This is a genomic window from Caloramator sp. ALD01, assembly GCF_000472625.1.
Lineage (GTDB): Bacteria > Bacillota > Clostridia > Clostridiales > Caloramatoraceae > Thermobrachium > Thermobrachium proteoclasticum.
Genome location: NZ_AXAA01000003.1, coordinates 57,672 through 114,828, shown reverse-complemented (window position 1 = coordinate 114,828; position 57,157 = coordinate 57,672). Strand labels below are relative to the sequence as shown.

Here is a 57,157-nt window from a genome sequence, read left to right as displayed (position 1 = left end):
TTTATTCTTGCCAACCAATATGCTCCATTATTATTGCAGCAGTATCCTCTATTGCTTTTTTAGTTACATCTATTACTTTACATCTTAGTCTTTTCATAACCTTCTCTGCATATTCATATTCCAGCAATATTCTCTCTACTGTTGCATATTCTATTTGACTTAAACTTCCACCTAATCTATGTATTCTGTTCTTTCTTATTTCAATTAGCTCCATAGGGTCTATTGTAAGTCCAATTATTTTATTCCTATCTATCTCAAATAGTTCATTTGGTAACTGTACTTCTGGTACTAAGGGAACGTTTGCTGCCTTAATACCTTTGTTTGCAAGATATACGCAAAGAGGAGTTTTTGAAGTTCTTGAAAGTCCAAGCAGTACAACATCTGCATTCTTAATTCCTCTATCGTCTTTACTATCGTCATAAGCTATTGCAAATTCCATAGCTTCAATCTTTCTAAAATAGTCATTATCAAGCTTTCTAACAGCACCAGGCTTAAATATAGGCATTTGGTTTATTATTCTTGCTGTAGTTGCAATACAAGGTCCTAAAATATTTACAATATGTATTCCCTTTTCAACAGCTAAGCTTGTCAAAAAGTCTCTAATGTCAGCCATAACAATGGTTGATATTATCAGTACCTCCTTTGTATCCTCTATTGTTTCTATAAAGGATTTTACATCATCATAGGTTGTAAGATAGGGTACTCGCTTTATTTTTATATCATAATCAAACTGACTGGCTGTGGCTCTTGCCACTTGGTCAGCTGTTTCCCCTATTGAATCTGAAACTGCATAAATAATCATAGCCACACCCTCTTTTTGTAATATTTTATATTTATTTTACTACAATTTTAAGAAAAATAAAATAATTCCGAGAATAAATATAAAAAAATATATAAAAGAAGTAAACAAATGGCATATCTCAGCCTTTGTTTACTTCTTTATCCCTTAAAACTTCTGCTGCATCTTCTGGATACACACTATTTATTATAGCTCCTGTTGATATTTCAAATCCAGCGTGGATATTAGTTCTTGGACAAATATCTATATGAAGGTGATACTCCTTAACTTCCCTATTAATACAGTGAAAATACATATTATATGCTATATCACCTAAATTTCTATTGTATCGTTCAAATAAATCCTTTATAGTATATGCCAAACCTCTAATTTCATCTTCCGTCAAACTAAATAAAGAACTTACGTGCCTTTTAGGCAGTATTTGTGTTTGGTATTGATAAAGTGATGCATAGGGACACAATACAACAAAATACTCATTCTCAATAACTATCCTCTTATTTAAATTTACTTCCTTTTCTATTTCGTCACAATATATACAGCTTTCCTTTCCATAGTAATAATCCCTTGATACATCAAGTTCCTTTAAAATATTATTTGGAATAAAGCTAACGCCTATTATCTGCGAGTGTGGATGCTCAAGGGAAGCCCCTGCTTCTCTTTTATAGTTTTTAAATATTTGTACATACTGAATATCGGGATTTTTATAAATATCAGCTGAAACCCTTATATATAGTTTTATAAGCCTCTCTAAATCTTCTAAGTTAAAGTTATGAATACTACAATTGTGTTTATTACTCTCAACTACTACATAGTGAATTCCCTTTACATCTTGTTCATTTTGCATTGTTACTGCTGGATATTTGTTTTCAACAACCCTCATAATCCAAGGGTCACCAATCTTATATATTGTAGGAGGAGTACTCTCTTCATTCCCTACACAGAAGGGGCATTCCTTTTTGTATTCTACATAATCTGTGGTATTCTTATCTAAAAAATCCTTTGGTCTATCTGCCCTCTTTGCCGAAAATATTACTTGTTCTCCTGTCTCAAAGCTTATTCTGAAATTAGACATTCTGACCTCCTAAATTTTAATATATTATTATAATATGCTTTTGTTATTCCTTCATTCCTGTTGTTGCAATTCCCTTTATAAAGTTCTTTTGGAATATTAAGAAAATAATTATTGATGGTACTGAAAGAATCATAACTCCAGCAAGTACCTGATCCCAGAATTGAAAATATTGTCCATAGAAGGAATTAAGCCCAACAGGTAATGTATATTTACTATCGCTTGTGGCAAGTAAACTTGGCCATAGAAAACTATTCCAATTACCTGTAAACATCAAAATAAACTGCGTTGTAAGTGCTGGTCTTGCAAGGGGAAGAACTATTCTAAAGAATATACCAAATCTACTCAAGCCATCAATCATAGCAGACTCCTCAAGGGATTTTGGTATTGATAAAAAGAACTGCCTCATTAAAAATATTCCAAACAGGCTTGTTAAAAATGGTATAGTTAGTCCCTTATAAGTGTTTACCCATCCAAGCTTAGTTAAAAGAATAAATGTTGGTACCATAACAACTTGTCCAGGAACCATCATAAAGGCAAGTATCGCAAGAAAAAGAGCTTTTTTACCTGGAAAATCTATTCTTGCAAGTGCATAACCTGCCATTGAGTTAAAAAGTAGGTTCCCAAAGGTTACAACAAGAGCTACAAATATGCTGTTTAACATCCATCGTGCAAACGGAAACTTTTTCCATAAGAATACATAATTTTTAAAGCTAAGTTTACTAAAGTCAATTGCTAAATTATTAATTTCACTTGTAGGCTTTAATGAAGTTAAAATACTCCATAAAAATGGACCTATAGAAACTACTGCATAACCTATTACCAATAAATAAAATAGGACTCTTAAAATCCTCTTGCCCATCATTTCACCACCCTATTGATATTGAGTCTCTTCTCCAAATAACTTCTTTTGAACAAGCGTTAGTGCAAATATTATTGCAAATAATATAAATGCTATTGCACAGGCATATCCCATCTTAAAATCTCTAAATCCTGTTCTATATAGATATAAAACAACAGTCATTGTTGCATTTAGTGGCCCTCCATTACCTCCTGATACAACATAGGCTTGGTCAAACACTTGGAAGGTACCAATAAGTGAAACTACTAAATTAAAGAAAAAAGTAGGTCTTAAAAGCGGTAAAGTTACATACCAAAACTGTTGCCATTTATTTGCACCATCTATCCAGGCAGCCTCATATAAGGAATGTGGTATATCCTGAAGCCCTGCAAGGAATATAATCATATAAAGACCAACAGAAGACCAGATGGCCATTCCCATTATAGATGGAAGTGCCAATCTAACATCACCAAACCAGTTATATGGTGGAATTCCAAATAACTTTAAAAATTTATTTAATAGTCCATCTGTTTTAAAAATAAACATAAACATAACAGAAACAGCAACAGTAGATGTTACTGTAGGTATATAATAAGCCACTCTAAAGAAGGTTTTTCCCTTTATATCTGAATCAACAATTAAGGCTAAAATAAGTGCTATAATAAGCTGAATAGGAACAACACCTAAAGAATATAAAGTGGTATTTAAAAGAGCCTTCTTAAAAACTGGATCCTTAAGAGCATTTAAATAGTTATCAAATCCAACCCATTTTGCCTGCCATATAGTATTTTGATCAAGAAAGGAATACTCCTTAAAACTTAAAATAAATGCAACCACTAAGGGGCCTGCAAAGAAAACCAATGTACTTATAACAAATGGTAGAACAAAGAGCCAACCATCTATTTTTTCCCTCGTTTTAACTCTTGTTAAGGTGCCTCTTTTTGAGCTCATAAACTACCTCCTTTAAAAAAGGAAGCACTCAAGGTGCTTCCTTAATATTATTGTCCTACTTCCTTGGCAGCTTCATCTAATGCAGCCTTGCCATCATTTACTTTGTTAAATAATAGCTTTTCACCAGCCTTATTTAAAGCATCCATAATCTTAGTTGTATTAGCACCAAATTGGAATACTTGTGCACCCTTTGTTCCTTCAACAAGTGGTGTTCTTTCTGGATATTTTTCTGTATATAGTTGTTCCATTGACTTTCTTGATGGAATTGCAAGACCACTTTCTGCAACCATCTTTAGTGCTTCTTTTCCTGTTAAGAACTTTATAACTTCTGCAGCTTCCTTCTTGTGCTTTGAATTAACACTCATTGCATAAGCAACAGTAAAGGCAAGGTTTCCTTCCTTATCTCCCTTTGGAAGTTTAGTTATACCATACTTAACATCTGGACCTGCATCCTTCATAAATGGAATCATCCATCCACCTTCTATAACCATAGCAACCTTCTTATGTGCAAGAGCATCTCCATTCCATCCTTCACCAAGATCCTTTGGTTGCTTTGCATAGCCCTTCTTTATTAATGAGAAGTAAAAGTCTAATCCCTTTGCAGCCTCTTGAGTATTAAATGCAACTGCATCTCCTTCATTTATCTTTCCACCTGCTTGAAGCATAAATGGTATAAATCTTGCTGCATCAGCACTTAAAGACATTCCATATACTCCATCTTTAGTTAGCTTCTTTGCAGCTTCTTCAAGTTCTGCCCAAGTAGTTGGTTCCTTAACGCCCGCCTTTTCAAACATATCTTTATTGTAGAAGATTGCAAGTGAGTTAAAGTCCTTTGGAAGACCGTAAATCTTTCCATCCTTCTTGAAACCTTCAATTAGGAATTCTTCAAAATCCTTAACATCCTCCATATCAAGGTAGCTATCAAGTGGTTCTACAACTCCCTTTGATATGTAAGCTGGTGCCTGGAATACATCAAGATAGTAAACATCTGGTTCAGTTTTTGATGCAATCTTTGCTTGCAATGCTTGATTGTAATCTCCAGTTATAACCTGCTTTTCAATCTTGATGTTTGGATGTGTTTCCTCAAACTTTTTAATTTGGTCATCAAGAAGCTGAGTTTCTGCAGGTGATGAACCCCAGCAGCCAAGTGTAATTGTAACTTTTTCTTCCTTTGGCTGTTCTGTAGTTTGTCCTTCCTTTTTACCACAGCCTACGAATAATGAAGTAGTAATTAAAAGTGCAGTAGCTGTCGCTACAAAGCGTTTGAATTTCATATATTTTCCCCCTCTATGTTTTATTATTTATTTTTACTGCAAATGCAGTATTAAACTGTTTTAACTGATTCCCTCTCCACAAGTTCAGGTTCTATAACAACTCGTCCTATACGCTGTCCTTGAATTAAATTGAATAGTAAATTTGCAGCTGCTTCACCTATTTTCAGTGTGTCCTGCTTTATCGTTGTAAGTTTAGGTGAAACACATTGGGATAGATATATTCCATCAAAACCTATTAGAGAAATATCATCTGGAACTGTATAGCCTAAATCATTTATCCTATTTAGAGCACCTATTGCCATAATATCGCTTGCACAGAATATTGCTGTTAAATCCCTATGCCTGTTTATTAATTTTTCTACCGCTTCCTCTGCACCCTTATCTGTAAAATCTGCATATTCAATTAGAGTATTATCTACATTTACTGCATATCTATTATGGGCAAGGTAATATCCATCAAGTCTTTCATAGCTTACATAGGCATCCTTATGTCCATTTATAAAACCTATCTTTTTATGTCCATTTTTAAGTAAATACTCAACTGCCAAAAATGCTCCTCTTATATTATCTACACCAACACATCCTACATTAGGATTGTTTATATTTATATCATAAAGTACACAGGGACTATCTATCTTTGAAAGTTCTCTATAATATTCATCCGTCATTTTAAGTCCCATAATAAACATTCCATCTAACTGTTTATCCGAAAACAATTTTGAAAGCTTTTCATTTTTTTGTATATCGGATGTTGTGGATAAAAGCACTGTTTCATAACCTAATTTTGTGGCTGTGTTTTTAAAACTCATTAATATCTCAAAAACAAGAGGATTTAACATTCCAACTAAGTCATAGTCCTCTACCAACATACCAAGTCTAAAGTTCTTATTAGAGCTTAAACTTCTTGCAATAATATTAGGCCTATAACCTAACTCATCAGCAACCTTTAAGATAAGCTCCCTTGTTTCTGAGTTTATATCACTGTAATTATTAAAGGCCCTTGAAACAGTGCTTACAGAAACACCAGCTTTTTTTGCAACATCCTTTATAGTAACAACCTTATTTTCCATAATTACACCCCTTAATTCTTTTTATATTAATAATATTACTTCTGCAAGCACCCTTCAAGTTCTACTGTTACTACTTTATCTTGCAACCACTAATTTTTCATTTGCTGCTATACTGTAATCTTTACCATACACCTTTACATCTATATCCTTTTGTGAATAAATGCTTACATTTTTCCTATCTACAGTAACCTCAACCTTTGAACCTCTCCAATTTATTGTATATGTGAATTCATCCCAAACCTCTGGTATCCAAGGGTTAAAGTTTGGAACTTCATTTTCATCAACACTAAATCCTCCAAATCCAAAAACTGCACTTTGCCAAGAACCACCAGTTGAGGCAGCGTGAAGACCGTGTCCAGCATTTCCTTGGTTATCCTCAAGATCTGTTAATATTGTCTTTAGGAAATACTTATATGAATTTTGCGTGTCACCCACCGTAAGCCCCATTATTGAATACATAGATGGACTAAGTGATGACTTGTGCATTGTTCTTTTCTCGTAGTATTCATAGTTTATTTTCTTTGACTCTAAATCAAATTCTTCACCAAGAACAAGCATTAGCATAACTACATCTGGTTGTTTTATAAGCTGTGTATCGTGAAGCTTATGCCCTTTTAAATCTGGCCATACAGGCATTCCATTTTCATCGTGTTCTGTTATTTCAATATCTGCTAAATCAAAATACCCTTCAAATTGTTCAATGAGTTTTCCATCCTTAGCCATTGGAATATATATTTTATTGAGTTTTTCTTCCCATTCCTTAAAATCTAAATCTGAAATACCTAATTGGTTGCAGAGTGTTTCATATTTTATTCTATCCTTCTCCTTTAGCCACTCTTTTACCTCTAATGCCTTTTTCATATTCCACTTTGCAAGATAATTTGTATATACATTATTGTTCACGTGTTCATGGAACTCATCTGGGCCTATTACTCTATTTATCTCATATCTATCTTGAGCCTTATTGTATTCTAATCTACTATTCCAGAACTTCGCTGTATCAAGAAGTATTTCAGTTCCATAATTTATTAAAAACTCCTCATCCTTAGTTGCTCTAAAGTATTCCCATATACCAAAGGCTATATCTGAGTTTATATGATATTCCTCATCGCCTGTCCATATTCTAACCGGATTTCCATCGTAGTCAACTCCCCACTTTGGAGTAACCTCTGTACCATCATCTGCAGATTCCCAAGGGAACTGAGCTCCCTTAAACCCATTTAATTGTGCATTTCTTCTTGCACCATCTAATGTGTTGTATCTATACATTAATAAAGACTTTGCAACTTCAGGGTTTGTATAAACAAAGAATGGAAGCATAAAAATTTCAGTATCCCAAAATACGTGTCCTTTATATCCTTCTCCGTGTAGAGCCTTTGCTGCTATACTTACCCTTGGATCATCAGAGTAGGCAGATGATGCAAGTTGAAACAAGTTAAATCTGATTCCTACTTGGGCTGTGTCATCACCCTTTATCTTTACATCCATACCATCCCACAATCTTTGCCATACATTAGAATGTGCTTCTTTTTCGGCTTCATATCCTATGTTTATAAAATCTCTTAACTCCCTTTGTGCTACTTCAAAAAGCTCTTTTTTCGTATCCCTTGAAGTATAAGTAATACCATACTTAAAGACTGTATATTCTTTGCCTTCTTCAACGAAAAACTCATAAAGTTCCCTTACCTTTTCTCCAAGTTTTGTGTATTTTCTTGATTTGAATATATTTCCGTTTTCATCCTCCGATAAAACTGCTGTAGCCTCAACTATCTCTATTTTGTTGTCAAAGGTTCTTGTCTTTAGGGCTATACCTGGCTTAAAATCCTCTGCATCTAAAACTTCAAAATGCTTTGTAAGATTTGCTGGGTCTAATGTACTATTTACTACTGTTCCATCAATTATATTTTCAATAAACATTTTTGCCTTAAAGTTTACAGGCTTTATGATATATTTAGCAGCCCATCTATGAACATTATTTCTACTTACAAATCTTTCTGTTTTTATTTCTAATATTCTTCCACTCTTAAGTTCTACCTTATAATTTGAATATAAAATTCCATTTTTCATATCAAGACTTCTATTGAAATCCAAAAGGTTAGTACTATCTATATCAATTATCTCTCCATCTACATAAATATTAAAAATTAGAGGGTCTTGGCAATTTACTATTTCCGTAACCTGAGCAGTATTTTTATCAAAAACACCAGCAATAAAATTTCCTCTCTCGCCTATTTTAGAAAACTCTATTGCTCCTCTTAAACCTCTATAGCCATTTGCTAAAGTAAAAATTGTTTCGTACTTTCTATTCTGAGTTGAATTATACTCGTTTATTTCAACATTCCATACCCTATGCATATTTTTCCTCCTGTTTCGAAATCGTTTTTGCTAATTTTAATTATATATTATACCAAAAACGTTTTCAATACTTTTTTTGAAAAAATTTTTAGACTTTTTAAACTCCGTTTTTCTCTTTTTTTCTGCTTTATACTACATAAATAATATTAGAAATTTAATGTTATGTATTAATTTTCAAAAATAAACGCTTATTTAAGCAAAATACTAAATTATTTTTGTTTAAAATATACTTTGTTTACAAAAACGTTTTTGATATAATTGTATTAGACTTTATAAAGGAGGATAAGAATAATGATTAAGGGATGTATATTTGATTTAGATGGAGTAATTGTTGATACAGCAAAATATCACTATCTTGCCTGGAAGAGACTTGCAAACGAACTTGGATTTGAATTTACAGAAAAAGATAACGAAAGATTAAAGGGAGTTAGTAGAATGAAATCCCTTGAGATACTACTTGAAATAGGAAATAAAAAATTTGATGAAGAAACAAAGCTTAAGCTTGCTGAAAAGAAAAATGGTTGGTATGTGGAATACATATCTAAAATGGATGAGAGCGAAATATTAGATGGAGTTAAGGCTTTTTTAACAGAACTTAGAGAAAAAGGAATAAAAATTTCTTTAGGTTCAGTTAGCAAAAATGCAATGACAATACTTAAAAATATAAATCTTTTACCATATTTTGATGCTGTTATTGATGGGACAAAGGTTGCAAATGCAAAGCCAGATCCAGAAGTTTTTTTAAAGGCTGCTGAAGAACTCAAATTAAAACCAGAGGAATGCTGTGTATTTGAAGATGCAGTTGCTGGAATTGAAGCTGCAAGACGTGCAAATATGAAGGTTATTGGTGTTGGTTCACCTGAAATTTTAGGCGATGCTGATAAGGTTATTGATACTTTTAAAGGTGTTACAATAGATATACTAAATTTCTAAAAATAAAGGATAAGTCATTGCTCCCCCTTCGACTTATCCTTTATTTTCAACTCTTTTTTAAGTATATTATACTTAATACTACGATTAGAATGCCAAATATCTGTATAGGAGATAATATTTCGCCTAAGAATACAGCACCAAGTATTGCAGATGAAGGAATCTCAAGGGTGCTTATAATGGATGTACTAACTGGTCCTATATGCTTTATTGCTGAATATAAAAGTGTTAGAGGTATTATTTCACAAAATAGAGCTAAATTTAGTGCATTTTTAATTGAAACAAAATCAACATAGGATAGCTTTAGTATAAATTTATAATTAAAAATAAACAGCACTATTAGCGAAAACATTGTCGTATAGAAGGTTATAACCAGCTCATTTACATCTTCTACAATCTCCTCTGCATAAATGTTCATAGCTGAATAAAATACTGCCGATAAAAGTCCATAAATTATTCCTTTGTATATACCTCTTGTTAGTTCTATGCTGAAAAGATTTAAAACAAGTACACTACCTACAAAAGAAAATAAAATAGAAACTACTTTCTTATACCCAATCCTACTTTTTTTGAATAAAGAAGTATAAATAGCAACCATAGAAGGATAAGTATAAAGAAGAAGAGTCGCCTCTGCTGCAGTTAAATATTTGAAGGATGTATAAAAAAACACCGTCATAAGCGTATTGAATATAGCACCCTGTATAAATAATTTTTTAAACATTGTTTTAGTTAATTTAAGAGAGTCTTTATATCTAATCAAGCATATTAGAAATAAAATAACTCCAGCAATTATATATTGAAGCATTAAAAGATCAACTGGTGAAAAATTGCTGCTATAACCCTCTTTAACAAAAATACCGGCTGAACCAAAAAGTACAGCCGAAATTACTGCATATATAAAACCTCTTGTCTTCATCCTCATCAGTCCTTTTTTATTAGTCTTTCTTTTAGTATTTTGTAAACTTCTTCACATATTATATCATACTTTACTCTATTAAAGGAGGGCATATTCCTAAAATGGGTTTTAACCCCAAGAGGTCTAAAGGGTATTAAAACCAATCGGGTATAATCATTTAACTCCTTTAGAAGTTCTGCTAACTTTTTTATCTCTTCTATGCTATCGTTATATCCCTCAACCAAAACATACCTCACTTCATATAAAAGATCTGTCTTAGCAAGTATGTTTAAATTTTTTAATACCAATTCATTGGAAACTCCTGTAAGAGCTCTGTGTATATAATCATCAACTGCCTTAACATCAAGCATAAAACCATCAACACAGGATATTAACTTATTTAAATTCTCATCATTTATAAGTCCATTTGTATCTATGAAGGCTGTTAAGCTACTATTATTCTTTACCTTTTTTACTACATCAACAATAAAATCTGTTTGAAGAGTACATTCTCCTCCTGAGAAGGTTATGCCATCTAAAAAAATTTCATTTTTTAGTATAAGTTTCACAAGTTCATCTGATTCAATTTCAAAATATTTAGGAGATGAAAAGTTTAAACACACCTCTAAGCATTTATCGCAGCCTATACACCTTTTTCTATCGTATTTTATCCTGCCCTCCTCTATACTTAAAGCCCCTGTACTGCAGACCTCTAAACATTTTTTGCATAAAGTACACATCCTTTGCGTCTCAGGATTGTGGCAATAGAGACAGGCCATATTACATCCCTGCATAAATATGGCCATTCTATTACCTGGTCCATCAATAAAGCTATTTTCTATAATTCTATTTACAAATCCCTTCATTCGATTTCTCTAACCCTTCTATCTAATGTTTTGTTGTTCTTTATGCTCTCTGCACCAAGCTTTACAGTATCCTCACGAATCACTTCACCACGATTATATTTTTCAACATCACTTCTCTTTACCAAATATCCTGTTATTCTTATAAGCTCTGAATCACTTGTATTTAGTGCAAAAACCTTTATACCGCTCTTCATTGCTGCATCTATTATTTTAATAACACCATCTATATTTTGCTTTGCTGTCTTATCAAATATATATATGTCGCTAACACCTGTATTAAAATGCCTATGCAGCCTTCCTTCAGTTTTTACTTGATCATATATACTTGGTTCATTACCTATTTTTATTCTAACTCCTGCTGTAACATCTATATCAGAATCTATTCCCGATTGTGCGTGAAGTCCTATTTTTCCATTAGTACCAAAACATCCATATCCTTCAATGCTATCTATTACTCCCTTTATCTTCTCTAAGATTTCTTCTCCGTATTTTGTTGCCTCTTCATCGTGACCAAGCTTAAGGCCTGTTAAAAGCTCTATACATTCATATAGGCCAAAAACACCTGCCATAGAAGTAAAATTATTTATGTCTATGAGCCCCTCTCTTGCAAGAAAGGAGGTTTCAAAGAATTTTGCCTCTTCAACTATAAACTTTGCCCTTGCATTTATTACTTCACATAGGGAATCCACTACATTTGGAAGAACATTATCCATAAAATCCTTGTAGTCCTTTGCCTCCTGTGCTGCCTTTTTTAAATTTAATCTTACTAATGTATAGCTGCCTCCACCTATTTTAAGTGTATTGTAGCAGCTTGCAACTCCATAGTTTTCACCCAATATATTCTTTATTTCTTTATGATTTACAAAATATGGTTTACCTATTTCAAGAGCAACCTCTGCTGCAAATTTTGCAAAATCTGGGGATGTTTCATCCTTACAATATTTAAGGGAAATGTTTGGAACTGCCTTTTTAAGCTCTCTTTCCATTTCTAATATAGTTCTTCCTGCTCTTGTTTCCTTTGGGCCTATGTTCATATGAACAAAGGCATCTGGAAGCGTCTTTTCTATATTTATAAGAAGCATCTTTATTAGATTTCTTGCTTCTTTTTCTGAAACTGTATCAATAAACTTTTCAAGTATATAATCAAGCTGTCCAACATAAACAGGATATCCTGTTATAGATGGAACATACTGATATATTATCATAAGTGCATTAACTGCCTCATACATATCCTTTGGTGGTTCTATTCCTAAATATTCACTTCCCTTTTCTATATACTTCTCGTAATCTGGAAGTATATATCTTGGTCTATAGGGAGCGTGTCCTTCAAATATATCACAAAGTATTCCCTTCTTTAAATGCTTTTCGGTTTTTACACTTAAGTTTACATAGCTTAATGTGTTTTCTGCTGCCTGTGCCAAAAGGTGTTTTTTCTCTTTGTAGTCTATGTTAGTGTTTGATATAATTTCAAAAACATTCATAATATCACCTCAATTTTAGTATAACACAGATGAGGGGTTTATAAAAGAAAATAAGTAAACAAAAGGTACCAAATACCTTTTGTTTACTTCTGCCTGTTGAAATTGATTAGCCCCATAAAGGATTTCTTAGGCATTGATTCATTTCGCTAATCAATTCTAAGCTTTTCTTTGTTTGAAAAAGTCCTACCCTCGCGATGCCATCGTCCTGATGGCCGCTCGGCTCGGCACGTCCTGTGCCGAATTACGGACTTTTCCAAAGTCGAAAAGCTAAGAATTGCTAAAGCTCATGAAATATGCCTATTTGAAATCCTTTTATGGGGCTTTTCAGATTTTTGCTACAAGACAGGTTTGTCAACAATCTCAAATAAACAAAAGGGTCAAACACCTTTTGTTTACTTATTATACTCCAACGACTTTTCAATAATAGTATCTAAAAGCTGTGAAAAGCTTATTCCTGCTGCCTTTGCACTCTTTGGGAAAAGGCTGTTTTTAGTCATACCAGGAAGAGTATTAACCTCTAATATATAAGGAATACCCTCTTTTATTATCATATCTACTCTTGCATATACCCTACACTTTAATAGTTCATAGGTTTTAACTGCCATATATTCTATCTTTTCCTGAAGCTCCTTTTCAAACTCAACAACAAATTCATCAGCTCCACCATCGGCATATTTTGAAGTATAGTCAAAGAAGGCTGATTTTGGTTTTATTGCAAGTATAGGAAGCATCTTACCATCAAGTATTGGACAGGTTATTTCATCACCCTTTATATACTCCTCTATCATAACTTCCGTATCATATTTTAGAGCTTCTCTTACTGCTTCCTTAAGCTCATCTTCATTATTAACTATTGTAGTTGCAACACTTGAACCTCCTGAGTTTGGTTTAACAACAAGAGGATATCCCATCTCTTTTACCTTTTCCATATCAAAGTCAATGCTCTTTACAATAATCCAATCTGCTGTATTTAACCCTCCAAACCTTAATATTCTCTTTGTCATATCCTTATCCATACATATTGCACTTGATAGCACTCCACATCCAGAATAAGGGATATTTAATGTTTCAAGTACACCCTGTACTGTTCCATCCTCTCCAAAGTGTCCGTGAAGTGCAATAAAGGCAAAATCTATTCCCTTAACCTTTTCAATTAGTTCCTCTTTTTTATCTATTTGAATTGGTACAACCTCATACTTTGTTTTATCAAGATTGTTTGCTATTTCCATTCCTGTTTTTAGTGATATTTCTCTTTCTGAAGATATTCCACCCATTATTACTCCAATTTTCATTTTAATCCCTCCAATTTCTTTACTACATCTCCTATTATTTTAAAACCTCTCTCTATTTCTTCATTCGTAACTCTTGATATGCCCAGTCTTAATGTATTTTCCCCCTTATCATCTATATAAAACACTTCTCCTGGTGTAAATATAACCCCCTGCCTTAGGCACTCCTTCAACACATCCCTTGCTGATGCACTGTTTAACTCTAAAAACAGATGAAGCCCTCCCTCACCTAATATTCTTTTATGTGGTATATATTTTTTCACACATTCAAGTGCCCATTCGAACTTATCTCTATATATCCTTTTGACTTTATTTATATACTTTTCTAAATTTCCACCATTTAGATACTCAAATAAAATGGCCTGATCTAAAAAGGAGGTGTGTATATTAAGACTCCTCTTTAAACTTTCAATATAATCTATCAAAACCTCATCTGCTAAAATCCAACCTATCCTTAGACCAGGAAATAGCACCTTTGAAAAACTGCTTATATATATAATGCTATTACCATCATCAAGTGCTGCAAGAGGCAATATATGAGAACTATAGTATCTTAATTCCTCATTAAATCCATCCTCTAATATTGGAAGTTTATATTTTTTTGCAATTTCAAGTATTTTAAGCCTATTCTCTGGTGAAAAAACAACTCCAGTTGGATTGTGATACGATGGAGTCAAATACAAAAGCTTTGGATTGTTGTTTTTTATTCTATCCTCAAGAATTTCAAGGTTTAACCCCCATTCCTCTATATCAACCGGGATTAAATTCAGTCCTTTTAGCCTCATTGCATTAATGGCTGTATTGTGGGTTGGGTTTTCACAAAGTATTTCATCCTTATCATTACAAACAGCACCCAATACTAAATTTAGTGCCTCTGTATAACCATTTGTAATTATAACATCCTTTCCCTTAAGATTAATACCCTTTAGCTTTAAATACTTCTTTATTTCATCTATCAGAGGTTTATATCCCCTTGCATAACCATAGTTTAGTATTTTGCCCTCCTCAAGGGAAATTCTATTTAAAAAGGCTCTTTTAAGTTCATCAACATCGAATAGATTAGGATCTGGGGAAATACTTTTAAAAGAAATCATACCCTTTTCCCACTTTGGTTCACTTTTTGTTATATCTATCTTATCCGCCAAAGTCACTAATTTTGTTAATTTTTCTCTCCATTCAATATTGAAGACAGTTTTTTGTGTGTTTTGTATTTTAGATACAAAATATCCCTTTGCCTTTTTTTGATATATAAAACCCTCATCCTCTAAGTAATTATAGGCCTCAATTATTGTATTTCTTGAAACCTTTAGCATCTTTGATAGTTCCCTTGTTGATGGAAGCCTTGTATCCGCCTGTATCATTCCCTTTAGAATTATCTCTTTAAGATAGTCCTTAACCTGAAGATAATATGGTTTATCATCATTAAGTTGAAAATCATCAAACATACACATCACCTAATTATATTGTGGCACATTTAAAACAAAAAATAAAGGACCACAGGATTCATTTATATAAATTCCTGTGGTCTAATCTATTACACAGTTACTGTTTCAGTTTTTACACTATCAACCTTCTCCATAGTTATTCCTGTAAATCCATAGAATATTGATACAAGTGGATTAATTAAATTTAAGAAGGCAAATGGTAGGTATGCAAATGGATGTACTCCTAAGGTGCTGTACATGAAGCCTCCACAAGTGTTCCAAGGTATAAGTGGTGATGAAAGTGTACCTGCATCCTCTAAGCATCTTGAAAGATTCTTTGGATGAAGTCCCTTTCTATCAAAGGCATTCTTATACATTCTTCCTGGAACAACTATTGATAGATATTGGTCACCTGCTACAATGTTAGTAAATATACAGGATAATATTGTAACCAAAACAAGGGAACCTGTGCTGTCTGAGAAGGAAAGTAATCCCTCTGCAAGTCTCTCAAGGAATCCTGCCTTTTCCATTATACCTCCAAAGGTCATTGCACAAAGAATAAGCGAAACTGTATACATCATACTCTGCAAACCACCACGTGAAAGTAGTGAATCTACTATTTCAAATCCTGTTTCTGATACATATCCATCATTTAATACATTAACAATTGTACCAATTGATTGATGCTGGAATATTGCTGCAAAAATTGCACCAAGTAAAGTTCCCATAAATAGTCCTGGTATTGCTGGAACCTTCTTTACAACCATTATTATAACCACAATAGGTGGTATAAGTAGCCATATGCTTATTGAGAATTGGCTTGATAATGCATTAAGTATTTGGTTTATCTTTTCATAATCAAGGGACTTTCCTGCGTATTTTGCACCTAAAATTCCATATAGAACAAGTGATATTAGTAGGCTTGGTGCTGTTGTATATATCATATGTCTTACGTGATCAAATAGTGTTGAACCTGCCATTGCTGGTGCAAGATTTGTTGTATCTGATAGGGGTGACATCTTATCTCCAAAATATGCACCAGATATAATCGCACCCGCAACCATTGGTAGTGGAATTCCAAGTCCTTGTCCTACCCCAAGAAGTGCTATACCTACTGTACCTGCTGTTGTCCAAGAACTACCTGTTGCAAGAGAAACTATACAGCAGATTATACAAGTTGCAACAAGGAATACTCCAGGGGATAAAATCTTTAACCCATAGTATATCATAGCTGGAACGGTACCTGATAAAATCCAAGCACCTATTACTGTTCCAATTATCATAAGTATGATAATTGCCTGCATTGACATTGAAATAGTATCTATAATTCCTTTTTCTATGTCCTCCCATTTATAGCCAACCTTAACTGCCATTATTGCTGCAACAAGTGCTGCAAATATTAATGGGATGTGTGGACTTCCCTTAAATTTAATAATTGTAACCGATAAGAATACAACAAGTGCTACAACTGGTATTAATGCCTCCCAAACAGCAGGCCTTCTTGGTATTTTTGACATAATTTAACCCCCATCCTTTCATTTTTGTTTTTCTTTAATTTTAGCATTGCAATCTTTTAAATTCAAGAATATTTAAAATATTCTTAATAATTTAAAGTTCGATATAATAAGACAAATAAAACGAAAATAAACTGGCACCTCTTTAATTTAATATTTTAGCATACTAAACTGAACATTTAAGATTATACTATTAATTTTATAATTATGCAATAAAAATTATAATATTTTTCTTTTACAATTTCTAAATATTTATGTATTCAACTCTATATTTAATCAACATATTAAACCGACTTTATGGTTATTATAATATTATAGGAATTCATAGCAGATTAGGAGGATTTTTATGGATAGACACACAATTGATTTGTTATCACTTATTGCTGTAGTGATTGGAGGTGCTAACCTTGGACTTGCTGCATTTCTTGGATACGACCCACTTGCTACTATCTTAGGAGGATATGCAACTTACTATACAAAGGTTGCATTCATAATAATTGGGGTTGCCTCCCTCTGGACTTTTTATGCATACCTTTTAACTCCAGGAGAACAAGAGTGGCACCCAGGTGAAATGTGACATTTTTCATAAATTGCTTAGTATATAACTAATTACCCATACAATCAGCCAATTTATGCAAGTGTATTATGGATTTTAATTAATTTATTAATAAATACCAAAGTAATTTAACCAATAAAATATACAAGCATTGAACTTTCCTTAGTTACAAAAAACTTTCTAAGACATAAGTATTTATTTCATAGGCTTCAATTAATAACGTTGAAATACTTAATAGAGATAAAAAATGTTGGGGTGTACCCAACATTTTTATTTGCATTAATTTTTGTTTTATATCTGATTCAAATATAAATCAATTTTTTATTTTTAATTAATATTTGTTGAATATGTTGTAGATTTCTGAAAACAATTCCTATTATTGGATAATGTCACATTTCACTTGGGTGGCACTATTTCCTGCTTCCAGGTTTTATATATGGTATTACTTGTTTACATAGTGGACAATTATCTGGTTCAAAGGTTTCTAATTCTATCTTTAATGCACTATACACAGGGTATCCTACATCCCCTACTGTTCTATCAACAAGACAGGCTATTCCAACAACCTCTCCACCACATTCCTTAACAACATCTGCAACCTCAAGGGATGATTTTCCTGTTGTTACAACATCCTCTGCAATAAGTACCCTTTCTCCCTTTTTAATTTCAAATCCCCTTCTTAGCTTCATTATACCATCTTCTCTTTCTGTAAAGATGGCCCTTTTATTTAGCTGCCTTCCTATTTCGTATGCAACTATTATTCCCCCCATTGCAGGGCCTACTACAACATCTATATCTAAATGCTTTATTTTTTCAACAACCTCCTTTACAACCTTCTCTGCCTTATCTGGATACATAAGTACCTTTGCACACTGCATATATCTATTGCTGTGCCTTCCTGATGACAGTAGAAAATGTCCCTCTAATATTGCTCCTGTCTCTTTAAATATATTTATCATAATACCCCTCCTATATCATTCCTCTTATTTCATCTAAAGACTTTATATTTTGCTCTATCATAAATTTTTCAATTCCTTCTATTATTTCAATACTTGCTCTTGGGTATATAAAGTTTGCTGTACCTATTTGTATTAGGTGTGCACCTGCCATTATAAATTCAATTGCATCCTTATAGTCAACAATTCCACCAAGCCCACAAACCGGAACATCAACTGCCTTAGAAACCTCATATACCATTCGTAGTGCAATTGGCTTTATGGCAGGGCCTGAATAACCAGCAAATATATTGTTAAATACCGGCTTTCTTTTATATATATCTACCGCAATCCCCTTAAAGGTATTTACCAATGATATGGCATCAGCACCTGCCTCTACACACTTTACAGCCATATCAACAATATCCTCTGCATTAGGAGATAGCTTAACCATAAGAGGCTTTTTTGTTACCTCTCTTACCCTATTTACAACCTCTTTTGCTATACTTGATTTTATTCCAAAGTTCATACCACCTTCTTTTACATTTGGACAGGATATGTTTAATTCAATCATATCAATTTCTGTTTTATCTAATTTTTCTGCTCCCTTTACATAATCCTCTATGGAGGAGCCTCCTAAGTTTACAATTATTGGTACTTTAAACTCCTTCATCCTTTGAAGGTGTTTTTCTATAAACTCATCTATACCAGGGTTTTGTAGTCCTATGCTGTTTAACATTCCTCCCCTTACCTCGTGTATCCTTACACCTTCGTTTCCTTCCTTTTTATTTAATGTTAGCCCCTTTGTTATAAGTCCACCAAGCCTTGTTATATCAATTATTCCATCATATTCAACTCCAAATCCAAAGGTTCCCGATGCCACAAGCACAGGATTTTTAAAATCAACTCCACAGAATTTAACATTAAGCACTGAAAACCACATCCGTTCCTTTAAATACTGGTCCATCTACACACACTCTTTTTTTGCCTTCCTTTGTGTTGCAGGTACATCCAAGGCAGGCACCCACACCACAAGCCATCTTATTTTCCATAAGCACATATACAGGTGTTGCATAAATTTTACACATATCAACAACCCTCTTCATCATAGGCTCTGGGCCACAACAAATTACAACATTGTATTCAAAGGGGTTAAATATTTCTGTTATAAATCCTCTGTAGTAGGCTGTATCCCTTTCAGAAGCAATGTATATATTCTTGCAGTATTTTTTAAACTCATCTATTAGATACGGACTTTTATTAAATCCTGCATAAAGGTCAACCTCTCCATCTAAACACTTTGCAATCTGAAGCATCGGTGCAATTCCTATTCCACCAGATATAAGTGCTATTTTGCCTTTAAACTTTTCAGTATAGAGTCCATTTCCAACTGGCCCTAATACATATACTTTATCTTCTGCCTTTAAACTGCTTAATATTTTTGTACCTCTTCCCTTTACCTGATAAGCAAACTTTACTATACCATTTTCACTACTATGAACACTTATAGGCCTTGCAAGGATAGGTTCATCCTCCCAAGCCTTAAGCATATAAAATTGTCCTGCCCTTACATCATCCTCTATTTCCAAACTTAAAACATATATATCATCCTGAACCTTTACATTTGAATAGACTAAAACCTCTTTATATTCCATTTAAAATCTCCTCCCTCATCCTTAATACTTCTTTTCTTGCAGCTACATCAAAATCATCTCCATATTTCTTATAGGCAAGGAGTATTCCCCTGGAGGAATTTACAACTCCACCATTCTTCCCCTTCATAAGCCTTCTTACATCCTCAGAGGTTCCTCCCTGTACACCATAACCTGGTATTAAAAAGAAACTATCTTTATATCTTTCTCTTATGTTAGCTGCCTCCTTTGTATCTGTGCACCCAACAACAAAGCCTATACTGCTGTACCCACACTCACCTTTATATCCTTCAGCCACCTTATTAAACAAATCCCCTACCTGCTCATATACTCTTTTTCCATCCTCAAGCTTCATCATCTGTATATCACTTGAACCTTTATTGGATGTTTTAAGGAGTAAAAATATCCCCTTTTCCTTCTCCTTTACATAATTTAAATATTCTTCTACGCTGTCTAATCCCATATAGGGATTTAGTGTTATAAAATCCCCCTCAAAGTCCCCCTCAAAGTGTGCCTTTGCATACATTCTTGCTGTACTTGATATATCGCTTCTTTTTATATCACATATTGCAATTAGTCCCTTTTCCTTTATATATTTTAGTGTTTCTTTATAAACCTTAAGTCCCTCCACTCCAAGTGCCTCGTAGTATGCTATCTGCACCTTATAGCAGGCAGATATATCATAAGTTGCATCAATTATACTTCTGTTGAACTCAAATAAAGCACTATACTCATCCTTATGTTTTTTCAGAAATTCTTCTGGTATATAATTGATTGAAGTATCAAGCCCTACACACACAGGGCCTCTTTCTTCTACAAATTTATATAACTTGTCTATTATCATCCTCATCACCTCTTTTATAAACAATCCTGCCTGACTTTATTGTCATTACAACTTCTCCAAACAGTTCCATACCATCAAAGGGTGTATTTTTGCCCTTTGAAACAAATCCTTTAGAATCCACCCTATATTTTTTATTTAAATCCACCAAAATAACATCTCCATCAAATCCTGCATCTATTTGCCCCTTATTAAATCCCATAAGTTTTGCAGGATTTTTAGACATAAGCCTGCTTAATTTTTTTAAATCTATGTGTCCATTTTTTACAAGATATGTGTAGCAAACTGAAAAGGCAGTCTCAAGGCCTGAAATGCCTGGTGCTCCTTTTTCTTTATCCTCCCTTGTATGGGGTGCGTGGTCAGTTGCAATTACATCTACATAATCATTCTTTATAGCATATATTAATCTATCTACATCCTCCTTTTCTCTAATTGGAGGATTAACCTTGTAATCATTATCATATAATGCTATATGATGCGGAGTAACCTCACAGGTCACATTTACTCCCTCCTCCTTTGCCCTTATTATCTCATTTATTGATTCCTTAGTACTAACGTGGGCAATATGGAGAGGTGTCCCTGTAAACTTAGCAAGGGATATGTCTCTAATAGTCATTATGTTTTCTGATAGCCTCGTATCAATCTTTGAAATTTCCTCATCCTCTGCGTGGGAAATTACAGTTATGCCCATCTTCTTTGCCTTCATCATAGCATCCAGCATAACCTTACTTCTTAATACTCCCCTACCGTCATCTGATATAAACCTTGTTGGGAACCTTAATTCATCAAGATGTGAAATATCTTTGCCTTCCATATTTCTTGTAATCGTAACAGTTTGATGTATGTCAATTAGATTGACTTCCTTAGCCTTTGATATGACGTATTCTAAAATATTGCTATTTGAGCAGGGCGGGTTTGTGTTCCCCATTAAGTTTACCCCTGTATATCCTCCCTTTACAGCAGCTAAACTGCCTGTTAATATATTCTCTTTATAGGTAAACCCAGGATCTCTAAAGTGACAGTGCATATCCACAAAGGAGGGAAGAAGCACAAGGCCCTTCCCATCAACAACTTTACAGTCCTTATTAATATTTGTTCTAACTTCCTTAATTACTCCATTTTCTATATAAACATCTAATATTTCATCCTTATTAAAATCTACAACCCTAACATTTTTAATTAAAATATTCATACTACACCTCCATATTTGAATAAGCCTCATCACAATATAAACATCGATATTCTCCCCTTTGCTTATCGACAAGGTAGAATATATGTTTTATATTAGGCTCAATGGAGGTTACACATCTTGGGTTTTTACATTTTATGATATTAACAACCTCTTCAGGAAGGTTAAGCTTTATCTTCTTTGTTATAACTTCATCCTCTATTATGTTTATTGTTATATTTGAGTCTATCAAGCCTAAAACATCATAGTTTAATTCAATTATGTTTTCTATTTTTATAATATCCTTTCTTCCAAGCTTATTGCTCTCAGCGTTTTTAATAAGTGCAACATTATAATCTGCTCTATCAAGACCTAAATATTTAAATATGTGTATTCCAAGACCAGCTTTAATATGGTCAATTACAATTCCATTTTTAATACTATCTATATTAAGCATTTTCTTCCACCCCCAAAAGCTTCATAATAAGTGCCATTCTAACATACATTCCGTACTTTGCCTGTTTAAAGTAGCAGGCCCTTTTATCTTCATCTACCTCATAGTCTATTTCATTTACCCTTGGGAGTGGATGCATTATAATCATATCTTCCTTTGCTCTATTTACCTTATCCATATCAAGTATATAGCTATCCTTTAGCCTTAAATATTCTTCCTCATTGAAAAATCTCTCCCTCTGAATACGTGTCATATAGAGTATGTCAAGTTCTCCTATTACATCCTCTAATCTTTCAACCTCTACATACTGTATATTATTTTTATCTAATACCTCTTTTCGTATATAATCTGGTACTCTAAGTTCCTTTGGGGATATTAATACGAACCTATTATTTTCATATCTTGACGTGGCCTTAATTAAGGAATGAACTGTTCTACCAAATTTCAAATCTCCACAAAGACCAATTGTAAGATTTGAAAATTGGCCCTTTAGACATTTTATTGTTAATAGATCTGTTAATGTTTGAGTTGGATGTTGATGTCCTCCATCACCTGCATTTATAACAGGGATAGATGAATACATTGAAGCAAGTTTTGGTGCCCCCTCTTTAGGATGCCTCATAACTGCAATATCTGCATAACAAGAGATGGTTCTAATTGTGTCTCTTATGCTTTCTCCCTTTGCAACTGAAGATGAGTTAGGTTCTGAAAAGCCTATAACGCTTCCACCGAGTCTAAGCATCGCTGCCTCAAAACTAAATCTTGTCCTTGTACTTGGTTCATAAAAAAGAGTTGCTAATAGTTTCCCTCTGCAGGCATCCTTAAATCTGCCTTCGTCCTCAATTATCTTTTCTGCCAGTGAAAAGATTTCATCAAGCTCAGAAGTTGTAAAATCCATAGGGTCAATTAAATGTCTTCCCTTTAACACATTATCTCCTCCTTTTTAGCCTCACGGGGCTAATTTAAAGGTATAAAAAAGCCTTCCCCTGCGGGAAGGCATAATACACCCATTGACTTTCTCAACCTTCCCAGCCTCTCTGGACTGTTTTTAAAGGTTTTTATTATAATACCATATTTTTTATTTTGAGTCAATCTTTTTTGAGTTGTTTTATTGTCTCCTGTATTTTTTTCTTATCACTATCACTTATACTATCATCCTTTAATAATTTTTCTAAGTCATCAACTATCTTTGGCTTTTCTAAATACTTATCTGCAAAGGTTTTTAGAAGCTTTGTCATATCATCAGAATCAAGCTTTAAAATCTCCTTCATAAAGGAATCAGGGTTTTTCTTGTATTTATTGTATATTATATCTGTATAGAGCTGTTTTGCTGTACCTGTTAAATTCTTCCCCTGTTCTATAAACTTATTTAAGCTGTTAAAGTCTATTAGGTCAAAACCTTTTATAATTGATAGAATACTTTCCTGTTTTTCCTTATCAATCTTTGATAAATCAAGATTTTCTGATTTTACAATCTTTTTTACGTCTTCCAATTTAATATCTGAAAGTTTGTTTATTGCCTCTATGTTTAATCCATTATTTTTCTCTATGTTTTTATATACAATCAAAAGCCCAAAAGCCAATAATATAAATACTATTAAATTTATTATCCTTTTCAAAATCTCCACCTCCTAAAAAATTATATGTTTAGTAATATTTATATTATACATTAAATATAATTATAGTGTAAGTAATATTAGGAGGTCCTATTATGAATAAGCTTTACAAGGTTGCCTTTGTTCTTGTACTTATTGGTGCAATCAACTGGGGACTTGTTGGATTCTTCGGATTTGACCTTGTTGCTGCAATCTTTGGTGGTGCAGAAGCTGTATTATCAAGAGTAATCTATGCACTTGTAGGTATCTCTGGACTCATCCTAATCTATAACAAATTAGCAAAGAAGTAAATATGGGCCAAAGGCCCATATTTACTTCTTTATTTCATATCCTACTTTAATAATTCCACTCTCTAAAGCCCTTATAAAAACAGCATTTCTTAAAGGACAATAGGCTTTTTGCTCTACAAGTTCACATTCAGCAAAGCACTCTTTATTCCTTAAAACTACAAACTCTATATCTCCTATTTTAAAATTCTGTCCTTTATTTAGATTTACCACTTCATCAAACAACAGATTATATTTAAAGCGTCTGCTGCATAATCCCTTTAGGTTTATTTTTTCATCAAAATAAATCACACAGTCTAAAACCTCTTTTCCCTTTTTATATGCTCCCTTTATTCCTCCATCCTTTAAGACCTCAACCTGCTCTACCGATAATTGTATCCCCTCTTTATCCTCATATTTTATACATATCAATCTACTCATTTTATCACCTAAAAATAAAATATTTGTTTTGCATCATATCCCATCTGTTTAAATTTTGAATTTAAAAATTCAACTTTATTTATTTTAACTTTTATCATATTAAGCTTAAACGGTAGGTTTACTATATTTTCAAACTTATATCCCTTTAAATCAACAATTTTTTTATATTCATTTGAAGCAAACTCAACAAAAGAGACTTCACCCTCAATCTGCATACCAAAGAGTTTATTCATACCTTGGTATTTATCATATATTGCAACAGATACTCTGTTATTCAAATAAATATTAGCAAACTTTTCTCCACCCTCTGTTAAGAAATATAAATATCCATCTTTATAGGTGTATTCAATTGGAGTTGCCCTAACTTCTATTCCACAGGTTGTTAAAGTACAAGTTGTATTGCTATTAAGATATTCCTCAACAAAAAATCTTAATTTTTCATTTGGCATTCTTTTTATAACTACTTTATCCCTTAGTGTTTTTAACTCTTTTGCTACTTTGCATATTATTTCTATACTTTGTTCATCTACCAATATCTCTTTATCTATATCTTTAAATAGTTGCCTTATTGGAACTAAAAGTTCATTTTCACCAATAATTAAAAAGGCCTTATGTATTTGTTTAATAGAACTTAAATTCTCTATAAAAAATTTTAAAACGCATTCTTCTTCACTATCTAAAATAAATACACAAAAATTTATTAAGTCAAAGTCAATTCCTTGCTCTTTCTTCAAATTAATACATATAGAAGGCCCTAAAACCTTTGAAATAACATCTGCCATTCCCCTATTTTTATCATCAAAATAGCCAACCAAACACCCCTTCATAATAACACCTCTTTATATTTTATATTGTTCAAAATGTTTGCCTTTATATTTAAAAGCATTTACGGGGCACTGATGTATACATCTCTGACAACAAATGCATTTATCTTGAAATTCTATTTCATCTTTAAAATTTATGTTTTTTGTTGGACAATTACTAACACATTTCAAACATTTAACGCACAAATCATAATCTACACTGATTTTTTTCATCGCCCAAGTTTTAGCATATTTTTTAAAAAAGCTGTAAGCTAAATTCCCATATCTTTTTCTAATCTCTGATACTTCTTTGATTTTTTTTATATCTTTTAGAAAAGAGTCTACTATTTCATACACCAACTCTTCAGCTTTTTTAGTCTTTTGTTTTACTTCTTCTTTAGTATCTTTACCAAATGCAACCACATAAAAATTGTTAGGCATTACAATATGTTCTACAATACTAACATTAAATCCTCTCTTTTTTAATGTATCTGATAATATATTTGCACCTGCTGCTGATTTAGCTGCTTGGGTAGAAAATACAATACACCTTCTGCTATTTCCATTTAATATGTTTTTGTCTATCCATCTCATATAAACATCTGGAAAAACTTCTGAATGAATACAACTTCCAAATACCAAAATGGAATAATCATCTTTGAACTTTATTTGCTTAGTAACCTCTATTAAATCCATTTCATATCCTTTTTCTTCAAATGCCTTTTTGAATAATTTAGCAACAAACTCAGTATTTCCAGTACCTGAAAAATAGATAATAGCCCCCTTCAAATTATTACCTCCTAATTAAGTAAAGTATTAAAACATTATCTTCTACTTCTATAGAAAATTCATCAACCATCATACCAACTAAGTTAGTTTCATCTGAAGTATATGCATCTCCGGTTAAATTCCAATAAAGTTCCTCAACTTCTCTATATCTTTGAACTGAAAATATCTTTTCAAGTTTTTGTTTTACTCTTTCTATCTCCTCTTTATCCTTAAGATGTACCCTAAACCTTATTGTGGTTTCTTTATTAAAATCCAATGTAGAAGTTATATGACACGTATCTGTATTTTCTATAAAATATTTGTTAAGCTCATCCATTATCCTTAAAACTTTTTTTCTCTCTTTGCTCAACATTTTTACGCATTTCTCCTTTCACGATAGGCACTTATTAAAGGAATTAAAAACATTGCAACAAGCCCACCTGCAAAACCATTGTTATAAAGATTAAGTCCTGCGTGAAGATAACCTACACTTAATGCCATTGAAACGTGTAAGAATCCTGCAACCATACCCCATATAGGTCCAAATTCTCCTGCTATTGGTGCCAATGTAGTACAGAAAAGCATTGCCAGTAAAACGGCTGGAGAAGTTAAACTGTGTACATTTAAGTATGAAGATATCGCTGCACCCAATACAACTGGTAATGTATTATTTAAATGTTTTCCCAGAGCAGAAAATCCAACTATTGTAAACAAACCACCTATAATTGGTCCATTTAAATTGCTAATTAATAATGTAAAAGACATATATACAATACCCATAATGCCCATATTTAAAAGTGCTACATCTTCTCCATATAATACTGTAAAATCTGTAACAAGCTTACCTGAAGTCTTATTTAATTCCTTTAATTCATCAACTTTTATTTTACCACCAATCTTAATAGAATATAAAATCATAATTAAGAAAATTAATAAAAGTATAAATTCTACACCTACATCTCTATTATTATACCATAATAGCCTTTTGGGTATGTCTCCACCAAAGGCTCTTACATTACTAACTAATATCGTAGCTATAAATCCTGCGGTAAGCCCAGTATTGTATAGGCAATAGCCCTGATGAAATTTTAAACAATAGGCCGCAAGGGGTGGAAAAATAAATCCAATAAATATAGATATCAATATGCCAAGTATCATACTAAAATAAGGATGAACTATTTCAAGACCTCTAAATTGAATAAGAGTTGGTGAAAGATTTGTTGAGAATATCGCAATAAGTGCATAGTTTAAAAAGCTCTCCCTTTTGTATTTTGAATATAGCCATACACCAAACATAATTGGCCAAATATTTACTATGTTTTTACCAAACATTGCAAATCCAACACTTGTCCAAATAGCAGCGGTTATTGCACCGTTTGCCTTTGCCTTTAAGATTAGAAAAATTAAAGTATTTATTATACCAATCAAACCTGCATTAACAAAGGTTGCACCTATTCCACCTACTTCAAAGTAGTCTGTTATTAATATGTCTGGCTCCTTTATAATCCTTCCTAAGCCATAAACTACATTTATTAATCCATCGTGTACAATTCCAAATACAATAAAGCTTAAAAATATGAAAATAAATAGATAATGCAATCTATAATTCTTGTTCATAGAATCCCCCTTTATACCTTTTGATAAAATTATATCACAATTTTAAATATTTTGATATATTTAAAGGGGATTTTAAATTAATTTTTATATTTCAATCATCAAAGGTTACTGGTGATTCAGTCTCTCTACACCATCTTGTTGTTATACATATACTTATATTTCTTGGGCAAAACTTACAAATGCAACTTACATCTTCACCATTACATTTTCCCTCTTTAAAATATATGCATTTTTTACAATTACTATTAACCATAATACCACCTCCAAATTTAAAGGGGTTGAACTTCAACCCCTTAACAATAGCTTCTTCCACCAATTCTAAATCCTCTATAGTCCTTGTTTATTTCAAAATCATTTATAAGGAATGCGAACTCATTATCCGCTACAAACTTTACTCCTTCATACTCAAATACATCATCATTTTCACGTTGTTCATCCAGAACAACTCCAAACCTTGGGCCTCCTCAACCAAAACCCTCTAATGATATTCTAACTGCTGTTTTTCCTCTTTTTTGAAGTTCCTCCTTCAGGTCCTTTAAAACCTCATCTTTTATTTTAACCTTCATACTACACCTCCGTCTATTCATTTTTCTAATAAATAATCATTTTCTATTATTTTATTTAATTATATCACATTATTATAATATTTAAAGCTTTAAAAATTTTAATGTTAAAAAACAGTGAGGATGTGTCCTCACTGCAGCTTTATTCTTTTACCCCTACTTGTTTGTCTATCTGATTTAGGTATAGTTAAGGTTAGTATTCCATCCTTATATTCTGCTTTTGCCTCCTCTGCCTTTACCTCTGCTGGAAGAGGCACCACTCTTGAAAAACTACCATAATATCTTTCAACTCTTCTTAAATTTTCATCCTTATATTCATCAGACTTTTTAAACTCACCAGAAATTCTTACCTCTTCATCATAAACAACAATATCCAAATCATCCTTTGATATTCCAGGTATTTCTGCCTTAACCTTAACTTCATTTTCAGTTTCAATTACATCTATTCTTGGCCTTTCAAAATCTTCAAAGGAAAATAAACTATCCATTTGTCTTCTTAGTCTTTCCATTTCTCTAAAGGGTTCAATAGGTTTTAAATACATAAAGCTGCACCTCCTGTTTGTTATTTATAGTTTTATTTTTTGGAGGGTGCAGCTCTATTAAACAATTAAATTTAGACTAAAAAAGTTAATTTTTGTAATAATTTTATTGAATATAAAACTCCCAAGATAAGGGGTTGATGAAGCAAATATATTTCAAGAGACCTTCTGCTTATAAATTCAATACATTTAGATTTAACTTCAAAGGGTAAAATTCTTTTTCCTCTTTTGTATACTGATCTAAAAATAAATATTCCCAGTATGTAGTATATGATGTATGGGAAAATAGGATAATAATCCACCGATACAAATCCATAATATGTAAAACCAAAGGGGATTAAAAAAGGGTTTGTTATCTTTATACTCTGAGTAATCCTATATAGAAAATAGGCTATTAATTGAATTAATATTAGCCAATAAGTATTTAATTTGTTTAAAACAACTGAAAGCAAAGTCATAGTAGCTAAAAAATGTAATATACCAAACCTTATATACTCTTCTTTAAAAAAGATAAAGGAAATAATCGTTATAATTGATGCAAATATATAAAGTTTTAAAGCTTTTTTAATTGGACTTTTACCTAAGTTGCTACTTATTCCAGCTACTATGATAAAAAGCAATCCCGATACTTTCCCTATATAACACCAAAACCCAACTTCATAGTTAATATCTATACCCATAAACTCATTTAAATCATAGACTATGTGAAAGATGACCATAAGTAAAATTGCTATAAATCTAAATAAATCTATTTCTGTAATTCTTTTCATTTTATCATACCCTTTTTAATTATACCGCAACTCTACTCCATCTTCCACATTTATCTCCAAAATAACCTATTTTATATTCTCCTTCTTTTAATTCTACGACCTCACACATATTTGAACACCCGTTGCACTTAAACGTATTTGGCATTATCAAAGTATTGTGAATTCCAAAACCTCTAAAGGATGTTTTTTTGTTTAAAACTACCTGTTCCTTTGCCAAAATTGCTGCACCTATTGCTCCCATAACATCATAATGTTCTGGTACAAAGACCTCCATATCTAATAGTTCTTCAAAGGCCCTTTTCATACCTATATTTGCTGCAACCCCACCCTGGAAGAAAACTTTAGGCTTAATGTTTTTACCCTTTGCAACATTGCTTATAAAATTTCTTGCAAGTGCACTACAAAGTCCTGCTATAATATCAGAAACATCATATCCTAACTGCTGTTTATGTATCATATCCGATTCAGCAAATACAGCACATCTTCCTGCTATTCTAACCGGATTTTTAGACTTTAATGCATACTCTCCAAACTGTTCAATCGGTATTTCAAGCCTCTCTGCCTGCCTATCCAAAAAGGAACCTGTACCTGCTGCACAAACAGTATTCATAGCAAAATCAGTAACTACACCATTTTCAATAGTTATTATTTTACTATCCTGTCCTCCAATTTCTATTATTGTTCTTACCTCTTTATCTAAATTGACTGCTGCAACTGCGTGGGATGTAATTTCATTTTTTGCAATATCTCCACCTACTAAAACCTTTGCTAAGTATCTCCCACTTCCTGTTGTTCCAACTGCCTTTATATCACCATCTTTAAAAAATTCACTTAAAATTAAAAGCCCCTCTTGAATTACCTTGATTGGCCTTCCCTTTGTTCTTAAATAAAGTTTATGTACTAATTTTAAATCTTCATCAAGTACAACTATATCTGTACTAACCGAACCTACATCTATTCCTAAATACACATCCTTTTCCTCCCCTCTATCAAATCCAAAAAGGCTTCAATTCTTGTATAGTAACCAGCTTCTCCCGTCATTTCATCTACTACTAAAGAAAGAATTGGTATATTGTATCTTTTCTCTATATCAGGTAGTATCGCCTTAGACACAATCTCCGGCATACATCCAACGGGAAAAATTTGTATAAGACCATCAAATCCCATTTTATAGTTTAGCATTGCTTCTCCTACACACTCCTGTGCGTGTCCACCTATACACATTCCTAAATAATGCTTTGCCTCTTTATATATAGGGCTTCTATTTATTTTAAGTGCAGATAGTGCAGTATTTTTGACCCACCAACTTGGATAAAGGGTTCTTTTTGTTGATACACCTAAATTCATAAGAATATCCTCTATGTATAAATTGGATAGTGAGTCAATTATTGTGTATATTTCACCTATAATGCCTATTTTTATTGGTGTTTTAAAGTTATCTATTTCTATCCTATCCACTTTGTCTTTATAATTTTCTAATACCTTTAAGGTACCTTCTGCTCCCTTTGATTCTATTGCTTCTCTTTTTACATCCTTTAAAAGTTTTGAAAATTCACCTTTGTTTTTTTCATAACCAGCAAAAAATCTACATTCTTTTTCTATTTCATCTATTAAATTGATTGCCTTTAGGGCCATATTTAGAGCCTTTATCTTTTTATAGGTTGAAAGCCTGCTATCCTTTGCAACACTACTTAATCTATTTAAAAACTCTTTTATTCCTATTTTTGATGGCTCATCTATTACAATAAAATTTATCTGCCTTCCTAAGGACATAAGCACCTTCTTTTGAAGTTCACAATATTCTCCAAATCTACAGGGCCCACAGCTTCCTGTTATAAGAACAGTATCTGCACCCCTTTCTATACTTTCTATATAATTCCCAATCATTATCTTAAAGGGAAGGCAAATATCATCAGGAGAATGTAGACATCCTATTTCTAATGTCTTTTTAGTAGAGATTGGGGGAATTGTATATTCAACATCAAGTGCATCAAATAGTACCTTAGCTGCAATAAATGTATTACCCAAGTGAGGAAATGTTATATTCATTTTTTGACCTCCTCTTTAATAAATCGATGAATGCTTCTATTCGTGTATCGATACCTGCTTCCCCTGTATGCTCATCAATCTTAAGCACAAGATATGGAAAACTACCTATATCCTTTTTAATCAAGTCTATCGAAAAGGAATCTATACCACACCCAAAAGAGGAAATATATATAATTCCATCTATTTTTCCTGTTTCAACAAGAGAAATTGCACAGTTGTATGTGCTTCTTAAAAAGGTCCAAAAAGGTTTTTTAATCAATCTATAGGTATAATCATATGGTTCTATATTATCCTCCGTGAATACTTCTACCCCATTTTGATGTAGCTTTTTTGCCAAATTCATATTAATAAAATCATCGTAGATTAAATAAGGATGCCCAAGCAACAGTACTCTTAAATTAGGGTTAGATATGCTTGTTTTGTTATATTTGTATATATTGCTCTTAAAACCCTTATATGCCCTTTTAAATTTTTCTTTATCAACTCTAAAGGTTTTCGAAAAGTTGTATAGGGAATTTCTTAAAGTCTTTTCATTGTAGGCTGTTATTGTTGGGCAAATTATGTTTTTAATATCAAGTGAGTACTTAACCATTTCAGGTAAACCACAAAATTTAGGACATATAAACTCATTTTTATTTAATTTCATTATCCTTGGGACTAAAACTATATCACACCTATCCCTTAAATATTCAACGTGACCGTGAAATATCTTAACAGGCAAACAAGCCTCGTCTACGCAGTTTAATACTCCAAGGTCAAGTATTTCCTTATTAGTTTTAGGACTTACAACTGTTGTAAACCCAATAGTGTTTAAAAATTCCTGTATTGCATCACGATATTTTATATTCAAAAGTCCATTTGGGATTCCTATAATCATATCATCACCCTTATATCAAAATTCCTTATAAATTATTCCCCAAAATCACAACTTTTATACAAAAAAGAGTGCCAAAAGGCACTCTGAGATTGTTGATAAACCTAATTATTATCTAAATTGTAAAAAATCCCTATGAATGGATTTCAATGGGCTCTTTCGTGAGCTTTAGCAATTCTTAGCTTTTCGACTTTGGAAAAGTCCGTAACTCGGCACAGGACGTGCCGAGCCGAGCGGCCATCAGGACGATGGCATCGCGAGGGTAGGACTTTTCAAACAAAGAAAAGCTTAGAATTGCTTGGCGAAATGAACCGATGCCTTAAAATCCTTTATGGGGCTAATTAAAATATAACTTTTTCAACAGCCTGGAGTGCCAAAAGGCACTCTTTACTCTCCTTCAACCTCTATCATAATAGGACAATGGTCTGACCCCATCACATCAGTTAGTATCTTTACATCCTTTACTTTATCTATAAAATTCTTTGAAACAAAATGATAATCAATCCTCCATCCTATATTTTTTTCTCTTGCTTTAAATTTATAGCTCCACCACGTATACTCAACCTTTTCGGGATAAAAATATCTAAAGGTATCTATATACCCATTTTCAATAAACTTATCTATCCAAGCCCTCTCAATGGGCAAAAATCCTGAATATTTTTCATTTGCCTTTGGATTTTTAAGGTCAATCTCCCTGTGGGCTGTGTTATAATCACCACATATTATAAGTCTTTTACCCTTTTCAACTTCGCTATTACAATAGTCTAATACTGCATCATAAAATCTTAATTTATAATCCAGCCTTTCATCACTCATCTGCCCATTTGGAAAATATATATTTAAAAGAGTAAACTCATTAAACTCTGTTATAACTATTCTGCCCTCTTTATCGAACTCCTCAATTCCTATACCATATTTAACAGCCTTTGGTTCAATCTTTGTGTATGTAGCAACACCACTATATCCTTTTTTATCTGCAAAGCTAAAATATGAAAAATACCCCTCGATATTCTTTAATTCGTCCTTTAGCTGATTTTCCTGTAGTTTTGTTTCCTGTATACATAAAATATCTGGATTTTCTTCCTTTATCCATTCAAAAAAATTCTTTTGAGCAATTGCTCTAAGTCCATTAACATTCCAAGAGTAAATCCTCATATCATCACCCCAATCAAAATTATATATTAATGTTACCAAATAAATACTCAAAAGAAAAGGCACCCTTTGGCGCCTTTTACACTCTAATTCCATTTATGAGTTTTAGACATTTCTTCATCTGTTTTTAGGAAATAATCATACCGTATCACATTTTTACTTGAATAACCATACATAATTGGATCATCAAAGGTAACATCAACGTGAAGCCAAGCATCTCCTACCTTTACTTTGTTCCAAGCGTGACCTTCGCCATCTGATGTACCAACTACTATTATAGAATCTATTCCAAAATACTTTGCTAATCTTTGAAAGGCCGATGAATACCCACCACATATAGCCTTATTTGTTGTTAGTGCATAGTATGCGTGGGAATCCCTTGCATATTGCTGTTCATCACCTGTTTTTAGGAAATCAACGTCATAACTTAAATTGTAGGCAATATAGTCGTGAATAATTTTTATTTTTTCCTCAATAGTATTTGCCTCATTTACTTTTGTTTCAATTTTTGAAGCAGTATTTTTTATTACATCATATAGCCCTAAATTCATCTTTAAAATTTCCTGTTGAGTTAGTGAATATCCAAAATTTAGTGTTGTGCCCTTTGAGTCTGAAGAATATCTTATTTGTCTAAGATATGCAAAATCAGAATATGAATAAAGTACATCCTCTAAAGCAGCCGATAGAATTTTAATATCACCAGAGTAAAGGGATTTATCTATAAATATTGAACTTTTACCCTCAAATATCGCCTTTGCAATTTCATAGTTAAGTTTATTATTTGATTCCTTGTGCTTATCCAAAAGGAAAAAATCTAACCTCTGTAAATATGATTGTTGATCTATTGTAGCTTGTCCATTAATTTGATTTAAAATAGATGTATTTTGTACTTTTTTATAATTTATCTTTAATGAATATCCTACAAAAACCCTTTTCTTTTTACTAATACTATAATGTTTTGTTACCCTTATATTTTCAACATTATTAATATCTTTTGTTGTATTTATTGCTCTATTTAGTGCAGCATCTGTTATTTTTTCAGTATATCCATTGGCGGATAACACTATAATCGGAGCCTTTTTTTTCATCTCTAAATTTAAAACTGTTGTATACTTATTTGTTAGTAAACCTACAGGGCTAATTTTTGCAGCATAAACCTTTTTGTTATTTATAGAACTAAATGTTTTAGTAGAAGGGACGTTAGAAATCAATGTAGTAAGCAATATAATTAAGAGAAATACTACATTAATTTTAAAGATTTTTTTCATCCCACCACCCCTTTTTATTTTATTTAATTATTATTTTAAATAAATTAATTTTTATATTCAATATTCTATACACATTATTAACAATGTAATTTTAAACTTAATATCACTTTTTTTCATTAATTAGAATATATTAGTATTAGTTAGGATTTTAAGAGGTGATTATATGCCATTATCCGATAGAGAATTATTCGCAAGGCTTATAAAATGCGAAGCAGAAGGTGAAGGCGAAATTGGAATGAAGGCTGTAGCAACTGTTGTTATGAATAGAGTACACGTAAGTTACGGTGAATATTTTAGAGTCTGCCAAGGTAGTCTTCGCCGTGTTATACTTCAGCCCTTTCAGTTTACTTGTGCATTAACTACAGTATATGGACAATATAATCCACAAAATATATATAATATGCGTCCTGATGATTTTCACTATCAAATCGCAGACTGGGCATTATCGGGAAATAAACTATCAGGACTTGGAAGAGCTTTATGGTACTATAACCCATATAGTTCAGTATGTGCAACCTATTTTCCTAAAACAAAAACAGGAATATACGTAACGAGAATTGCTCAACACTGCTTCTATAATCCAACGCCTTTGTATGCAAAAACTTGATATAAGGAGGTCTTTTATGAGTAAAAAAAATTCTAATGAACCTATACAAGAGAAGAATACAAATTTAGAGGCTGAACCAGTTTATTTTGTTCCAACCTTCTACCGCTATCCTTGCCCATTAGTTGATGACAGACAAGAGGATCTAACATTCCAACCTGTTAATCCAGATGAAGATCCCACACTAAAAAACATAAACTTCACTCAAGCATACTTAAGAACACAAATTGGTAAAAAGGTAAAGATAGACTTTTTAATTGGAACTAACCTTTTTATTGATAAGGAAGGGATTCTACTTGAAGTTGGTGTAAGCTATGTTGTAATAAGAGAAACTACTTCAAATGCAAAAGTTATGTGTGATTTTTATTCAATAAGATTTGTAACAATATATGAATAGCAAAACAAAGTGGCTAACAAAGGTAATATCATACCTTTGTTAGCCACTAAAAATTACGCACCCTTTTCTTCTTTACTCTTTTTAGTTAGTCCTATTATTTCAAAAATCTTCTTTGCTCTCTCTTTAGTTGAACCATCTAATGTAATGTATGGCACATTTTCAGCATCTAAGAAATTCTTAACCGCCTCATCCACCTTTATAGCAGTCTCTTCATCCTGCCATCTCACTCCATCCTTTTCATATCCAAACTCTCTTGGTAGGAAAAAGATGTAATCATACTTTGGAAGATCCCTAATTGCAAGAGCATAAAGGTCCTTTAAGATTTCAATTTCTTTTGTTGTTCTTTTTTTGTTTCCAAGCATAAACCTTCCATAAATGTAAGGTAGAAATGTAGCATAGTCTGTTATAGCATAGTCAAACACTTCAAGTTCATTTTCAAGCCTTGCTTGGCCAAGATAGATGCCATATTGTTCAGCAAGGTGTTCAATCATTCCCTTGTCCTTAAGATACTCTGTTGAATATTCTGTTGCACATCCAACATTTAGTCCCATTATCTTCATTTCAGCATATAAATATTGGATAAGTGTTGTTTTTCCACATCTTGGACCACCGATAATTGCTATTCTTACAGGCACTTCACTCACTCCATAACTTAATTTTTGTTTTAGAAAAAAGCAACTTCTATTATATCAGCTTAACTTCATACATTCAATAACGAAAATTATTTTATTAATTTTTTTTATAATTTGTTATACAAAGATTAAATTTTTACTCTTCTCTTCTTTTTGGTGGTAGTGGTCCAAAATATTGATATAAATAACAAAGTAGTTTACCATTGTATAATTTCCTGTTTTTATCCGCCTTCCTACCAAACAATTTTTCAAAATCTAAATGATTTGTCAATACAAAATAGGACCAAGAATCTAATTTACTAAATACCTCTCCCATCTTTTTATAAAGCTTTTCAACCTGTCTAATCTCACCTATTCTTTCACCATAGGGAGGGTTACATATAATACATCCATATTTTTTCTTAGAACTTAACTCCTCCATAGGAAGCTTTTGAACAAAAACTAAATCTTCAACTCCTGCCCTTTTTATATTTTCCCTTGCAACCTTTAGAACCTTTCCATCTATATCTTGACCTAATAGTTTAAACTCTAAGTCATTTATTTCACTCTTTGCTCTATCTCTAATCTCCTTCCATATCCTTTTATCTATATGGTTCCAGTTTTCTGCATCAAATCCTCTATTTAAACCTGGTGCAATATTTTTACCTATTAATGCAGCCTCAATTAAAATTGTTCCAGAACCACAAAAAGGATCAATTAACTGTCTATCAGGAGTCCATTTACTTAAAAGTACCATTGCAGCCGCTAAAGTCTCCTTTAATGGTGCCTCTCCTGCCATAGTTCTATATCCTCTTTTATGTAGTCCTATACCTGATGTATCAAGGCTTATTGTTGCTATATCCTTTAATATTGCAACCTCTATTTTATATGTAGGCCCATCCTCCTCAAACCAATCGGTTTTGTATTTTCTCTTCATTGCCTCAACAACAGCTTTTTTTACAATTGCCTGACAGTCTGAAACACTAAAAAGCTTTGATTTTACAGACTTTCCTATAACGTGCATCTTTGCATTTTTAGGTAAAAAATCAGGGAAGTTTATTGATAGTGTTCCTTGAAAAAGATCTTCAAAGGTTTCTGCCTTAAATTCATTAAGCTTTATGTACACCCTATCTGCTGTTCTTAAATATATATTAAGCTTTGCAATATCTTCATCTTTTCCCTTTAAGGTTACTTTTCCGTTTTCCACCTTGTAGTCGCTATATCCTAATTCTTTAAGCTCGCTTGCTGTAACTGATTCTATTCCAAATGCAGTAGTTATTACTATATCGTACATCTTATCTCTCCTTTTTCAAATTTCTTAATATATCATATCCTAAAAATAACTTATTTTGCAATATTAATGATAATAGTGTAAAATATCTTACGAGGTGATTAAAATGGGAGAAGCTGTTTTAAAATATTTTTTGCATAATGGAAAGGAATATGAAGTAAATAATTTTGATAACATATACAAGGAAGTATCTCCAAGTATATATGAAGTTATAAGATTAATAAATGGTAAACCAATATTTTTAGAAGACCATATAGAAAGGTTAAACAACTCTGCAAAACTTTTAAATGTTGATTATTTTGCTCATATTGAAAAAATTAGGCAACAGATAATACAATTAGCTAAGCTAAACAACATTCAAAATTATAATGTAAAGATTGTTGTAAACAACTTTGATAATCCTGACGTATACCTATTTTTTATAAAATCAGTCTATCCTTCAGAAGATGCCTATGAAAATGGAGTTAAAACAACACTTTTTAAGGCTATTAGAGAAAACCCTAATGCCAAGGTTATAAACGCTGCATTACGCGAAAAAATAAATAGACACCTTGAAGAAAATAATTTATACGAAGCTATCCTTGTAAATAACAATGATGAAATAACAGAGGGGAGCCGTTCAAATATATTTTTTATAAAAGGAAATACATTATACACCGCACCTAAAGAGGATGTTTTAGTTGGGATTACACGAATAAAGGTTATCGAGATTGCTAAAAGATTAGGACTTGAGGTTGTGGAGGATAAAATAAAGGTAAACCAAATAGATGAGTTTGATGCCTGCTTTTTAACAGGAACTTCACCAAAGGTGTTACCTATATCACAAATTGATAATAAAGTCTTTAATGTAAAAAATTCTGTTCTTAAAAAAATAATGCAAGAATACGATAAAATGCTTTAAAAATTGCCACTTATGTGTCTTTTCACATAAGTGGCAATTTCTTAACCCAAGACCTTCTTCACTTTACCTGTATTATATCCTATGTCATCGCCTAACTTTTCGTCAGGCATTAGTTTAAACTTTTCCTTAACGTATTCTACTTCTTCCTTTGCTGACATTGACATTACAGTTTTTATCTTATAGATGTAGTGTCTTGACATCTTTAGAGAATTTGTCGGGCAAACGTCCACACAGAAGGCACAAAAGCTACATCTACCATAATCAACAACAGGCTTTTTTATATCCCTTCCCTGTTCATTCTTACCTATTACCTTCATCTTTATTGCATCAAAGGGACAAATTCTCTTACAAGCTCCACATCCAACGCATTTTTCTAAATCGTTTGTATGAAGGCCTCTATATATAGGAGATACACCCTCTTTAGGGAAAACCCTTAAAATCTGTTTTGGATACTTTATTGTAACAGGTTTTCTAAATAAATTCTTTAACGTAGTCAGTGGAGAATAAACACTCTTATCACCTAATGCCATAGAAGCACCTCCTATTTATCAATATCAGGTGGACATATTGCAAGTGATGCCATCCACGCTGCTACATCATCTATCTTCATCTTTGGCAGGTGTTTTTGTGCATATAAAAGTCCTGCTGGAAGCGATGGGCCTCTAACCCCTACTCTATATGGCTTTAATCCTCCATCTGACACAACATAGTATCCAAACTCACCTTTTGATGACTCAACCTTTGCATATGCTTCACCCTTTGGAACCTTTAGCATTGAAAGGTTACCTAAGTTTAATCTAACATCACCCTCTGGCATTTGCTTTAATGCCTGTCTTATCAATTTTATTGTTTCTTCAAATTCCAATCTAACTTGAACTGCACGAGTTAAGGCATCTCCACCCTCTTGAGTTATAACCTTTACATCAAGATATGGATATGCTGCATATGGATCGTCAACTCTAACATCATAGGCAGCACCAGATGCTCTAAGATTTGGCCCTGTTATTCCAGTCTTTATAGCCTCATCCTTTGATATATATCCTAACCCCTTTAATCTCTTATGGATTATTGGATTTTCAAACACAAGCTTATCATATTCAATCAATCTTCTTTCAAGATGGTCTAAAACCTCATTTAACCTTTCTACCCATCCATCTGGCAGGTCATTTCTTACACCACCTGGAATATTAAATATGTGATAAATTCTTGCACCTGTCAGCCATTCAAATAAGTCCAGCACTAAATCCCTATCTGCCATCATTATATACATTGGTGTGTAAAGCCCAAGTGCTGCACCAAGTGCTCCCATTCCCATTAAGAATGAAGTTAACCTGCTCATCTCAAGAGTTATTGTTCTTATAAACTTTGCTCTATCTGGTATTTCAACTCCCATAATTTTTTCTATTGCAGTACAGTAGGCAACTTCGTTTGGATCAGGGTCAACGACGCATATTCTTGGGACAAGGGCTATATTTTGTACCCAAAGTTTTTGCTCCATTAACTTTTCAAAACCTCTATGAAGATGACCTGCATTTGGTCTTACCTTAACTATTTCAGTTCCTATCATCTCTAGAACATATCCAAAATTTCCGTGCATACCTGGGTGGTTTGGACCAAAGAATAAATCGTATACAGCCAAATTATCCTTTTCAGCTATTTTGCTTAGTGTATATGATGGTGCATCCATTATCTATCACCTCCATCTACTTCTGCATCATAAAGCCTTATTGAAAATTCCCTTGTATCAAAATCCTTTCTTAATGGCGGTATATCTACCCAGTTTTCTAAGAATAGAGGTGATAGGTCATTATTTCCTTCAAATTTAATTCCAAAAAACTCGTGAACCTCTTGTTCATAAAATTGTGACTGCTCCCAAAGATCAATTACTGTTGGAACTACAGGATTATTTCTATCTACCCTAACCTTTACTAAAATATGAATTTTATGTGTATAGGACCATATATGATAAACAACTTCAAACTCACCTTCGTCAATAAAATCAACAGCTGTAATAAAAGACAGATGCTCAAATCCTATGCTTCTTAAAAATATAAGGTCATTTAATAGATTTTCTTTCTTTACAGCAAGGGCTATTTGATTATGGTACAAGTCAAAAACACTATATCCTCTATCCACCAATATATTTATAATATCACTCTTTTGCATCTTCATTTTTTCCCTCCAAATCATTTTTAGGAGTTTGTCCTAATATTGGTACTGTCTTTTTTAGCACCCTATCCTGATTTGCTTTATAGTATTCATAATTCTCCTTGTACTTTTTATAGGCCCCTGCTTCACCCGATTGAATCATCTTCATTAATGTCTGTAGTGCATCCATTACTGCCTCTGGTCTTGGCATACATCCAGATACAGTAATATCAACTGGTATATACTCTGCTAAGTTTGTTATTGTGTTGTATGAATCCCAATAGATTCCTCCATTTACAGTACAAGAACCAAAGGCCAACACCCATTTTGGTTCAGGCATTTGCTCATAGGTTCTTATTATTCTCTTTAAAGTCTTCAAAGAAACATATCCTGTTACAAGAAGTACATCCGCCTGTCTTGGTGTAGCCATAGGCCCTATTCCAAACCTTTCAACATCCCACCTGGATGTCATTGACGGTGGCAACTCCACCGCTCCACAGCCTGTTCAGTAATGAAGCATCCAAATTGATCTTTGTCTAAAAAAATCTATAACATTGTCTATACAGCTTCTCTTCTTTTCCACCTTTAATTCTTGCATATAGAACACCTCCTATTTAAGAAGAATAAGTATAAGCTGAAGCACAGCTATTCCCATTGGTACAGTCCATAGAAACTTAACAGCCTGTTCGATTTTAAATCTTGGAAATACTGCTTCAATAAATACAGTTATAAGATATATCTCAAATTGCTTTAATACAAATGTAAATATATTGCTTGCACCACCCATAAAAAGATTTACTATTATTGCAGTTTCAACAAATATTGATACTGCGTGGGTTAAAAAGGCAAGACCTAAGTATTTACCGCTTAATTCAACCATAGGCCCTGATGCTATTTCAGCAGGTGCAATCATTGCATCAAAGGGCTTTTCACCCATCATTGCCTGAAGTGCTATTTCTGCCGCAATAAAGGCAAGCGGAAACCTTATCATATTCCAATTTAAGATTGAGCCTGCTTGGGATTGTGAAATTAGTTCAAGTGATGAAGTACCATTTACTATGATAAGCCCAAGCATAACTGTAAAAAATGGAACTTCATATCCAAGCATCATTGTAAGGGCACGGGATACCCCTATTGTCGCATTTGGATTACCACTGGCTGCAACAGCCATAGCCATTCCTAAATATCCTATCGCCATTAGATACATAATAACTATTAAATTTGTACTTGTCTTAACAGCAACGTGTCCTGCAATTGGTACAAACAACATTGTTGCTAAAAGTCCACCAAGTGACATTACCATACCTAAGTCCATTACAAAATTATGTGTTATAGATTTTCTTGAAAATAACTTTCCTACATCAAGAAAGGCTTGATAAAATGGTGGGCCATATCTTAACTGAATTCTTGCAATAACCTTTCTTCCAATTCCCATAAATAGTAGTCCTATAAATATTGCAAATAGACTAAATAAAAACACCCTTAATACTGCCATCATATAATCAACCCTCCTAATATCAATAGGAGAACTCCTATACTAAATAGAAGTACTGCACCTTCTCCTCTTTTAAATAGTCCTTGAATTGTAGTGCTTAAATATTCAAAATTTCTACCAACACTTGCAAATAAATCATCTATTGAGATAGATTCAAGTAGAGGATCAAACATCTCCTTAAATGGTTGATAGAAGGAATATGAATAGTTAAATCTATCAGCATCTACACCCCATTCCTCTGGATATTCACCTGCTGTATAGTTATCTTCTTGTGGAACAGTCTCTGATTTATTTCCAAAGAAATACATTAGACCTGATATTATAACTCCTGCAACGAACATATAGAATACTATTTTAAGGTCAATTGTTGCATTCTTTAGGCTTCCCTCAAGTACTGTCCAAGAAGCAATATCAACATTATATCCAACTGCCTTTAACGCTGTTGTTAAAGGTTTCATAACTACACCAGGTACTACACCAACAAGTAGCATAATAACCATCATTATAAACATAGGTACTGCCATAGTTAGTGGTACTTCCTTTACTTCCTTATATCTATCTGGCAGTTGTCCTAAAAATATAGATGCTAAAGCCCTAAATAGGTACATAAACGCACCCGTTGAAGCAAATATCATTGCTATTGCAAAAACAACCATCTTCTTTGACATAAGGGCCTGTATTATCATCCACTTGGAACCAAACCCATTAAGTGGTGGTATGCCTGCTGCGGCTATTATTCCAAGAAGGAATGTCATAAATGTAAGTGGCATTCTGTAAACAAGCCCACCAAGCTTGTGCATTTCACTTTCTCCGGTTCTAAAAACTACTGCTGCAAGTGTTAAAAATATTGCCGCCTTTAAAATCATATGGTTTACTACGTGGAAAAGCGAACCTTCAAATCCAACTATAGTCATTGAGGAAAATCCAAGTAAAATATATCCCATATTTGAAACTGAAGAATATGCAAATAGTTTTTTCATATCTGTTTGGAATATTGCAAGTAATGTTCCAAGTACAGCACTTATTGCTCCTAAGTAGCCTATTACATATTGAAGCACATTACCTGTGTTTAATATTCTTGGAAGATTTACACTACCTACTACAGGAACAATAAATATAGCCATTGGGTAAATTCCATATTTAATCATTACAGAGGACATAAACGTAATATAATCCTCTGGTCCTTCTGCATATACCTTTTGCGGCCACATATAAAATGGGAATATGGCTGATTTTATTATAAAAGTTGTTAAAAATAGCAGAAGAATTACTATTCCTAATTTTGTTGAAGAATTTATTATTTGAAGAAGTCCAAAGGCTGATGGAAGTATTTCAAAGGTACCTGTATATGCACCTAAAAGTGATATTGCAATTAGCAGCAATGCAGCACCAAATAATGATAGTGATAGATAATATTTTGCTCCATCAAGGGCCTTATCCTTACCGTTTGTGATGGCAAAGAAACTTGTCCATCCCATAAGTTCCCACATCATAAAGAAGGTTACCCAATCCTTTGCAAAGAAAATACCTAAATTTGAAAATATAATTAACATCCATATAACCGATACATTGCTCTTTGAATTTTTATTAAATCCTATTGAAAATATTGAAATAATTAATGTTATCAAAGCAGAGAAAAATGCAAAATACCATCCTATTGGGTTGTTGGAAACTCCTAAGTTAAATTTTGCCCCCAATATCTCATAGCCTGTATTGAAGCTATAGCTTAAACTCCACATTCCATATATACTGTAGAGCTTGTATAATATATAGCCATTGGAAGCTAAAAACAGCGTCCAAGTAACTCTTTTATACTTTATAAAAAATGCTATAGAGAGAGTTGTAATTAAGGGAACTAAAAGCAGCTCTATCATATTCTCTACCTCACTTCAATGATAAAATTATGTTTATATACTTATTTGGTGCATTCTTTATTTCATCAATTACGTTAAATAGCATCTGTTCAATTGAATTTGGGTATATACCTACAACCAAAATTAATAGGGCTAAAGCAAAAGGAATTATGGAGTAAACCCTTGAAATATTCACACTATTCACATCCTTCTCTACAAAGAATGTGTGTGAAATTCTTAGGTAGTACACTCCCTCAATAACTGATGCAATTAATATAATCGCTATACCTAAAGTAGATAATCTATCTAATGATAGTGCACTTATAACTATTGAAAACTTTCCCCAAAAACCTGCAAAGAAGGGCATTCCCATAAGGCTTAAGGCTGCTATTGTAAATGAAATTGCAAGTATTGGGTATTTCCTTCCAAGGCCCTTCATATCAATATAATTTTTACTATCTACAGCCCTTGAATATTGCTTTGTAACTATAAACATTACTAATTTTGCAAGATAATTTGAAACTACTATATATAAAGAACCCTTAATTGACTCAAAGCTGCCTAAGGCTATACCAAACATAAATATTCCCATTTGAGCCATAGAAGAAAAGGCAAGTACCTTAACAAGATTCTTTTCCTTAAGTGCTCCTATTTCGCCTATTAAAACTGTAAATACTGAAAGTATAACTAATACCTTTGAGATATTAGTGTTATACATATTTGGAAATACTATTAAAAGAATTCTTATAGCACCGTATATTCCTGCTGTTCCAAGCATTCCGTGTGTAAACATATTTACTGAAGTAATTGAACCCTCATAAGACTTAACAACCCATAGATTAAATGGGAATATTTTAAGTTCTACAAGCATACTTGCTAAAAATAAAATTAAAATTAAATTATAGGATGCTTGGTTTAGTTTGGTAAGTTTTAAAGCAATATCAGCAAAATTTAGTGTTCCTAAGGTTTTATAAATAAGCCCAATGGAAGATAGGCTAAACAATGAAGCTGTTGATGATAAAATTAAAAATTTAAGTGCTGCACCTGTTGATAACCTGTCTCTTCTATAGGCAACAAGCCCTGCAATTGCAAACGTTGATAACTCTGTAAATAGGTAGAAGTTAAACATATCACCAGTTAAAACCATACCATTTGTAGCAGCTAAAAGTACAAAGTAGAAGGAATAGAATTGATATTCCTTTATATCCTTAACCATAGTTATAGACATTAGGGCTGCTATATTTACAAGAAGTAAAAAGTAAATTGTAATGTCAGTTACAACAAAGTTTATTCCAAAGGGTGCCTTCCATCCTCCTATTGCAACATTAAAAGGAATCTTTCCACTCATAAAAACTGATATTGAAAATATCAAGTTAAACAATGTAACGATATACATTGTAATCTTATTTAAGTTTCCTAAGAAAAGGGATAAAAATGCTGCAATTAGAGGGATTACTACTAAAAACACTATGCTATTCATACATTTACCCCCTCTTCATCTGTTGCTCTAATTGAAATTGAGTTGTGTGTATCTTTGTATCTCATTGCAAGCGATAGAGCAAAGGCTGTTGTTCCAAGGCCTATTACTATTGATGTCAAAACCAGTGCCTGTGGAACAGGGTCAACCATTTTATCTAAATTCGCAATGCTTAAATCTGATTGTAGTATTGGTGTAATTCCTCCTTCAACATACCCAAAGGCTACTAAGAGCATATTGATTCCTGTTTCTATTATGTTAAGTGCTATTAGTATTTTAACTATGTTCTTTCTTGTTAAAACTCCATAGAGACCAACAAACACAAGGGAAAGTGAAGATAATATAAAAATTTTTGTCATAATCAACACTCCTCATAAAATTCAAAATAAATATTTGAAAGTTCCGCTGCAACTTTAAAAGCTATAAGAGCATAAAATACAGGTATTAAACCACCCGAGAATAAATCCCCTATTTTATCACCTGTTAAAAAGTTTTGGAAGAATACACCCTTTATAATGAAGGATGCTATTCCTATACCAAATATTGATATACCTGCAATTGCTTCAACTACCTTTAGAGTTTTATGGTTTACAGTCTTTCTACCAGCTAAAACTCCTATCAATATTGCTGTTGATATAATGGCACCTGCTGGGAAGCCTCCTCCTGGTGATAGATGCCCATTTATAAACATATATCCACCAATCATAAGCATTAAAATCATAAGTATTAGTGACCATCTATAAAGAATTACAGAAGGCTTCAAGATTCTTCTTCTATCCTTTGGTATAACAAAACCAAATCCTAATATAGTTACAAATAGAACTATAACCTCTAATGTTGTATCAAATAATCTATAATCTACAACAATTGATGTAACTATATTTGCAGATGTATCCTCTGCAGTTTGAGAAAAATTATAGGTGCTATTTTCATCTAACACATTCTTTTTTAAGAACCTGTCTGCAACCCTCATCTTTGGAGTAATATTGTCAGTAATCTTTATTCCTTCTCCTGTATCTATTGAAACCTTATAGATATAAAAGGCCATAAATGAAAGAATCAAAAGGGCAACTATATTTATAAACAAAGACTTTTCATCTTTCATCTTTTCTTTCCTCCATTTTCTTATATGTGAATATAAATAATGCTGTTGTTATACCTGAACCAATTGCAGCTTCAGTTATGGCAACATCTGGTGCCTGCATTAATAGGAACATAACAGAAGACATAAGGGATACTATGCCAAAAATAACAATTGCCTTAAAAACATCCTCTGTCAAAACTGTCCATACTGCTCCTAAAAACATAATTAAAGCTATAAATATTGCAAGATTATTCATTTGCTTCTCCCTCCTTTAAAAGAGGATTTGAATCTAATATAAGCTTCGCTTTATTTCTCCTAAGTGCCGCCTTACATATCGTGTGGGATGCAATAGGAGATGAGAATAGGAAAAATAGTGCCATTAAAATAAGCTTTGGGGAAACATTAGGGTTTATAAAGGAAAATCCTACAAGTAATGCTAATATCCCAAGCGTTGAAGCCTTGGTTCCAGCCTGTGACTGATTAAGTACATCCGGCATTCTAAATATTCCAAGGCCCGCAAGAAATGAAAATGTTGCTCCAACTAATATAAAGAACCAACCAACGTAATGCATATTAAATTCCTCCCTCTAAATAACGTGCTACCGCTACAACACCAACAAAAGATAAAAGACCATAAACAAGAGCAACATCTAAAAGAAGCATATTATCTGATATAAAGGCAAATACAATAATTAGACTTGATGTTATAGTTGTTAAAACGTCTATAGCAACAACTCTGCTCTCTATTGAATCTCCTTTTACTAATCTAATTATGCTAAGGAGCATTCCTACTACAATAAGTGCTAATGTTACATAAAACATTATTCAAATGCCTCCTTCAATATTTTTTCAAAGGGTCCCTTTAGCCCCTCTACATCATCAACCTTTGTACCTTCAACAACGTGTATATATATTGTGTCATCCTCTAAATCAACTGAAATGGTACCTGGAGTTAATGTTATTGAATTTGCAAGAAGGGCCTTTGCAATATTTGATTTTAGTTCTGTTTTTACCTCATAAATCTTTGGTGAAATAGGAAGTGAAGGAGTTATTACTATCCTTGCCATATTAAAATTTGCCTTAACTAATTCAATTAAAAATACAATGAAATATTTAATTAAATGATAGAGGGATTTTATTTTAAAACTCTTACTCCTTTGGTTATAGTATTGAGTTAAAATTGAGATGAATAAGGATAAAATTAAACCAAAAATTATTTCTTGATTTGTAAGTGGATAGCTTAGTGCAGACCATATTAAAAAAAGTGAAAGGAAAGTAAAAATAAAATTATTCAATAGGATCACCTCCAAAATTAACTTACTCCTCTATTAGGGAAAGAATCATATTCTTTACACCATCATCGACTATGCTGTATATTACCTCAAGTCCGTTTCTCTCTCCCTCAATTACACCTGCATTTTTTAAGATACCTAAATGCTTTGATACAGTTGATTGAGGTATGCTTAGGCAGTCTTGAATCTTTGTAACATTAGATTGTCCATTTAATAGGCAAAGTAATATTGAAATTCTAATTGGATTTGATAGAACTTTAAACTTATCTGCTAATTTTTGAATCTTCTTACTCACGTCTATACCTATACCCCCTTTAAGTATCTTTATATTATAATATTACAATATTATGCTTGTTATTTCAATTTAATTATTTTTTTAACAATAAGTAACAGGTTTTAGGCATATGCTATAAAAACATACAATTTAATTAAATTGGGTAAGATATTTAAAGAAAATCCTTAATAACAAACTACATATACCCATATATGGTATTTGAGAAAATCTCCACATATAAATATAATTGAATTTGTTGAAGGGAGGAATTGGAATGATAAAAAAGATATTTTACTATCCATCAAAAAATCTTGTTAAGGTTATACCCCTTGTTTTATTACTTGGATTTTTAACAGGGCTTAAATTCGATTTGAATTTTATGAAAAGCTATATCCTGATATTTACTGTATTTATGATTTATCCAACTATGATTGGATTTAATTACAAAAGTGCCTTTGATTTGTCCCATTCAAAATTAGTTCTTTTATCTTTACTTATAAACTTTTTAATTATACCTGTTATAGCCTACTTAATTGGAATTACATTATTTAAGGACAATATGGATATGTTTGCAGGACTTGCGATAGCATCACTATTACCTACAAGTGGTATGACTATTTCTTGGACAATGTTAAATAAGGGAAATGTGTCGGCTGCGGTTAAAATAACTGCACTTAGCTTGTTTGTCGGTTCCCTTGTTGCACCTTGGTATTTACTTCTTATGGTTGGAAAGTATATACCTATTGATATTGTAAAAACGTTTATTACAATAATTCAAGTTGTTGTAATACCATTAATATTAGGTACAATAACTTATAAATTGCTTCTTAAGAAGTATTCAGTTGAGGAGTACAACAAAAAAATAAAACCTATACTACCAGCTATAAGTATATGGTTCCTTCTTGGAATAGTGTTTATAAGCATTGGAATGAAATCTAAGGTTATTATTTCAAAGCCTGATTTAATTCTATGGTCATTAGTTGTTCTTACTGTATTCTATTTATTAAACTATACTATAAGCACAATTATAGGAAAAATCTTTTTAAACAGAGAAGATGCAATAGCACTTGTTTACAGTACAGTTATGCGTAATCTGTCCTTAGCACTTGGAATTGCTGCATCAAGCTTTGGTTCAAAGGCTGCACTTATTGTAACACTTGCGTTTATCCTGCAAGTTCAAAGTGCATCTTGGTTTGGAAAATATTTTGCAAATAGGGTGTTCAAATAAAAGTGCCACCCAGGTGAATTGTGACATTTCCTATTTATACCACAATAAATCACCTGGGTGGCACTTTTTTATGCCTTCCAAAGTCCGTGGAGGTTGCAGTATTCTCTTGCAAATAGAACTTCTTCTCCATCATTTAGTTTGAAAAACGCCTCTGGCTTATCCCCTGGGTTTAAAAACCTTCTATATACCTTATCCTTAGTGTGTACTTCTATCCATTCAATATAGTGTTTTTCCTCCATTGGGTGTTCTACACTTCCAACCTTAACAAGAACTCCACCATCCACAAGTTCTACAACAGGCACGTGTTTTTCCTTTGATGCGTCTACTGTATTTTCCTCTCTAAGTGTCATTGGTTTATTACAGCAAACTAAAGTACCTGCCCCCTTATGAAGAACCTCTACAATATTCCCACATATTTCACATTTATAAACTTGCCTAACCTCAGTCATTTTAACCCCTCCTTAAAGGATAATTATTTTCTATTAATAATATTATATCATTTATTATTAATATTACAAGTAATGTTTTTATAAAATTTTCTGAAAAATAATTTATCTTTTATCTACAATACATTATTAATGACCTAACCAACAAGAGAAATATCTTTCCATAAATTTAATAATTTCACATTTCACCTGGGTGGCACTTTTTGAGAAGGAGGTGTTTCCAATTTTTGATACAGGAAGCACTCCTGCAACACTGTTTGTAAAAAAGGCTGAATCGAAATTTTCAAGCTCATCTAAGGTAATATTAGTTTTTACCACTTCTACCCCCTTTGATTTGAGATGCTCTATTAATTTTTTTCTTATAATTCCAGGTAGTATTGAACAGGTTATACTTGGAGTATAGATTACTCTATCCTTTATAAAAAATAGGTTTCCATAGGCTGCCTCACTTATAAATCCCCTGTGGTCTAAAAATATGCAGGAGTCATATCCTTTATTTTTTGCCCTTAAATCCTCAATGTAGTTTTGCCCATAATTAAAGGTTTTTATATAGTTTAAAATGCTTTTAGGCCTTCTCTCCCTTGAAATTGCAAGCTTAAGCCCTCTATCATAGTGTTCTTTAGTGTATGAGGGAGTTCTTAATTTTATATTTAGCTTATCGTCTATATATATAATCTTAATTGCAACAGGATTATTTATACCTTTAATTGAATTTAGTACATCTTCTTTAAACTTTTCAAAGGTTAAGTTGTTATCTATCCCAAGTATTTTTAAGCTTCTTTTAAGCCTTTTGTAGTGTTCATCTAAAAAAAGGACTTCTCCCTTATATGCAAATAATGTTTCAAAAGGAGTAAGCCCAAAGGCTACTCCCCTATCAAACAAATCAATCATCTTTTTCCTCCTTTAACAAGGGAATTGTAAATAGCCCTTCCCTTATGGAGTGTTTCTTCATATTCATCTTGAGGGTTAGAATCCCATACAATTCCTCCACCTACATTGTATATTATATTTTCTTTATCCATAACGGCTGTTCTTATTGCTATATTAAAGTCCATATTACCATTGTTTGAAATGTAGCCTATACAACCTGTATATATTCCTCTATTTACCTTTTCAATTTCATTTATAACCTCCATAGACCTAAACTTTGGAGCACCTGTTATAGAACCTCCTGGAAACATAGCCTCTATTATCTCTTTAAACCCAACATTCTTTAACAATTTTCCTTGTATAGTTGAAACAAGGTGGTTAACAGTTGAATATTCCTCTACATCAAATAGGCTTTCAACCTTTACTGTCCCAGGTATGCATATCTTTGATAAATCATTTCTTTCTAAATCTATAATCATTAATAATTCCGAACGACATTTTTCACTTTCATAAAGCTCCCTTTTTAAACTTTCGTTTTCTTCTTTATCCTCAACCTTCTTAACCGTCCCCTTTATTGGCCTTGTAGTTATTATATCTCCTCTTTTTCTTAAAAACTGCTCTGGTGAAGTTGAGAGTATGTATTTATCCTCTACTCTTATTAACGCATTATAGGGACCATAGTTTGCCCTTCGAAATTTAGAATAGATATGTATTGGGTTTAATTTACCTCTTCCATAAAACTGCTGTGAAATATTTACCTGATATACATCACCACACCTTATATACTCCCTAACCCCTTCAACTGCCCTACAGTATTCCTCAAATTCAAAGTTAGATTTTAAATTTATGTCAATATCATCTATAGTCTCTACATAATCAGTAGTTTTAATTCTATTTATAATCTCCTCATCGTCTGTAACTACATATGTAAGATTATTTCTGTTATCTACAACTATATAGTCCTCAAAATACTCAAAGTAGATGCTTGGTATTTTTATAGGAGAGTTGTTCTTACCCTTTATCCCCATAATCTCTTCACCAAAGTCATAGGAAAGATATCCAACAAATCCTCCATCAAAAATCAGACCTGTATTAAGTTCTTTACTTTTTTTAATATATTCATCTAAAACCTTTAAAGGTGGCTCCTTAATTATTTCAACTCTGTCCCCATAATCAACAGATGTTTTCCCATCTAAATAGCTTATACTATATTTTGGCTTAAAGCACAAAATAGAATAATCTCCAGTATCCTTAACCATATAGCTACTTTCTAAAAGCTGTGGCTTAAAATCTATGAGCAAATTATAGAGCTTAAAAACGTCTAACTTATAGTCTAATCTAATCATTTCTGCTCCTCCTTAGGAAGTTTTGAAGCATTTCAAGACCATTTTCTGTTAAAATTGCTTCAGGATGAAACTGTACTCCCTCTATATCAAATTCCTTGTGTCTTATCCCCATTATTTCTCCCTCTATAGTTCTTGCAGTAACCTCAAGGCAGTTAGGCAAAGTAGCTTCATCTATCACTAAAGAATGATACCTTGTTACATTTAAAGGACTCTTTAACCCCTTAAAAACACCCTTCCCTTCGTGAAATACCTTATGAACCTTTCCGTGAACAGGGCTTTTTCCCTTCACAACCTCTGCACCAAAGAAGTGTCCTATGCACTGATGCCCAAGACATACTCCAAGTATTGGTATCCTTCCCTTGTATTTTTCAAGTATTTCTAAAGATAAAATAGACTCATCTGGTCGCCCTGGCCCTGGTGATAAAACAATATAATCGGGCTTTAGCTTTTCAATATCGTCAATACTTATCTCATCCCTTGATTTAACTATAGTCTTCTCTCCTAATATTAAAAAATAATGATATAGATTATATGTAAATGAGTCATAGTTATCTACTATTAGAACCATAATATCCTCCTTGAACTTTTTATAGTGTTATTTAAGAGGTTAACTTCGTACGTAAGCAAAAAAGTCTAAAACTATTATTTATATTAATTACTATACCCATAATAATTATAATTTTAGCACAAAAATACATAGCTGCCACCTTTGTGACAGCTATTTAATAAACTAATATTCAATATAAGCCTTTGCAACATCCTTAAAGCCCTCTTTATTTAATGTATCTACTGTTATTCTTCTTATTATTTCAAAGGAAACCTCTTCTTTTCCAAGCCCCTTTATCTCGCCCTCTATGTCCTTTGCAATATTATGTAAATCAGATTCATTGAGTGGTTCTCCTATATCATCTGATGCTGCTCTTATGCTCTTTATAATCTTATCAATATCAAATTCCTGTAAACTGCCATCCCTTTTTATAACCTTCACGGTATCACCCCTTATATATTTATTAATTTAATACTATATTATTTTTCAGAATTTTTCAACTATATATCAGATTAACATTTAAATATTTTACCTCTGTTAGTCTTTTTTAAAATCATTTTCAAACAAGAAAGGACAGGCATTCTAAGTTAAATGCCTGCCCCTATCTTTGACAAAGAAGCAAAATAACAGCCACATAGAATTATGCTATGTGGCTGTTATTTTTATCCTTGGTCTAATCCTGTTAATACCTTATCAAAGGCGTTTACTGTGCACTTATAACCATCAAAGTTTACACAGTTTTCACAGCTTTTATCAACTGCCCCTGCTGAAGATGTAAATCCTTCTGCTTGATATTTAGTGCAAGATGCTGCAACTGCTTTTAGTTGTTCTCTACTTGCCATAAGACCCCTCCTCTCAATCACTATTATTTTCCCTAAAAAACCCTTTGTTTATACCAACTTCTCATAAAGTTATAAGTGATATGGCTGCCAGTTATACTCCCCTTTTATCCTTATCCCAAATGATTTTATGAAGTTGGAGGTTGAGCCTTACATCCAAATTATTTTCAGCAAAAAATTTATTTCTTATCTTTAGATAATCTACAATTTGGCTTGGTTCTATCTTTGAAAACACAGGTGAAAAATTTAATGTAACTCCTTTAAAATATTCTTTATACCTTTTTACTACCTCCATTGAATAATCCAAATCATCAAAATTTCCCACAACAAACTTTATTTCATCACCTATAATTAAACTTTTAAAGTTTTCTTCAAATATATTAAATTTATCCATATTGGAGGAGGGGCATTTTATATCTAATGTGTAAAAGAGATTTTTCCTTTCTTTTTTACTGGTAAATTGATATATTTCATCCTCGTCATAAAGTCTTACACTTCCATTTGTTTCAATTCTAACCTCATAACCATTTTGTGCAAGATAAAGTGGAATATATCTTTTTATTTTTTCTTCCTCAAGTGGTTCTCCACCTGTAACAATAACTCTTTTGCAGTTTAATCTATTAACCTCACCTAAAATTTCAATAGGTGCCATTAGACTATATTCTCCATCATAGCTGTATTTTGTATCACAATAGCTACATCTTAAATTACAGCCATATACCCTTACAAATGTTGTTAAAAAACCACTTGTTATTCCTTCTCCTGATATACTGTTAAATATCTCAACCATAGGTATTTTTTCATTTAAAAATTCTTGCCTTTTCAATTAACCTACCACCTTTGCAAAGCTTGTTTGTGTTTCATAAAGTGTTATAGATACAACCCTTATTCCTTTATCCGCTAACTTATCATTTAAAATATTATAAAAATCCATTGCCATATTTTCTGCAGTAGGTCTGTAATTAACCTCAAATACCCTTTTTCCTGACTTCTTTAAAATATCTGCTATTTTGTGTTCTACCTCATCCTTTGAAGCATTAAAATAAATAAATGAATGGTCTATTTTATCTATAATAGTGTCCTTTACAATCCTTTTTAAATCTTTAAAATCTATAACCATACCATCTTTCATATCACCTGTAGCTTCAACTATCATTTTGTAGCTGTGTCCGTGTAGATTTTTACAATCTCCCTCGTGTTCTGATAGCATATGGGCAGCCTCAAAGGCAAATTCTTTAGATACAGTAAGCATCATCTTTCCTCCTTATATTCTATTGGGTCCTCAAATCCTGCTTCTTTAAATGCCTTAAGCCTTAAAAGACAGCTATCACATACTCCACAGGCCTTTTCTTCCCCTTTATAGCAGGACCAAGTTAAAGAATAATCAACCCAAAGCTCCATTCCAAGCTTAATTTCCTCTGCTTTAGTCATATTTATAAATGGTGCATTTATCTTTATTCTTCTTCCCTCAACTCCACAAACAGTGCCTTTGTTTATAGCCTGCTCCATTGCATCTAAAAACTCCTGCCTACAATCAACATATCCTGAATAATCAACTTCACTTACACCTATAAATATGTCCTGTGCACCTATCTTTTCTGCATAGGAGGCCGCAAAGGCTAAAAATATCATATTTCTTGCTGGAACATAAGTTATTGGTATATCACTTCTATTTATATCACCCTCTGGAACATCAATGTTTTTGTCAGTTAATGCTGATCCTCCCCAAGCATCCATATTAGTTTTAACTATAATATGTTCCTTAACACCTGCTGCCTCTGCTACCCTTTTAGCACATTCAAGCTCCTTATCGTGCCTTTGACCATAGTCAAAGGATATTGCATAGGTTTCAAATCCTTGTGATTTTGCAAGATACAATGCAGTCGTTGAATCTAATCCTCCTGATAAAAGTACAACAGCCTTTTTCATTTTAATCCCATCCTTTCTCCATAATAACAACATCCTATTGCACCATTAAACTGTGCATCCTCTAAAGTTATTACTTCATTATAATCTTTTTTTAAATATTCTATCAAAGCACTATTAAGCGATGCTCCACCTGATAAGACTATTCTATTTGCTTTAAACCTTGTAAGCATTGGACTTAATCTTTTATATAACGAGTAATTTACACCTGCACAAAGATTTTCTATAGGTACTCCCTCTGCTATTTTCCCTATAAGCTCAGATTCTGAAAAAACTGCACAGGTGGAATTTAAGTGAACTGGCTCTTTATAAAACTTTGTCATATAGTCTAAATCAACCTCTAAAATGTTCGCCATATTTTCTAAGTATCTTCCACAGGATGCGGCACACTTGTCATTGAGTTCTATATCTGTCATTACACCCTTTTCAACCCTTACAACCTTAACATCCTGTCCTCCTAAATCTAATAAAATAAAATCATTAAGTCCAGTTTGAAATAATGCACCATATATATGTGCCTTTACCTCATTAATTGGAGTAAAGTCCTTTATATTTATATTATTTCTTCCATATCCTGTTGAAATTCCAACATCAAACTCACCTATATCAAGTTTTTCTTTATCTATAATTAAACCATTATCCTTAATGCAGTAATCTCTATAAAATCTCATTGTACTAATCTTATTTTTTCTAACAATCCTGCCATTTTCAAAAAAAACAATTTTAACTTCTCTGCTTCCTAAATCTATTCCTAATATCCTCACCTTCTCCATCCCCTTCTGTCCTTTAACATATCCACAAATGCCTCAAGCCTTAATTTTGTTCTTGCATCAAGTTCATTTAATTTATCTCCCTCAATGTTTATAACAGGAACATCCAACTTACTCTTTACTATAATATCCTCTATTCCCCTATAACAAAAGGCTTGAGTATAGTGTATAACACCATCTATTTCCCTTTCTTTAATCTGCCTTTTTATTTCTTGAAGTCTAAACTCAATATCATAGGGATATGTGTAGTCATAGTACTACTCATATATGTCCTTATTATTCTTAAATCTTGGGAAGGAAAATTCCCTTTGAACCTCATTATAAACAATCTTTGCACCAATACCCTCAACAAAATCATATATATCCCCCATCATTGGTGGAACTCCAATGTAGGCGAGTCTTATAGGGTAATCTTTTTTGTTTCTCGTCTTTATTTCTTTAATCTTTTGTTTAAGTGTATTTTCAAAATCTACATAGTCTCCATTAAAATCACTTGATGAAACTAAATATAGGTGGTTCTCAAAGCCTGTAGCATATCCTTCTAATGTTAACTTATCTACTTCAATCAAAAGTTCCCTTACCTTATTTAGTCTATTTCTTACATCCTCAACATCGGATTTTTTAACATTAAATATCTCCATAAAATCATCTAATGACTTTTTTACATC

66 protein-coding genes and 2 pseudogenes (1 of these 68 running past the window's edge) are annotated in these 57,157 nt (G+C 32.5%); 7 read left to right on the top strand and 61 right to left on the bottom strand.

Annotation, left to right across the window (positions count from 1 at the left end):
- Nucleotide 1: 1 nt before the first annotated feature.
- From A3M9_RS0102600 to A3M9_RS0102570, 7 genes are all read right to left on the bottom strand, one after another.
- Complete coding sequence (locus tag A3M9_RS0102600; RefSeq protein WP_035165684.1) at nt 2-802, bottom strand: pyruvate, water dikinase regulatory protein; 801 nt, start codon at nt 800-802, stop codon at nt 2-4.
- Nucleotides 803-920: 118 nt separating this feature from the next.
- Complete coding sequence (gene galT / locus A3M9_RS0102595; protein WP_051350560.1) at nt 921-1,871, bottom strand: galactose-1-phosphate uridylyltransferase; 951 nt, start codon at nt 1,869-1,871, stop codon at nt 921-923.
- A 43-nt stretch (nt 1,872-1,914) separates the two neighbouring features.
- On the bottom strand, nt 1,915-2,730 hold the full coding sequence (locus tag A3M9_RS0102590; RefSeq protein WP_027307817.1) for a carbohydrate ABC transporter permease: 816 nt from the start codon (nt 2,728-2,730) through the stop codon (nt 1,915-1,917).
- Nucleotides 2,731-2,742: 12 nt separating this feature from the next.
- Nucleotides 2,743-3,660, bottom strand: a complete 918-nt coding sequence (locus tag A3M9_RS0102585) for a carbohydrate ABC transporter permease (RefSeq protein WP_027307816.1) — start codon at nt 3,658-3,660, stop codon at nt 2,743-2,745.
- A gap of 47 nt (nt 3,661-3,707) precedes the next feature.
- A complete protein-coding gene (locus A3M9_RS0102580) occupies nt 3,708-4,934 on the bottom strand; it encodes an ABC transporter substrate-binding protein (RefSeq protein WP_027307815.1) in 1,227 nt (408 codons plus the stop codon).
- Nucleotides 4,935-4,984: 50 nt separating this feature from the next.
- Nucleotides 4,985-6,004, bottom strand: a complete 1,020-nt coding sequence (locus A3M9_RS0102575; RefSeq protein ID WP_035165683.1) for a LacI family DNA-binding transcriptional regulator — start codon at nt 6,002-6,004, stop codon at nt 4,985-4,987.
- Between the two features lie 75 nt (nt 6,005-6,079).
- Complete coding sequence (locus tag A3M9_RS0102570; RefSeq protein ID WP_027307813.1) at nt 6,080-8,359, bottom strand: glycoside hydrolase family 65 protein; 2,280 nt, start codon at nt 8,357-8,359, stop codon at nt 6,080-6,082.
- 291 nt (nt 8,360-8,650) lie between these two features.
- Here A3M9_RS0102570 and pgmB point away from each other — a divergent pair, with 291 nt between their 5' ends.
- Complete coding sequence (gene pgmB, locus A3M9_RS0102565; protein WP_027307812.1) at nt 8,651-9,292, top strand: beta-phosphoglucomutase; 642 nt, start codon at nt 8,651-8,653, stop codon at nt 9,290-9,292.
- Nucleotides 9,293-9,338: 46 nt separating this feature from the next.
- Here the strand turns inward: pgmB and A3M9_RS0102560 are convergent, their stop codons facing one another.
- The 6 genes from A3M9_RS0102560 to nhaC all read right to left on the bottom strand — a co-directional run bounded on the left by A3M9_RS0102560 (nt 9,339) and on the right by nhaC (nt 16,761).
- Nucleotides 9,339-10,205, bottom strand: a complete 867-nt coding sequence (locus tag A3M9_RS0102560) for a DMT family transporter (protein WP_027307811.1) — start codon at nt 10,203-10,205, stop codon at nt 9,339-9,341.
- A 5-nt stretch (nt 10,206-10,210) separates the two neighbouring features.
- Nucleotides 10,211-11,050, bottom strand: coding sequence for a YjjW family glycine radical enzyme activase (locus tag A3M9_RS13035; protein WP_051350559.1), 840 nt, complete (start codon nt 11,048-11,050; stop codon nt 10,211-10,213).
- Nucleotides 11,047-12,531: a YjjI family glycine radical enzyme gene (locus tag A3M9_RS0102550; RefSeq protein ID WP_035165682.1), complete on the bottom strand. Its 1,485-nt coding sequence runs from the start codon at nt 12,529-12,531 to the stop codon at nt 11,047-11,049. The genes A3M9_RS13035 and A3M9_RS0102550 overlap by 4 nt, the downstream gene beginning before the upstream one ends.
- A gap of 392 nt (nt 12,532-12,923) precedes the next feature.
- Nucleotides 12,924-13,823 carry a D-alanine--D-alanine ligase gene (locus tag A3M9_RS0102545; protein ID WP_027307809.1) on the bottom strand — a complete coding sequence of 300 codons (900 nt, stop codon included), beginning with the start codon at nt 13,821-13,823 and terminating at the stop codon, nt 12,924-12,926.
- Nucleotides 13,820-15,265, bottom strand: a complete 1,446-nt coding sequence (locus A3M9_RS0102540; protein WP_027307808.1) for a PLP-dependent aminotransferase family protein — start codon at nt 15,263-15,265, stop codon at nt 13,820-13,822. The genes A3M9_RS0102545 and A3M9_RS0102540 overlap by 4 nt, the downstream gene beginning before the upstream one ends.
- An 89-nt stretch (nt 15,266-15,354) precedes the next feature.
- Entirely contained in the window at nt 15,355-16,761 is a 1,407-nt protein-coding gene (gene nhaC / locus A3M9_RS0102535; protein ID WP_027307807.1) for a Na+/H+ antiporter NhaC, read from the bottom strand.
- Between the two features lie 343 nt (nt 16,762-17,104).
- Here nhaC and A3M9_RS0102530 point away from each other — a divergent pair, with 343 nt between their 5' ends.
- Nucleotides 17,105-17,335 carry a DUF378 domain-containing protein gene (locus tag A3M9_RS0102530; protein ID WP_027307806.1) on the top strand — a complete coding sequence of 77 codons (231 nt, stop codon included), beginning with the start codon at nt 17,105-17,107 and terminating at the stop codon, nt 17,333-17,335.
- 389 nt (nt 17,336-17,724) lie between these two features.
- Here A3M9_RS0102530 and pyrE read toward each other — a convergent pair whose 3' ends face one another.
- From pyrE to A3M9_RS0102485, 8 genes are all read right to left on the bottom strand, one after another.
- Nucleotides 17,725-18,273, bottom strand: a complete 549-nt coding sequence (gene pyrE / locus A3M9_RS0102525) for an orotate phosphoribosyltransferase (protein ID WP_035165681.1) — start codon at nt 18,271-18,273, stop codon at nt 17,725-17,727.
- A 10-nt stretch (nt 18,274-18,283) separates the two neighbouring features.
- Entirely contained in the window at nt 18,284-19,216 is a 933-nt protein-coding gene (locus A3M9_RS0102520) for a dihydroorotate dehydrogenase (RefSeq protein WP_156897860.1), read from the bottom strand.
- Nucleotides 19,173-19,904 carry a dihydroorotate dehydrogenase electron transfer subunit gene (locus tag A3M9_RS0102515; protein ID WP_027307803.1) on the bottom strand — a complete coding sequence of 244 codons (732 nt, stop codon included), beginning with the start codon at nt 19,902-19,904 and terminating at the stop codon, nt 19,173-19,175. Before A3M9_RS0102515 ends, A3M9_RS0102520 begins: the two co-directional genes overlap by 44 nt.
- Nucleotides 19,894-20,745 (bottom strand): orotidine-5'-phosphate decarboxylase, encoded by an 852-nt coding sequence (gene pyrF / locus A3M9_RS0102510; protein WP_027307802.1) that lies wholly within the window; start codon nt 20,743-20,745, stop codon nt 19,894-19,896. Before pyrF ends, A3M9_RS0102515 begins: the two co-directional genes overlap by 11 nt.
- The gene (locus A3M9_RS0102505) at nt 20,723-21,934 is read right to left on the bottom strand and encodes a dihydroorotase (RefSeq protein WP_027307801.1); all 1,212 of its coding nucleotides are present in this window, start codon (nt 21,932-21,934) and stop codon (nt 20,723-20,725) included. Before A3M9_RS0102505 ends, pyrF begins: the two co-directional genes overlap by 23 nt.
- A 1-nt stretch (nt 21,935) precedes the next feature.
- Nucleotides 21,936-22,367, bottom strand: coding sequence for an aspartate carbamoyltransferase regulatory subunit (locus A3M9_RS0102500; protein ID WP_027307800.1), 432 nt, complete (start codon nt 22,365-22,367; stop codon nt 21,936-21,938).
- A complete protein-coding gene (gene pyrB, locus A3M9_RS0102495; protein WP_027307799.1) occupies nt 22,360-23,292 on the bottom strand; it encodes an aspartate carbamoyltransferase in 933 nt (310 codons plus the stop codon). Before pyrB ends, A3M9_RS0102500 begins: the two co-directional genes overlap by 8 nt.
- 160 nt (nt 23,293-23,452) lie before the next feature.
- Complete coding sequence (locus A3M9_RS0102485; RefSeq protein WP_027307798.1) at nt 23,453-23,983, bottom strand: hypothetical protein; 531 nt, start codon at nt 23,981-23,983, stop codon at nt 23,453-23,455.
- A gap of 92 nt (nt 23,984-24,075) precedes the next feature.
- Between A3M9_RS0102485 and A3M9_RS0102480 the strand changes: the two genes are divergently transcribed.
- Nucleotides 24,076-24,270, top strand: a complete 195-nt coding sequence (locus tag A3M9_RS0102480) for a DUF378 domain-containing protein (RefSeq protein WP_027307797.1) — start codon at nt 24,076-24,078, stop codon at nt 24,268-24,270.
- Nucleotides 24,271-24,291: 21 nt separating this feature from the next.
- Here A3M9_RS0102480 and A3M9_RS0102475 read toward each other — a convergent pair whose 3' ends face one another.
- From A3M9_RS0102475 to A3M9_RS14070, 13 genes are all read right to left on the bottom strand, one after another.
- On the bottom strand, nt 24,292-24,687 hold the full coding sequence (locus tag A3M9_RS0102475) for a hypothetical protein (RefSeq protein ID WP_027307796.1): 396 nt from the start codon (nt 24,685-24,687) through the stop codon (nt 24,292-24,294).
- A gap of 8 nt (nt 24,688-24,695) precedes the next feature.
- Nucleotides 24,696-25,514, bottom strand: a complete 819-nt coding sequence (locus A3M9_RS14075) for a pyridoxamine 5'-phosphate oxidase family protein (protein ID WP_051350558.1) — start codon at nt 25,512-25,514, stop codon at nt 24,696-24,698.
- Nucleotides 25,515-25,526: 12 nt separating this feature from the next.
- Nucleotides 25,527-26,279 (bottom strand): EFR1 family ferrodoxin, encoded by a 753-nt coding sequence (locus A3M9_RS0102465; protein WP_027307795.1) that lies wholly within the window; start codon nt 26,277-26,279, stop codon nt 25,527-25,529.
- Nucleotides 26,280-26,283: 4 nt separating this feature from the next.
- The gene (locus A3M9_RS13025) at nt 26,284-26,631 is read right to left on the bottom strand and encodes a hypothetical protein (protein ID WP_035165680.1); all 348 of its coding nucleotides are present in this window, start codon (nt 26,629-26,631) and stop codon (nt 26,284-26,286) included.
- A gap of 2 nt (nt 26,632-26,633) precedes the next feature.
- Nucleotides 26,634-27,875 carry a DUF1576 domain-containing protein gene (locus A3M9_RS0102455; protein WP_027307794.1) on the bottom strand — a complete coding sequence of 414 codons (1,242 nt, stop codon included), beginning with the start codon at nt 27,873-27,875 and terminating at the stop codon, nt 26,634-26,636.
- Nucleotides 27,876-27,966: 91 nt separating this feature from the next.
- Complete coding sequence (locus A3M9_RS14760; RefSeq protein WP_027307793.1) at nt 27,967-28,128, bottom strand: hypothetical protein; 162 nt, start codon at nt 28,126-28,128, stop codon at nt 27,967-27,969.
- A gap of 441 nt (nt 28,129-28,569) precedes the next feature.
- A complete protein-coding gene (locus tag A3M9_RS0102440; RefSeq protein WP_027307792.1) occupies nt 28,570-28,980 on the bottom strand; it encodes an Hsp20/alpha crystallin family protein in 411 nt (136 codons plus the stop codon).
- A 71-nt stretch (nt 28,981-29,051) separates the two neighbouring features.
- Complete coding sequence (locus A3M9_RS0102435; protein ID WP_027307791.1) at nt 29,052-29,747, bottom strand: heparan-alpha-glucosaminide N-acetyltransferase; 696 nt, start codon at nt 29,745-29,747, stop codon at nt 29,052-29,054.
- 19 nt (nt 29,748-29,766) lie between these two features.
- Nucleotides 29,767-30,717, bottom strand: a complete 951-nt coding sequence (locus tag A3M9_RS0102430; RefSeq protein ID WP_027307790.1) for an acyl-CoA dehydratase activase — start codon at nt 30,715-30,717, stop codon at nt 29,767-29,769.
- Entirely contained in the window at nt 30,708-31,796 is a 1,089-nt protein-coding gene (locus A3M9_RS0102425; RefSeq protein WP_027307789.1) for a 2-hydroxyglutaryl-CoA dehydratase, read from the bottom strand. Before A3M9_RS0102425 ends, A3M9_RS0102430 begins: the two co-directional genes overlap by 10 nt.
- Nucleotides 31,768-32,673, bottom strand: a complete 906-nt coding sequence (locus A3M9_RS0102420; RefSeq protein WP_027307788.1) for an acyl-CoA dehydratase activase-related protein — start codon at nt 32,671-32,673, stop codon at nt 31,768-31,770. Before A3M9_RS0102420 ends, A3M9_RS0102425 begins: the two co-directional genes overlap by 29 nt.
- A 384-nt stretch (nt 32,674-33,057) precedes the next feature.
- Nucleotides 33,058-33,825 carry an exodeoxyribonuclease III gene (locus A3M9_RS0102415; protein WP_027307787.1) on the bottom strand — a complete coding sequence of 256 codons (768 nt, stop codon included), beginning with the start codon at nt 33,823-33,825 and terminating at the stop codon, nt 33,058-33,060.
- Nucleotides 33,826-33,908: 83 nt separating this feature from the next.
- Nucleotides 33,909-35,090, bottom strand: a complete 1,182-nt coding sequence (locus A3M9_RS14070) for a transglutaminase domain-containing protein (RefSeq protein ID WP_027307786.1) — start codon at nt 35,088-35,090, stop codon at nt 33,909-33,911.
- A 163-nt stretch (nt 35,091-35,253) separates the two neighbouring features.
- On the opposite strand from A3M9_RS14070, the gene A3M9_RS0102405 reads away from it, so the two are divergent.
- Both A3M9_RS0102405 and A3M9_RS14065 read left to right on the top strand, forming a co-directional pair.
- Nucleotides 35,254-35,697 carry a cell wall hydrolase gene (locus A3M9_RS0102405; RefSeq protein ID WP_027307785.1) on the top strand — a complete coding sequence of 148 codons (444 nt, stop codon included), beginning with the start codon at nt 35,254-35,256 and terminating at the stop codon, nt 35,695-35,697.
- 16 nt (nt 35,698-35,713) lie between these two features.
- Nucleotides 35,714-36,091 carry a hypothetical protein gene (locus A3M9_RS14065; RefSeq protein ID WP_051350557.1) on the top strand — a complete coding sequence of 126 codons (378 nt, stop codon included), beginning with the start codon at nt 35,714-35,716 and terminating at the stop codon, nt 36,089-36,091.
- Nucleotides 36,092-36,144: 53 nt separating this feature from the next.
- Here A3M9_RS14065 and A3M9_RS0102395 read toward each other — a convergent pair whose 3' ends face one another.
- Together A3M9_RS0102395 and A3M9_RS0102390 are read right to left on the bottom strand one after the other, a co-directional pair.
- On the bottom strand, nt 36,145-36,726 hold the full coding sequence (locus A3M9_RS0102395) for an AAA family ATPase (protein WP_027307784.1): 582 nt from the start codon (nt 36,724-36,726) through the stop codon (nt 36,145-36,147).
- A 133-nt stretch (nt 36,727-36,859) separates the two neighbouring features.
- A complete protein-coding gene (locus tag A3M9_RS0102390) occupies nt 36,860-37,996 on the bottom strand; it encodes a class I SAM-dependent RNA methyltransferase (RefSeq protein ID WP_027307783.1) in 1,137 nt (378 codons plus the stop codon).
- A gap of 103 nt (nt 37,997-38,099) precedes the next feature.
- Here A3M9_RS0102390 and A3M9_RS0102385 point away from each other — a divergent pair, with 103 nt between their 5' ends.
- Nucleotides 38,100-38,894: an aminotransferase class IV gene (locus A3M9_RS0102385; RefSeq protein WP_027307782.1), complete on the top strand. Its 795-nt coding sequence runs from the start codon at nt 38,100-38,102 to the stop codon at nt 38,892-38,894.
- Between the two features lie 41 nt (nt 38,895-38,935).
- Here A3M9_RS0102385 and A3M9_RS0102380 read toward each other — a convergent pair whose 3' ends face one another.
- The 14 genes and pseudogenes from A3M9_RS0102380 to A3M9_RS0102315 all read right to left on the bottom strand — a co-directional run bounded on the left by A3M9_RS0102380 (nt 38,936) and on the right by A3M9_RS0102315 (nt 48,538).
- Nucleotides 38,936-39,424: a 4Fe-4S binding protein gene (locus A3M9_RS0102380; protein ID WP_027307781.1), complete on the bottom strand. Its 489-nt coding sequence runs from the start codon at nt 39,422-39,424 to the stop codon at nt 38,936-38,938.
- 11 nt (nt 39,425-39,435) lie between these two features.
- A complete protein-coding gene (locus A3M9_RS0102375; RefSeq protein ID WP_073247801.1) occupies nt 39,436-40,581 on the bottom strand; it encodes an NADH-quinone oxidoreductase subunit D in 1,146 nt (381 codons plus the stop codon).
- Nucleotides 40,581-41,066 carry an NADH-quinone oxidoreductase subunit C gene (locus tag A3M9_RS0102370; protein WP_027307779.1) on the bottom strand — a complete coding sequence of 162 codons (486 nt, stop codon included), beginning with the start codon at nt 41,064-41,066 and terminating at the stop codon, nt 40,581-40,583. The genes A3M9_RS0102375 and A3M9_RS0102370 overlap by 1 nt, the downstream gene beginning before the upstream one ends.
- A pseudogene (gene nuoB, locus A3M9_RS13010) lies at nt 41,047-41,535 on the bottom strand (NADH-quinone oxidoreductase subunit NuoB); the annotation flags it as partial. The gene A3M9_RS0102370 and the pseudogene nuoB, both read right to left, overlap by 20 nt.
- Before the next feature lie 117 nt (nt 41,536-41,652).
- Nucleotides 41,653-42,540, bottom strand: coding sequence for a respiratory chain complex I subunit 1 family protein (locus tag A3M9_RS0102360; protein ID WP_027307778.1), 888 nt, complete (start codon nt 42,538-42,540; stop codon nt 41,653-41,655).
- Nucleotides 42,537-44,411, bottom strand: a complete 1,875-nt coding sequence (locus A3M9_RS0102355) for a proton-conducting transporter membrane subunit (protein WP_027307777.1) — start codon at nt 44,409-44,411, stop codon at nt 42,537-42,539. Before A3M9_RS0102355 ends, A3M9_RS0102360 begins: the two co-directional genes overlap by 4 nt.
- Before the next feature lie 10 nt (nt 44,412-44,421).
- Entirely contained in the window at nt 44,422-45,870 is a 1,449-nt protein-coding gene (locus A3M9_RS0102350) for a complex I subunit 5 family protein (protein ID WP_027307776.1), read from the bottom strand.
- Nucleotides 45,867-46,226, bottom strand: a complete 360-nt coding sequence (locus A3M9_RS0102345) for a sodium:proton antiporter (protein WP_027307775.1) — start codon at nt 46,224-46,226, stop codon at nt 45,867-45,869. Before A3M9_RS0102345 ends, A3M9_RS0102350 begins: the two co-directional genes overlap by 4 nt.
- 2 nt (nt 46,227-46,228) lie before the next feature.
- Complete coding sequence (locus A3M9_RS0102340; protein WP_027307774.1) at nt 46,229-46,972, bottom strand: MnhB domain-containing protein; 744 nt, start codon at nt 46,970-46,972, stop codon at nt 46,229-46,231.
- Nucleotides 46,962-47,207 carry a hydrogenase subunit MbhD domain-containing protein gene (locus tag A3M9_RS0102335; protein WP_027307773.1) on the bottom strand — a complete coding sequence of 82 codons (246 nt, stop codon included), beginning with the start codon at nt 47,205-47,207 and terminating at the stop codon, nt 46,962-46,964. The genes A3M9_RS0102340 and A3M9_RS0102335 overlap by 11 nt, the downstream gene beginning before the upstream one ends.
- Nucleotides 47,200-47,523 carry a monovalent cation/H(+) antiporter subunit G gene (mnhG, locus tag A3M9_RS0102330; RefSeq protein ID WP_027307772.1) on the bottom strand — a complete coding sequence of 108 codons (324 nt, stop codon included), beginning with the start codon at nt 47,521-47,523 and terminating at the stop codon, nt 47,200-47,202. The genes A3M9_RS0102335 and mnhG overlap by 8 nt, the downstream gene beginning before the upstream one ends.
- A gap of 1 nt (nt 47,524) precedes the next feature.
- Complete coding sequence (locus tag A3M9_RS0102325) at nt 47,525-47,773, bottom strand: monovalent cation/H+ antiporter complex subunit F (RefSeq protein ID WP_035165676.1); 249 nt, start codon at nt 47,771-47,773, stop codon at nt 47,525-47,527.
- Complete coding sequence (locus A3M9_RS0102320) at nt 47,773-48,246, bottom strand: Na+/H+ antiporter subunit E (protein ID WP_027307770.1); 474 nt, start codon at nt 48,244-48,246, stop codon at nt 47,773-47,775. Before A3M9_RS0102320 ends, A3M9_RS0102325 begins: the two co-directional genes overlap by 1 nt.
- Before the next feature lie 22 nt (nt 48,247-48,268).
- Complete coding sequence (locus tag A3M9_RS0102315) at nt 48,269-48,538, bottom strand: helix-turn-helix transcriptional regulator (RefSeq protein ID WP_084424577.1); 270 nt, start codon at nt 48,536-48,538, stop codon at nt 48,269-48,271.
- A gap of 253 nt (nt 48,539-48,791) precedes the next feature.
- Here A3M9_RS0102315 and A3M9_RS0102310 point away from each other — a divergent pair, with 253 nt between their 5' ends.
- Nucleotides 48,792-49,745, top strand: a complete 954-nt coding sequence (locus tag A3M9_RS0102310) for an arsenic resistance protein (protein WP_242826172.1) — start codon at nt 48,792-48,794, stop codon at nt 49,743-49,745.
- Between the two features lie 68 nt (nt 49,746-49,813).
- Here the strand turns inward: A3M9_RS0102310 and A3M9_RS0102305 are convergent, their stop codons facing one another.
- From A3M9_RS0102305 to A3M9_RS13005, 11 genes and pseudogenes are all read right to left on the bottom strand, one after another.
- A complete protein-coding gene (locus A3M9_RS0102305; RefSeq protein WP_027307767.1) occupies nt 49,814-50,194 on the bottom strand; it encodes a desulfoferrodoxin in 381 nt (126 codons plus the stop codon).
- A gap of 126 nt (nt 50,195-50,320) precedes the next feature.
- Nucleotides 50,321-51,082 carry an aminotransferase class IV gene (locus A3M9_RS0102300; RefSeq protein ID WP_027307766.1) on the bottom strand — a complete coding sequence of 254 codons (762 nt, stop codon included), beginning with the start codon at nt 51,080-51,082 and terminating at the stop codon, nt 50,321-50,323.
- A complete protein-coding gene (gene pabB, locus A3M9_RS0102295) occupies nt 51,079-52,407 on the bottom strand; it encodes an aminodeoxychorismate synthase component I (RefSeq protein WP_027307765.1) in 1,329 nt (442 codons plus the stop codon). Before pabB ends, A3M9_RS0102300 begins: the two co-directional genes overlap by 4 nt.
- Nucleotides 52,400-52,975: an aminodeoxychorismate/anthranilate synthase component II gene (locus A3M9_RS0102290; RefSeq protein WP_027307764.1), complete on the bottom strand. Its 576-nt coding sequence runs from the start codon at nt 52,973-52,975 to the stop codon at nt 52,400-52,402. The genes pabB and A3M9_RS0102290 overlap by 8 nt, the downstream gene beginning before the upstream one ends.
- 162 nt (nt 52,976-53,137) lie before the next feature.
- On the bottom strand, nt 53,138-53,395 hold the full coding sequence (locus A3M9_RS0102285) for an ATP cone domain-containing protein (protein WP_027307763.1): 258 nt from the start codon (nt 53,393-53,395) through the stop codon (nt 53,138-53,140).
- A gap of 221 nt (nt 53,396-53,616) precedes the next feature.
- On the bottom strand, nt 53,617-53,796 hold the full coding sequence (locus tag A3M9_RS0102280; RefSeq protein WP_027307762.1) for a hypothetical protein: 180 nt from the start codon (nt 53,794-53,796) through the stop codon (nt 53,617-53,619).
- A 91-nt stretch (nt 53,797-53,887) separates the two neighbouring features.
- A complete protein-coding gene (locus A3M9_RS0102275; RefSeq protein WP_198011927.1) occupies nt 53,888-54,619 on the bottom strand; it encodes a radical SAM protein in 732 nt (243 codons plus the stop codon).
- The gene (queD, locus tag A3M9_RS0102270) at nt 54,620-55,045 is read right to left on the bottom strand and encodes a 6-carboxytetrahydropterin synthase QueD (RefSeq protein ID WP_027307760.1); all 426 of its coding nucleotides are present in this window, start codon (nt 55,043-55,045) and stop codon (nt 54,620-54,622) included. It abuts the gene before it with no gap.
- Nucleotides 55,045-55,722: a 7-cyano-7-deazaguanine synthase QueC gene (queC, locus tag A3M9_RS0102265; protein WP_027307759.1), complete on the bottom strand. Its 678-nt coding sequence runs from the start codon at nt 55,720-55,722 to the stop codon at nt 55,045-55,047. Before queC ends, queD begins: the two co-directional genes overlap by 1 nt.
- A complete protein-coding gene (locus A3M9_RS0102260) occupies nt 55,719-56,483 on the bottom strand; it encodes an acyl-CoA dehydratase activase (RefSeq protein WP_027307758.1) in 765 nt (254 codons plus the stop codon). Before A3M9_RS0102260 ends, queC begins: the two co-directional genes overlap by 4 nt.
- Nucleotides 56,480-57,157 (bottom strand): annotated as a pseudogene (locus A3M9_RS13005) (2-hydroxyacyl-CoA dehydratase family protein); it runs 321 nt beyond the window's last position. Before A3M9_RS13005 ends, A3M9_RS0102260 begins: the two are co-directional and overlap by 4 nt.

What these genes read in the sequence shown, in the direction of transcription:
- nhaC (WP_027307807.1), bottom strand. Translation starts at nt 16,761, where the DNA reads ATGTCAAAAATACCAAGAAGGCCTGCTGTTTGGGAGGCATTAATACCA.
- A3M9_RS0102440 (WP_027307792.1), bottom strand. Translation starts at nt 28,980, where the DNA reads ATGTATTTAAAACCTATTGAACCCTTTAGAGAAATGGAAAGACTAAGA.
- queD (WP_027307760.1), bottom strand. Translation starts at nt 55,045, where the DNA reads ATGCTTACTGTATCTAAAGAATTTGCCTTTGAGGCTGCCCATATGCTA.
- A3M9_RS0102310 (WP_242826172.1), top strand. Translation starts at nt 48,792, where the DNA reads ATGATAAAAAAGATATTTTACTATCCATCAAAAAATCTTGTTAAGGTT.
- A3M9_RS0102530 (WP_027307806.1), top strand. Translation starts at nt 17,105, where the DNA reads ATGGATAGACACACAATTGATTTGTTATCACTTATTGCTGTAGTGATT.
- A3M9_RS0102300 (WP_027307766.1), bottom strand. Translation starts at nt 51,082, where the DNA reads ATGATTGATTTGTTTGATAGGGGAGTAGCCTTTGGGCTTACTCCTTTT.
- A3M9_RS0102575 (WP_035165683.1), bottom strand. Translation starts at nt 6,004, where the DNA reads ATGGAAAATAAGGTTGTTACTATAAAGGATGTTGCAAAAAAAGCTGGT.
- A3M9_RS14760 (WP_027307793.1), bottom strand. Translation starts at nt 28,128, where the DNA reads ATGGTTAATAGTAATTGTAAAAAATGCATATATTTTAAAGAGGGAAAA.
- A3M9_RS0102350 (WP_027307776.1), bottom strand. Translation starts at nt 45,870, where the DNA reads ATGAATAGCATAGTGTTTTTAGTAGTAATCCCTCTAATTGCAGCATTT.
- A3M9_RS0102425 (WP_027307789.1), bottom strand. Translation starts at nt 31,796, where the DNA reads ATGAATATAACATTTCCTCACTTGGGTAATACATTTATTGCAGCTAAG.
- A3M9_RS0102390 (WP_027307783.1), bottom strand. Translation starts at nt 37,996, where the DNA reads ATGTACGATATAGTAATAACTACTGCATTTGGAATAGAATCAGTTACA.
- pgmB (WP_027307812.1), top strand. Translation starts at nt 8,651, where the DNA reads ATGATTAAGGGATGTATATTTGATTTAGATGGAGTAATTGTTGATACA.
- A3M9_RS0102415 (WP_027307787.1), bottom strand. Translation starts at nt 33,825, where the DNA reads ATGAGGATTTACTCTTGGAATGTTAATGGACTTAGAGCAATTGCTCAA.
- A3M9_RS0102515 (WP_027307803.1), bottom strand. Translation starts at nt 19,904, where the DNA reads ATGGAATATAAAGAGGTTTTAGTCTATTCAAATGTAAAGGTTCAGGAT.
- A3M9_RS0102335 (WP_027307773.1), bottom strand. Translation starts at nt 47,207, where the DNA reads ATGAATAATCTTGCAATATTTATAGCTTTAATTATGTTTTTAGGAGCA.
- A3M9_RS0102420 (WP_027307788.1), bottom strand. Translation starts at nt 32,673, where the DNA reads ATGATTATAGGAATCCCAAATGGACTTTTGAATATAAAATATCGTGAT.
- A3M9_RS14075 (WP_051350558.1), bottom strand. Translation starts at nt 25,514, where the DNA reads ATGAAGGGGTGTTTGGTTGGCTATTTTGATGATAAAAATAGGGGAATG.
- A3M9_RS0102345 (WP_027307775.1), bottom strand. Translation starts at nt 46,226, where the DNA reads ATGACAAAAATTTTTATATTATCTTCACTTTCCCTTGTGTTTGTTGGT.
- A3M9_RS0102455 (WP_027307794.1), bottom strand. Translation starts at nt 27,875, where the DNA reads ATGAACAAGAATTATAGATTGCATTATCTATTTATTTTCATATTTTTA.
- A3M9_RS0102360 (WP_027307778.1), bottom strand. Translation starts at nt 42,540, where the DNA reads ATGATGGCAGTATTAAGGGTGTTTTTATTTAGTCTATTTGCAATATTT.
- galT (WP_051350560.1), bottom strand. Translation starts at nt 1,871, where the DNA reads ATGTCTAATTTCAGAATAAGCTTTGAGACAGGAGAACAAGTAATATTT.
- mnhG (WP_027307772.1), bottom strand. Translation starts at nt 47,523, where the DNA reads ATGCATTACGTTGGTTGGTTCTTTATATTAGTTGGAGCAACATTTTCA.
- A3M9_RS0102600 (WP_035165684.1), bottom strand. Translation starts at nt 802, where the DNA reads ATGATTATTTATGCAGTTTCAGATTCAATAGGGGAAACAGCTGACCAA.
- A3M9_RS0102375 (WP_073247801.1), bottom strand. Translation starts at nt 40,581, where the DNA reads ATGGATGCACCATCATATACACTAAGCAAAATAGCTGAAAAGGATAAT.
- A3M9_RS0102325 (WP_035165676.1), bottom strand. Translation starts at nt 47,773, where the DNA reads ATGTTTTATGTAACATTAGCACTTATTGTAGTAGGAATGCTCCTTAGC.
- A3M9_RS0102585 (WP_027307816.1), bottom strand. Translation starts at nt 3,660, where the DNA reads ATGAGCTCAAAAAGAGGCACCTTAACAAGAGTTAAAACGAGGGAAAAA.
- A3M9_RS0102290 (WP_027307764.1), bottom strand. Translation starts at nt 52,975, where the DNA reads ATGGTTCTAATAGTAGATAACTATGACTCATTTACATATAATCTATAT.
- A3M9_RS0102380 (WP_027307781.1), bottom strand. Translation starts at nt 39,424, where the DNA reads ATGGCATTAGGTGATAAGAGTGTTTATTCTCCACTGACTACGTTAAAG.
- A3M9_RS13025 (WP_035165680.1), bottom strand. Translation starts at nt 26,631, where the DNA reads ATGTTGAGCAAAGAGAGAAAAAAAGTTTTAAGGATAATGGATGAGCTT.
- A3M9_RS14070 (WP_027307786.1), bottom strand. Translation starts at nt 35,090, where the DNA reads ATGAAAAAAATCTTTAAAATTAATGTAGTATTTCTCTTAATTATATTG.
- A3M9_RS0102475 (WP_027307796.1), bottom strand. Translation starts at nt 24,687, where the DNA reads ATGAGTAGATTGATATGTATAAAATATGAGGATAAAGAGGGGATACAA.
- A3M9_RS0102580 (WP_027307815.1), bottom strand. Translation starts at nt 4,934, where the DNA reads ATGAAATTCAAACGCTTTGTAGCGACAGCTACTGCACTTTTAATTACT.
- A3M9_RS14065 (WP_051350557.1), top strand. Translation starts at nt 35,714, where the DNA reads ATGAGTAAAAAAAATTCTAATGAACCTATACAAGAGAAGAATACAAAT.
- A3M9_RS0102370 (WP_027307779.1), bottom strand. Translation starts at nt 41,066, where the DNA reads ATGAAGATGCAAAAGAGTGATATTATAAATATATTGGTGGATAGAGGA.
- pyrE (WP_035165681.1), bottom strand. Translation starts at nt 18,273, where the DNA reads ATGATAAATATATTTAAAGAGACAGGAGCAATATTAGAGGGACATTTT.
- A3M9_RS0102520 (WP_156897860.1), bottom strand. Translation starts at nt 19,216, where the DNA reads ATGGACCAGTATTTAAAGGAACGGATGTGGTTTTCAGTGCTTAATGTT.
- A3M9_RS0102355 (WP_027307777.1), bottom strand. Translation starts at nt 44,411, where the DNA reads ATGATAGAGCTGCTTTTAGTTCCCTTAATTACAACTCTCTCTATAGCA.
- pyrF (WP_027307802.1), bottom strand. Translation starts at nt 20,745, where the DNA reads ATGATAATAGACAAGTTATATAAATTTGTAGAAGAAAGAGGCCCTGTG.
- A3M9_RS0102540 (WP_027307808.1), bottom strand. Translation starts at nt 15,265, where the DNA reads ATGTTTGATGATTTTCAACTTAATGATGATAAACCATATTATCTTCAG.
- A3M9_RS0102550 (WP_035165682.1), bottom strand. Translation starts at nt 12,531, where the DNA reads ATGAATGTTTTTGAAATTATATCAAACACTAACATAGACTACAAAGAG.
- A3M9_RS0102560 (WP_027307811.1), bottom strand. Translation starts at nt 10,205, where the DNA reads ATGAAGACAAGAGGTTTTATATATGCAGTAATTTCGGCTGTACTTTTT.
- pabB (WP_027307765.1), bottom strand. Translation starts at nt 52,407, where the DNA reads ATGATTAGATTAGACTATAAGTTAGACGTTTTTAAGCTCTATAATTTG.
- A3M9_RS0102590 (WP_027307817.1), bottom strand. Translation starts at nt 2,730, where the DNA reads ATGGGCAAGAGGATTTTAAGAGTCCTATTTTATTTATTGGTAATAGGT.
- queC (WP_027307759.1), bottom strand. Translation starts at nt 55,722, where the DNA reads ATGAAAAAGGCTGTTGTACTTTTATCAGGAGGATTAGATTCAACGACT.
- A3M9_RS13035 (WP_051350559.1), bottom strand. Translation starts at nt 11,050, where the DNA reads ATGAAGGGATTTGTAAATAGAATTATAGAAAATAGCTTTATTGATGGA.
- A3M9_RS0102545 (WP_027307809.1), bottom strand. Translation starts at nt 13,823, where the DNA reads ATGAAAATTGGAGTAATAATGGGTGGAATATCTTCAGAAAGAGAAATA.
- A3M9_RS0102500 (WP_027307800.1), bottom strand. Translation starts at nt 22,367, where the DNA reads ATGCTTAATATAGATAGTATTAAAAATGGAATTGTAATTGACCATATT.
- A3M9_RS0102280 (WP_027307762.1), bottom strand. Translation starts at nt 53,796, where the DNA reads ATGGCAAGTAGAGAACAACTAAAAGCAGTTGCAGCATCTTGCACTAAA.
- A3M9_RS0102435 (WP_027307791.1), bottom strand. Translation starts at nt 29,747, where the DNA reads ATGAAAAGAATTACAGAAATAGATTTATTTAGATTTATAGCAATTTTA.
- A3M9_RS0102480 (WP_027307797.1), top strand. Translation starts at nt 24,076, where the DNA reads ATGAATAAGCTTTACAAGGTTGCCTTTGTTCTTGTACTTATTGGTGCA.
- A3M9_RS0102305 (WP_027307767.1), bottom strand. Translation starts at nt 50,194, where the DNA reads ATGACTGAGGTTAGGCAAGTTTATAAATGTGAAATATGTGGGAATATT.
- A3M9_RS0102340 (WP_027307774.1), bottom strand. Translation starts at nt 46,972, where the DNA reads ATGAAAGATGAAAAGTCTTTGTTTATAAATATAGTTGCCCTTTTGATT.
- A3M9_RS0102570 (WP_027307813.1), bottom strand. Translation starts at nt 8,359, where the DNA reads ATGCATAGGGTATGGAATGTTGAAATAAACGAGTATAATTCAACTCAG.
- A3M9_RS0102405 (WP_027307785.1), top strand. Translation starts at nt 35,254, where the DNA reads ATGCCATTATCCGATAGAGAATTATTCGCAAGGCTTATAAAATGCGAA.
- A3M9_RS0102385 (WP_027307782.1), top strand. Translation starts at nt 38,100, where the DNA reads ATGGGAGAAGCTGTTTTAAAATATTTTTTGCATAATGGAAAGGAATAT.
- A3M9_RS0102505 (WP_027307801.1), bottom strand. Translation starts at nt 21,934, where the DNA reads ATGAATATTTTAATTAAAAATGTTAGGGTTGTAGATTTTAATAAGGAT.